46 protein-coding genes, 1 tRNA gene and 1 pseudogene (2 of these 48 cut by a window edge) are annotated in these 56087 nt (G+C 71.1%); 25 read left to right on the top strand and 23 right to left on the bottom strand.

Annotated features, from left to right (window positions below):
• Together CSC68_RS00495 and ppa are read right to left on the bottom strand one after the other, a co-directional pair.
• Positions 1–561: the 5' portion of an HDOD domain-containing protein gene (locus tag CSC68_RS00495; protein WP_162201552.1), read on the bottom strand. The gene continues 543 nt to the left of window position 1, outside the view; the window shows 561 of its 1104 coding nt (coding positions 1–561); its start codon is at positions 559–561; the stop codon falls past the left edge of the window.
• Between the two features lie 207 nt (positions 562–768).
• Positions 769–1305 carry an inorganic diphosphatase gene (ppa, locus tag CSC68_RS00490; RefSeq protein ID WP_162201551.1) on the bottom strand — a complete coding sequence of 179 codons (537 nt, stop codon included), beginning with the start codon at positions 1303–1305 and terminating at the stop codon, positions 769–771.
• Between the two features lie 361 nt (positions 1306–1666).
• On the opposite strand from ppa, the gene scpC reads away from it, so the two are divergent.
• Positions 1667–3178: a succinyl-CoA:acetate CoA-transferase ScpC gene (gene scpC, locus CSC68_RS00485; protein WP_162201550.1), complete on the top strand. Its 1512-nt coding sequence runs from the start codon at positions 1667–1669 to the stop codon at positions 3176–3178.
• Between the two features lie 238 nt (positions 3179–3416).
• On the opposite strand, the gene cysK is transcribed toward scpC, so the two are convergent.
• Both cysK and cobA read right to left on the bottom strand, forming a co-directional pair.
• Positions 3417–4376 carry a cysteine synthase A gene (gene cysK, locus CSC68_RS00480; RefSeq protein WP_162201549.1) on the bottom strand — a complete coding sequence of 320 codons (960 nt, stop codon included), beginning with the start codon at positions 4374–4376 and terminating at the stop codon, positions 3417–3419.
• A gap of 60 nt (positions 4377–4436) precedes the next feature.
• Positions 4437–5270 (bottom strand): annotated as a pseudogene (cobA, locus tag CSC68_RS00475) (uroporphyrinogen-III C-methyltransferase); the annotation flags it as partial.
• A 150-nt stretch (positions 5271–5420) separates the two neighbouring features.
• Here cobA and CSC68_RS00470 point away from each other — a divergent pair.
• Positions 5421–6404, top strand: a complete 984-nt coding sequence (locus CSC68_RS00470; protein ID WP_162201547.1) for a LysR family transcriptional regulator — start codon at positions 5421–5423, stop codon at positions 6402–6404.
• A 9-nt stretch (positions 6405–6413) separates the two neighbouring features.
• On the opposite strand, the gene CSC68_RS00465 is transcribed toward CSC68_RS00470, so the two are convergent.
• The gene (locus CSC68_RS00465; RefSeq protein ID WP_162201546.1) at positions 6414–6773 is read right to left on the bottom strand and encodes a nuclear transport factor 2 family protein; all 360 of its coding nucleotides are present in this window, start codon (positions 6771–6773) and stop codon (positions 6414–6416) included.
• Positions 6773–6994 carry a glycine zipper domain-containing protein gene (locus tag CSC68_RS00460; protein ID WP_162201545.1) on the bottom strand — a complete coding sequence of 74 codons (222 nt, stop codon included), beginning with the start codon at positions 6992–6994 and terminating at the stop codon, positions 6773–6775. The genes CSC68_RS00465 and CSC68_RS00460 overlap by 1 nt, the downstream gene beginning before the upstream one ends.
• A 163-nt stretch (positions 6995–7157) precedes the next feature.
• Here CSC68_RS00460 and CSC68_RS00455 point away from each other — a divergent pair, with 163 nt between their 5' ends.
• Entirely contained in the window at positions 7158–7541 is a 384-nt protein-coding gene (locus CSC68_RS00455; RefSeq protein WP_162201544.1) for a DUF6165 family protein, read from the top strand.
• Between the two features lie 19 nt (positions 7542–7560).
• Here the strand turns inward: CSC68_RS00455 and CSC68_RS00450 are convergent, their stop codons facing one another.
• The 3 genes from CSC68_RS00450 to CSC68_RS00440 form a co-directional block, all read right to left on the bottom strand.
• Positions 7561–8301: a phosphoadenylyl-sulfate reductase gene (locus CSC68_RS00450; RefSeq protein WP_162201543.1), complete on the bottom strand. Its 741-nt coding sequence runs from the start codon at positions 8299–8301 to the stop codon at positions 7561–7563.
• 43 nt (positions 8302–8344) lie between these two features.
• Positions 8345–10063 carry an assimilatory sulfite reductase (NADPH) hemoprotein subunit gene (gene cysI, locus CSC68_RS00445; RefSeq protein WP_162201542.1) on the bottom strand — a complete coding sequence of 573 codons (1719 nt, stop codon included), beginning with the start codon at positions 10061–10063 and terminating at the stop codon, positions 8345–8347.
• Positions 10064–10132: 69 nt separating this feature from the next.
• Positions 10133–11983 carry an assimilatory sulfite reductase (NADPH) flavoprotein subunit gene (locus CSC68_RS00440; RefSeq protein ID WP_162201541.1) on the bottom strand — a complete coding sequence of 617 codons (1851 nt, stop codon included), beginning with the start codon at positions 11981–11983 and terminating at the stop codon, positions 10133–10135.
• Positions 11984–12218: 235 nt separating this feature from the next.
• On the opposite strand from CSC68_RS00440, the gene cysD reads away from it, so the two are divergent.
• The 8 genes from cysD (at position 12219) to CSC68_RS00400 (ending at position 23825) form a co-directional block, all read left to right on the top strand.
• The gene (gene cysD, locus CSC68_RS00435; RefSeq protein ID WP_162201540.1) at positions 12219–13130 is read left to right on the top strand and encodes a sulfate adenylyltransferase subunit CysD; all 912 of its coding nucleotides are present in this window, start codon (positions 12219–12221) and stop codon (positions 13128–13130) included.
• Positions 13130–15094, top strand: coding sequence for a sulfate adenylyltransferase subunit CysN (gene cysN, locus CSC68_RS00430; RefSeq protein WP_162201539.1), 1965 nt, complete (start codon positions 13130–13132; stop codon positions 15092–15094). The genes cysD and cysN overlap by 1 nt, the downstream gene beginning before the upstream one ends.
• 105 nt (positions 15095–15199) lie before the next feature.
• Positions 15200–16315 (top strand): efflux RND transporter periplasmic adaptor subunit, encoded by a 1116-nt coding sequence (locus CSC68_RS00425; protein ID WP_162201538.1) that lies wholly within the window; start codon positions 15200–15202, stop codon positions 16313–16315.
• Between the two features lie 4 nt (positions 16316–16319).
• Positions 16320–19454, top strand: a complete 3135-nt coding sequence (locus CSC68_RS00420; RefSeq protein WP_162201537.1) for an efflux RND transporter permease subunit — start codon at positions 16320–16322, stop codon at positions 19452–19454.
• Complete coding sequence (locus tag CSC68_RS00415; RefSeq protein ID WP_162201536.1) at positions 19447–20001, top strand: GNAT family N-acetyltransferase; 555 nt, start codon at positions 19447–19449, stop codon at positions 19999–20001. Before CSC68_RS00420 ends, CSC68_RS00415 begins: the two co-directional genes overlap by 8 nt.
• 63 nt (positions 20002–20064) lie before the next feature.
• Positions 20065–21267, top strand: coding sequence for a DUF418 domain-containing protein (locus CSC68_RS00410; RefSeq protein WP_162201535.1), 1203 nt, complete (start codon positions 20065–20067; stop codon positions 21265–21267).
• Positions 21268–21399: 132 nt separating this feature from the next.
• On the top strand, positions 21400–22905 hold the full coding sequence (locus CSC68_RS00405; RefSeq protein WP_162201534.1) for an alanine/glycine:cation symporter family protein: 1506 nt from the start codon (positions 21400–21402) through the stop codon (positions 22903–22905).
• Positions 22905–23825 (top strand): TrmH family RNA methyltransferase, encoded by a 921-nt coding sequence (locus CSC68_RS00400; protein WP_246193401.1) that lies wholly within the window; start codon positions 22905–22907, stop codon positions 23823–23825. The genes CSC68_RS00405 and CSC68_RS00400 overlap by 1 nt, the downstream gene beginning before the upstream one ends.
• 16 nt (positions 23826–23841) lie before the next feature.
• On the opposite strand, the gene CSC68_RS00395 is transcribed toward CSC68_RS00400, so the two are convergent.
• The 5 genes from CSC68_RS00395 to CSC68_RS00375 form a co-directional block, all read right to left on the bottom strand.
• Positions 23842–25842 (bottom strand): glycoside hydrolase family 97 protein, encoded by a 2001-nt coding sequence (locus CSC68_RS00395; protein ID WP_162201533.1) that lies wholly within the window; start codon positions 25840–25842, stop codon positions 23842–23844.
• 94 nt (positions 25843–25936) lie between these two features.
• A complete protein-coding gene (locus CSC68_RS00390; protein ID WP_162201532.1) occupies positions 25937–27337 on the bottom strand; it encodes a M28 family peptidase in 1401 nt (466 codons plus the stop codon).
• A gap of 93 nt (positions 27338–27430) precedes the next feature.
• Positions 27431–27856, bottom strand: coding sequence for a large-conductance mechanosensitive channel protein MscL (mscL, locus tag CSC68_RS00385; RefSeq protein ID WP_028914584.1), 426 nt, complete (start codon positions 27854–27856; stop codon positions 27431–27433).
• Between the two features lie 75 nt (positions 27857–27931).
• A complete protein-coding gene (locus CSC68_RS00380; RefSeq protein WP_162201531.1) occupies positions 27932–28648 on the bottom strand; it encodes a fumarylacetoacetate hydrolase family protein in 717 nt (238 codons plus the stop codon).
• A gap of 53 nt (positions 28649–28701) precedes the next feature.
• Entirely contained in the window at positions 28702–28977 is a 276-nt protein-coding gene (locus CSC68_RS00375; RefSeq protein ID WP_162201530.1) for a hypothetical protein, read from the bottom strand.
• Between the two features lie 61 nt (positions 28978–29038).
• On the opposite strand from CSC68_RS00375, the gene CSC68_RS00370 reads away from it, so the two are divergent.
• Positions 29039–29380, top strand: coding sequence for a Rieske (2Fe-2S) protein (locus CSC68_RS00370; protein WP_162201529.1), 342 nt, complete (start codon positions 29039–29041; stop codon positions 29378–29380).
• A gap of 6 nt (positions 29381–29386) precedes the next feature.
• Here CSC68_RS00370 and CSC68_RS00365 read toward each other — a convergent pair whose 3' ends face one another.
• The 4 genes from CSC68_RS00365 to thiS form a co-directional block, all read right to left on the bottom strand.
• Positions 29387–31240 carry an SLC13 family permease gene (locus CSC68_RS00365; protein ID WP_162201528.1) on the bottom strand — a complete coding sequence of 618 codons (1854 nt, stop codon included), beginning with the start codon at positions 31238–31240 and terminating at the stop codon, positions 29387–29389.
• Between the two features lie 84 nt (positions 31241–31324).
• On the bottom strand, positions 31325–32089 hold the full coding sequence (trmB, locus tag CSC68_RS00360) for a tRNA (guanosine(46)-N7)-methyltransferase TrmB (protein WP_162201527.1): 765 nt from the start codon (positions 32087–32089) through the stop codon (positions 31325–31327).
• Between the two features lie 2 nt (positions 32090–32091).
• Positions 32092–32886, bottom strand: coding sequence for a thiazole synthase (locus CSC68_RS00355; RefSeq protein ID WP_162201526.1), 795 nt, complete (start codon positions 32884–32886; stop codon positions 32092–32094).
• A 54-nt stretch (positions 32887–32940) separates the two neighbouring features.
• Positions 32941–33141 carry a sulfur carrier protein ThiS gene (gene thiS / locus CSC68_RS00350; protein ID WP_162201622.1) on the bottom strand — a complete coding sequence of 67 codons (201 nt, stop codon included), beginning with the start codon at positions 33139–33141 and terminating at the stop codon, positions 32941–32943.
• A gap of 145 nt (positions 33142–33286) precedes the next feature.
• Here thiS and CSC68_RS00345 point away from each other — a divergent pair, with 145 nt between their 5' ends.
• From CSC68_RS00345 to CSC68_RS00320, 6 genes are all read left to right on the top strand, one after another.
• Positions 33287–35083 carry an autotransporter domain-containing protein gene (locus tag CSC68_RS00345; protein WP_162201525.1) on the top strand — a complete coding sequence of 599 codons (1797 nt, stop codon included), beginning with the start codon at positions 33287–33289 and terminating at the stop codon, positions 35081–35083.
• A 64-nt stretch (positions 35084–35147) separates the two neighbouring features.
• A tRNA-Gly gene (locus CSC68_RS00340) sits at positions 35148–35221 on the top strand.
• 67 nt (positions 35222–35288) lie between these two features.
• Positions 35289–36176: a 30S ribosomal protein S6--L-glutamate ligase gene (rimK, locus tag CSC68_RS00335; protein ID WP_162201524.1), complete on the top strand. Its 888-nt coding sequence runs from the start codon at positions 35289–35291 to the stop codon at positions 36174–36176.
• A gap of 272 nt (positions 36177–36448) precedes the next feature.
• The gene (locus CSC68_RS00330; protein ID WP_246193400.1) at positions 36449–36925 is read left to right on the top strand and encodes a hypothetical protein; all 477 of its coding nucleotides are present in this window, start codon (positions 36449–36451) and stop codon (positions 36923–36925) included.
• Between the two features lie 18 nt (positions 36926–36943).
• A complete protein-coding gene (locus CSC68_RS00325; protein ID WP_013534177.1) occupies positions 36944–37627 on the top strand; it encodes a response regulator transcription factor in 684 nt (227 codons plus the stop codon).
• On the top strand, positions 37584–38993 hold the full coding sequence (locus CSC68_RS00320) for a sensor histidine kinase (RefSeq protein ID WP_246193399.1): 1410 nt from the start codon (positions 37584–37586) through the stop codon (positions 38991–38993). Before CSC68_RS00325 ends, CSC68_RS00320 begins: the two co-directional genes overlap by 44 nt.
• Here CSC68_RS00320 and CSC68_RS00315 read toward each other — a convergent pair.
• On the bottom strand, positions 38990–39772 hold the full coding sequence (locus CSC68_RS00315; RefSeq protein WP_162201522.1) for a DUF4124 domain-containing protein: 783 nt from the start codon (positions 39770–39772) through the stop codon (positions 38990–38992). The two genes, CSC68_RS00320 and CSC68_RS00315, sit on opposite strands and share 4 nt — an antisense overlap.
• 48 nt (positions 39773–39820) lie before the next feature.
• Positions 39821–40645: a methylenetetrahydrofolate reductase [NAD(P)H] gene (metF, locus tag CSC68_RS00310; protein WP_162201521.1), complete on the bottom strand. Its 825-nt coding sequence runs from the start codon at positions 40643–40645 to the stop codon at positions 39821–39823.
• Positions 40646–40832: 187 nt separating this feature from the next.
• On the opposite strand from metF, the gene CSC68_RS00305 reads away from it, so the two are divergent.
• Positions 40833–41390 (top strand): DUF3228 family protein, encoded by a 558-nt coding sequence (locus CSC68_RS00305; protein ID WP_162201520.1) that lies wholly within the window; start codon positions 40833–40835, stop codon positions 41388–41390.
• A gap of 162 nt (positions 41391–41552) precedes the next feature.
• Complete coding sequence (locus tag CSC68_RS00300; RefSeq protein WP_425501181.1) at positions 41553–42218, top strand: hypothetical protein; 666 nt, start codon at positions 41553–41555, stop codon at positions 42216–42218.
• Positions 42219–42288: 70 nt separating this feature from the next.
• On the opposite strand, the gene ahcY is transcribed toward CSC68_RS00300, so the two are convergent.
• The gene (ahcY, locus tag CSC68_RS00295; RefSeq protein WP_162201518.1) at positions 42289–43734 is read right to left on the bottom strand and encodes an adenosylhomocysteinase; all 1446 of its coding nucleotides are present in this window, start codon (positions 43732–43734) and stop codon (positions 42289–42291) included.
• 298 nt (positions 43735–44032) lie between these two features.
• Between ahcY and CSC68_RS00290 the strand changes: the two genes are divergently transcribed.
• From CSC68_RS00290 to CSC68_RS00275, 4 genes are all read left to right on the top strand, one after another.
• On the top strand, positions 44033–46522 hold the full coding sequence (locus CSC68_RS00290; RefSeq protein ID WP_162201620.1) for a prolyl oligopeptidase family serine peptidase: 2490 nt from the start codon (positions 44033–44035) through the stop codon (positions 46520–46522).
• 123 nt (positions 46523–46645) lie between these two features.
• Entirely contained in the window at positions 46646–49360 is a 2715-nt protein-coding gene (gene ppc, locus CSC68_RS00285; RefSeq protein ID WP_162201517.1) for a phosphoenolpyruvate carboxylase, read from the top strand.
• A 337-nt stretch (positions 49361–49697) separates the two neighbouring features.
• Positions 49698–50801: a glycosyltransferase family 4 protein gene (locus CSC68_RS00280; protein WP_162201516.1), complete on the top strand. Its 1104-nt coding sequence runs from the start codon at positions 49698–49700 to the stop codon at positions 50799–50801.
• Positions 50802–50810: 9 nt separating this feature from the next.
• Positions 50811–52931: an amylo-alpha-1,6-glucosidase gene (locus CSC68_RS00275; protein ID WP_246193397.1), complete on the top strand. Its 2121-nt coding sequence runs from the start codon at positions 50811–50813 to the stop codon at positions 52929–52931.
• Positions 52932–53211: 280 nt separating this feature from the next.
• Here CSC68_RS00275 and metK read toward each other — a convergent pair whose 3' ends face one another.
• On the bottom strand, positions 53212–54429 hold the full coding sequence (gene metK / locus CSC68_RS00270; protein ID WP_162201514.1) for a methionine adenosyltransferase: 1218 nt from the start codon (positions 54427–54429) through the stop codon (positions 53212–53214).
• Positions 54430–54581: 152 nt separating this feature from the next.
• Here metK and CSC68_RS00265 point away from each other — a divergent pair, with 152 nt between their 5' ends.
• The gene (locus CSC68_RS00265; protein ID WP_162201513.1) at positions 54582–55595 is read left to right on the top strand and encodes a metal-dependent hydrolase; all 1014 of its coding nucleotides are present in this window, start codon (positions 54582–54584) and stop codon (positions 55593–55595) included.
• Between the two features lie 282 nt (positions 55596–55877).
• Here the strand turns inward: CSC68_RS00265 and dusB are convergent, their stop codons facing one another.
• On the bottom strand, positions 55878–56087 hold the end of the coding sequence (dusB, locus tag CSC68_RS00260; protein WP_162201512.1) for a tRNA dihydrouridine synthase DusB. 789 nt of this gene lie beyond the right edge of the window; only the last 210 of its 999 coding nucleotides appear in the window; its start codon lies off the right edge, out of view — the gene reads right to left on this strand; the stop codon is at positions 55878–55880.

Below are 56087 nucleotides of genomic sequence, written 5' to 3'. Positions count from 1 at the left end.
GGAGGAGAAGAACGCCGAGTTGCACAGCTGCAGGACCTTGGCGGCGATCGCCGGATCGGCCGCGACCAGGCCGGCGATGTCGGCGGCGCTGGTGTCCTCGTCGTTCTCCAGGGCGTGCATCAGCCGCAGGTACAGCTGCGGCGGAGACGGCAGCTGCTCGACGCGGCCAATGCCCTCGCGCAGCTGCGGGTTGTCCACCAGGTCGCGCAGCTCCTCGAGGCTGCCGACGGACTCCAGCAGCAGCTCCGGGGCCACGGGGGCGGGCAGGAAGCGGTGGGCGAGGCCGATGACGCGGGCCGGCGGGGTGGCCGAGTTCTCGATCACCGCCATGCGCGAGGTGGAGGGCCTCAGGGTGCGGATCTGGCCCAGCAGGGTGGCTGCCGGCATGTCCGGCAGGGTCGGCGGTACCAGGACGACATCGACCTCGGTGTCGGCCACCAGTGCCATGGCCGAGCCCCCATCCCCACAGCGGCGGACATCCCAGTCCTCTCCCATGTCGCCGACCAGCTCCACGAGGTCGGCAGGAAATACGACGTCGTCACCGACGAACAGGATGCGCACTCAATCTCCTCCACGAAATCTTCTACGGCAGGGCCGGGCCACGTCGGGATGCCCCAACCCGCACGGTATCGGAATCCGGGCAGGATTGTTTACTACCGGTGGCAGGCGCGGCACGGCCGGGCTTCCGGAGTGTGCCTGAGTCGACATTCCGGTGGCACGGCCCGGACCGCGCGGGGCGGGTGCGGCCGGGGCCGCACCCGGTGCCCGTCAGGCCTTCTGGGCCTTGGCGCGGGCCATGGCGTCCAGCAGGATCTTCTTGGCTTCGTCGTGGTCGCCCCAGCCCTCGACCTTGACCCACTTGCCCTTCTCGAGGTCCTTGTAGTGCTCGAAGAAGTGGCCGATGCGCTCCAGCCAGTGCTGCGAGACCTGCTTGATGTCCTCGACGTGGGCGTAGCCGGCGAACACCTTGGCGATCGGCACGGCCAGGATCTTCTCGTCGGAGCCGGCCTCGTCGCTCATCTTCAGCACGCCCACCGGACGGCAGCGCACCACCGAGCCCGGGACCAGCGGCAGCGGCAGCACCACCAGCACGTCGGCCGGGTCGCCATCGCCGCACAGGGTGTCCGGCACGTAGCCGTAGTTGCACGGGTAGCGCATGGGGGTGGAGAGGATGCGGTCGACGAAGATCGCGCCGCTTTCCTTGTCCACTTCGTACTTGACCGGCTCGGAGTCCTTCGGGATCTCGATGACGACGTTGATTTCCTCGGGCGGGTTGCGTCCGGAATTGACCTGGTCGAGGCCCATCTGTGGCTCCGTTGCGAATGCGGGTGGTGGAAGCCGGCCATTTTACGCCCTGCCGTATTGCAATGCACAAAGCGCCGTGGCAGGGCGGCCCCGGCCGGGACGCCGGGGCGGGACCTGGTGGCAGGGCGGGGCCTGGAGGCCCGCGGGGCGTTGCAGGCGCTGGCGCCTGGAGGCATGGCCGGTGGGGGCAGCCGGGCGCCCGCACTGGGCGCTGCGTCACATGGTCCGCACTTTGCGCACAGCCAGGGCGCGGCCGCAATTAGCCGAAAAGTGCATGGGCCGGGGGCGCCGGCCGGGGGAGGGCGGCCGCCGCCGGCCGTTAGAATCGCGAGGTTCCCCCCGACGTTGGACCCCCCGCATCATGAACGAGCGCATTGCCCACGCCGGCCTGGCCTCCAGGCTCATGTCGGCTGAGCAGGCCGCTGCCCTGATCCAGCCCGGCATGGCCGTGGGCATGAGTGGCTTCACCGGTGCCGGCTATCCCAAGGCCGTGCCCAAGGCGCTGGCCTCGCGCATCGAGGCCGCACACGGGCGCGGCGAGCAGTTCGCCATCCGCATCCTGACCGGCGCCTCCACCGCGCCGGAGCTGGACGGCGTGCTGGCGCGCGCCGGCGGCATCGAGTTCCGCCTGCCGTACCAGTCCGACCCGGAGCTGCGCGGCCGCATCAATGGCGGCCAGATCGAATACATGGACGTGCACCTGGGCCATGTCGCCCAGCACGCCCTGTTCGGCTTCCTCGGGCGCATCGACCTGGCCATCGTCGAGGTCACCGCGATCCTGCCCGACGGCCGCCTGGTGCCCTCCACCTCGGTGGGCAACAACAAGACCTGGCTGGACCTGGCCGACAAGGTGATCATCGAGGTCAACCACCGCCAGCCACGCGGCATGGAAGGCATGCACGATGTCTACTACGGCACCGCCAAGCCGCCGCACCGCAAGCCGATCCCGCTGACCCACCCGGGCGACCGCATCGGCGAGCCCTACCTCAAGGTCGACCTGGACAAGGTGGTGGCGGTGGTCGAGAGCGACGCGCCGGACCGCATCGGCCGCTTCGCCCCGATCGACGACGTCTCCCGCGCCATCGCCGGCCACCTGGTGGAATTCTTCCGCCACGAGATCAGGGCCGGGCGCCTGGGCGAGCAGCTGCTGCCGCTGCAGTCGGGCGTGGGCAACATCGCCAACGCGGTGCTGGCCGGCCTGCACGAGGGCGGCTTCCGCGGCCTGACCGCGTTCACCGAGGTGATCCAGGACGGCATGCTCGACCTGATCGGCAACGGCACGATCGACATGGCCTCGGCCACCTCGTTCTCGCTCAGCCCGGAGGGCGTGGAGGAGTTCGCGCGCAACATCGACCTGTACCGCGAGAAGATCGTGCTGCGCCCGCAGGAGATCTCCAACCACGCCGAGCTGGTGCGCCGCCTGGGCGTGATCGGCATGAACGGCATGGTCGAGGCCGACCTCTACGGCAACGTGAACTCCACCCACGTCTGCGGCACCAGCATCATCAACGGCATCGGCGGCTCCGGCGACTTCGCCCGCAACGGCTTCATGTCCTGCTTCCTGAGCCCGAGCACGGCCAAGAACGGGGCGATCTCGGCCTTCGTGCCGATGGTCAGCCACGTCGACCACACCGAACACGACGTGGCGGTGCTGGTCAGCGAGCAGGGCCTGGCCGACCTGCGTGGGCTGTCGCCCAAGCAGCGCGCGCGGGCGATCATCAACAACTGCGCGCACCCGGACTACCGGCCGATGCTGCAGGACTACTACGACCGCGCCCTGCGCGACAGCAAGGGCCGGCACACCCCGCACCTGCTGGCCGAGGCGCTGTCCTGGCACCAGCGGTTCCTCGATACGGGGACGATGAAGGCCTGAGTGCCCTCGCGGCGAGGGGATTGAAGAAGGGCGGCCAGTGGCCGCCCTTCCGGTCATGCGTTCCAGGGCGGTGGTCGGACACGTCCTTCGCGCGCTGCCATGCGTGGCTTTGCTTTCGCTCGAACGAAAACCTGGCCGGCCGCTCCGTATCGATGCCGGTGCTGGCCCCGACCGGCCAGGAAAAACGGGCGATGCCTGCGCATCGCCCGTCCCATATCCCACGTGGGCCTGCCGGCAATCAGCCCAGCGAGGCCAGCCACTCGTCGTCCGAACCCTCGTTGACGCCCTCGAACAGCGGGGTGGAGAAGTAGCGCTCGCCGGTGTCTGGCAGCATGGCCAGCAGCACCGAACCGGCCGGTGCCTCGGCGGCGACCTGCAGCGCGGCGGCAACCGTCGCGCCGGAGGAGATGCCGACGAAGATGCCTTCCTCGGCGGCGAGGCGGCGCGCGGTGGCAATCGCGTCCTCGTCGCTGACGCCGAGGATGCGGTCGGCGACTTCGCGGTTGAGCACGGCCGGGACGAAGTCCGGGGTCCAGCCCTGGACCTTGTGCGGCTTCCACTCGTTGCCGGCCAGCAGCGAGGCATTGGCCGGCTCGGCGGCGGTGATCTTCACCTCCGGGCGGGCCACGCGCAGCACCTCGCCCACGCCGGTCAGGGTGCCGCCGGTGCCCCAGCCGCTGACGAAGTGGTCGAGGCGGCGGCCGGCGAAGTCGCGCAGGATCTCGGCGGCGGTGGTCTGGCGGTGGTAGGCCGGGTTGGCCGGGTTCTCGAACTGGCGGGCCAGGAACCAGCCGTGCTTCTTCGCCAGCTCCTCGGCCTTGCGCACCATGCCGGTGCCGCGCTCGGCGGCCGGGGTCAGGATCACCTTGCCGCCATAGGCGCGGATCAGCTTGCGGCGCTCGATCGAGAAGGTCTCGACCATGGTCGCCACGAACTTGTAGCCGCGCGCCGCGGCCACCGCCGCCAGCGCCACGCCGGTATTGCCGGAGGTCGCCTCGACGATGGTGTCGCCCGGCTTGAGCAGGCCCTTGGCCTCGGCATCGAGCACGATGGCCAGGGCCAGGCGGTCCTTGACCGAGCCGGCCGGGTTGAAGGCCTCGACCTTGGCGTAAAGCTCGATGCCCTCCGGGGCAATGCGGTTGAGGCGGACGACCGGAGTGCGGCCGATGGTGTCCAGGATGCTGTCGTAGATGGCCATGGAGGTTCCGTTCCGTTAGTCGTGGGAGTCGTGCGGGTCGTGTCGTGCCAGCTGTGGGGGTCAGGCCGCGCGTGCCAGTGCCGCCGGCAGGCCCAGCGGCGCGGCGCCGAACCAGTGCAGCTGGCCGGCCAGCGCGGCCACTTCGCCCAGGATCAGCAGGGCCGGCGAGGCCACAGCATGCGCCCGGGCGGTTAGCGCCAGGTCGCGAAGGGTGCCGGTGACGACCCGCTGCTCCGGGCGCGAGCCGTTTTCCACCAGGGCGAAGGGGGTGGCCGGGTCGCGCCCGGCCTCGAGCATGCGCTGCTGCAGCTGTTCCAGCGCGGCCACGCCCATGTACAGGGCCAGGGTCTGCCGCTCCTGGGCCAGCGATTCCCAGTCCGGCGCCTCGACCGAGTCGCGGCAGTGCGCGGTGGCCAGGCGCAGCGACTGGGCGTGGTCGCGGTGGGTCAGCGGGATGCCGGCATAGGCGGCGCAAGCCAGCGCGGCGGTGACGCCGGGCACCACCTGGTAGGGGATGCCGTGCGCGCGCAGGAATTCCAGCTCCTCGCCGCCGCGGCCGAACACGAAGGGATCGCCGCCCTTCAGCCGCACCACCCGCAGCCCGGCGCGGGCATGGTGCAGCATCAGCGCATGGATCTCCTCCTGCGGCATGCTGTGGTTGCCAGCCGACTTGCCGACCTCGACCCGCTGCGCCCGCGGATTGGCCAGCGCCAGCACACCGGGGCCGACCAGGCGGTCGTGCAGCACGGCCTCGGCCGCCTCCAGCGCGCGCAGGGCGTGCAGGGTCAGCAGGCCCGGATCCCCGGGGCCGGCGCCGACCAGGGTCACGCTGCCCGGCTGCAGGACCAGGGAACCAGGGGACGGGGCGGCGGCGGGCGGGAGGCTCACGGCAGGCAGTCGCAGGAAGGGAAGCCGACCGTACGACGCCCTCATAACGGGCGGAAATAACTTGCCGGGCAAAGCTCATGCGTTCGGGTTATAAGACTGGAGCGTGGATTGCCCTACAGTCCGCTGCACCCCGCCAAGCCGTTGACGGTACCGCGCATGACGCTCACCCAGCTGCGTTATCTGGTCGCCATTGCCGACGCAGGGCTCAACATCACCCTGGCCGCGGCGCGTGTGCACGCCACCCAGCCGGGCCTGTCCAAGCAGCTCAAACAGCTCGAGGACGAGCTGGGCTTCCTGCTGTTCGTGCGCAAGGGCCGCAGCCTGGAGGCGATCACCCCGGCCGGGGCCGAGGTGCTGGAACGCGCGCGCGTGATCCTGGCCGAGACCGCCAACATCCGCGCCTACGCCGCCAACCAGCGCCGCGACAACCAGGGCCAGCTGACCATCATCACCACGCACACCCAGTCCCGCTTCGTGCTGCCGCCGGCGATCGCGCGGATCAAGCGCGATTTCCCCCAGGTGAGCGTGCACCTGCAGCAGTCCGCCGAGGGCGTGGCCCTGGACCTGCTGTCGCAGGGGGATGCCGACATGGCCGTGGTCAGCACCGCCGGCAGCGAGCCGCAGGGCGGGGTGGCGGTGCCGCTGTACCGCTGGCGCCGGCTGGCGCTGGTGCCGCGCGGCCATCCGCTCGACCGCGCCGGACGCGCTCCCGACATCCACGAACTCGCGCAGTACCCGCTGATCAGCTACGAATCCTCGGTGCGCCCGGAATCCTCGCTGCAGCGTGCGTTCCATTCGGTGGGGCTGGAGCCGAACCTGGCGCTCACCGCGCTGGATGCGGACCTGATCAAGACCTACGTGCGCGCCGGGCTGGGCGTGGGCGTGCTGGCGGAAATGGCGGTGAGCAGCAGCGATACCGACCTGCGTGGCTGGCCGGCGCCGCCAGAGGTCAGCGAATGCATCGCCTGGGCAGTGCTGCCACGCGAGCGGGTGCTGCGCGACTACGCGCTGGAACTGGTCCACGTGCTGGCGCCGCAGATCGACAAGCGTGACCTGCGCCGGGTGCTGGACGGCAACCAGGAGCCGGACTGGCCGATACCGCCGGGCTGGGAACAGCTGACCCAGACGATCACCAGCTGAACCACGCCCTCAGGCCAATGGCGTCTGGTGATGCAGGGCCAGCAGCCACTGGTCCCGGTGGCGCACGTAGGTGGAACTGCACAGCGCGGCGTACGCTCCACCGGGGGCGCCACGCGAGGCGTGGGCACGGTAGGCCAGTACCACCACCCCCGTGCCGTCGTCGGCAGACACCTGGTCGTCGAAGCGGACCGTGTCCCACCGCGGGGCTCCGCGGATCGAGGCGAGGGTGCCCGCGCGATCGAGCACGCCGACTGGCGGCGGCAGCACCATCAGTGCACCGGGTGCCAGGTGCTGCGCATGGAACGCGGCGTCGCCCAGCCAGAACTGCTGCTCCATGCGCCACAGCGGATGCGGGGGCAGGCTGGCCATCAGGATCCACCGTCGTTGCGGTTCCCGCCCGTTCCCGCATCGTCCCCCCGCTTCGTGCGCTTGCTGGATGTCGCCAGCGACAGGGCGATGCCGATGGCGATACCCGGCCCGATGCCAAGTGCCACGTTGTCCATCGCCACGCCGATGGCCGCGCCAATGGCGATGCCCAGGGCGATGCCGGTGGCGAGGGAAATGCCTCTTCCGCCGTGCTCGGATGCCATGTCGCCTCCGCGGGGGTATCCAGGTCGTCGGCAGTCTGCGCCGGCGACGGTGGACGCCGTGTTCGCGCCCGGGTGCGGCGTGCGCAGGTTTTTCGGCGCGGCCGCGCACGGCCCGTTGCGACCCTCCGGTAAACTGGGCGCCCCAGCCGCCAGCAGAAGCCGCATGAACACCATCATGGTCCCCGTCTCGGTCGGGGAGCTCGTCGACAAGATCACGATCCTGGAGATCAAGGCCGAGCGCATCGCCGATCCGGACAAGCGCGCCAACGTCGTGCGCGAGCTGGAGGGCCTGCTGCCGCTATGGGAGAGGACAGGCGCCGGCTCGCCGGAGCTGGACGCGCTGAAGCTGAAGCTGCGCGACGTCAACGAGCGCATGTGGGACGTGCAGGACGCGCTGCGCGCCAAGGAGGCCGCGCAGGACTTCGGCGCGGAGTTCATCGAGCTGGCACGCGCCGTGGCCACGCGCAACGGCGAGCGGGTCGGCTACAAGAACGACATCAACCGCCTGGCCGGCTCGCAGTTCATCGAGGAAAAGCAGTACCGCTGATTTCCAGGGGGGGTATCCCTCAGATGTCCTCGTGGATCCCGCACTCGCGCTTGAGGCCGAAGAAGCGGGTGTCCTCGTCCTTCATGCCCGGCTCCCAGCGCTTGGTGGTGTGGAAGTCGCCGATGGAGACGTAGCCCTCGTGCCACAGCGGGTGGTAGGGAAGGTCGTGCTTCTTCAGGTACTGCCACACGTCGCGGTCGTTCCAGTCGGCGATCGGGCTGACCTTCAGGCGGTTGCCGCGCCACTGCAGGATCGGGGTGTTCGCGCGGGTGGACGACTGGCTGCGGCGCAGGCCGGTGAACCAGGTGCCGGCACCCAGTTCCTCCAGTGCGCGCCGCATCGGCTCGACCTTGCGCAGCTGGTTGTAGTTGTCCAGGCCCTCCACGCCCTGCTCCCACAGGCGCCCGTGACGCGCTTCCATCCATGCGCGGCTGACCAGCGGGCGGTAGACCTTGAGGTTGAGCTTCAGGCGCTCGCTCAGCTCGTCGGCGAAGCGGTAGGTCTCGGGGAACAGGTAGCCGGTGTCGACCAGGATCACCGGGATGTCCGGCTTCTGCACGGTCAGCATATGCAGCGCGACGGCCGCCTGTGCGCCGAAGCTGGAGGACAGCACGTGGGTGGCCGGACCGTGTTCCAGCGCCCAGGCCACGCGCGCCTCGGCATCCATCGCCTCCAGCCGGGGATTGAGCGCGTCGAGGTCCAGCGCTGGGTGGGCGTCGCTGTTGGCGGCTTCGTTCGAGGTGGCGGCGGTGATGCTCATGGGGGACGCTCCGGTCCGGATACGACGGGGGTCAGGCAAAAGGTCAGGCGGGCACGGCTTTGGCTTCGGCCGGCCCGACCTGGACATGGGTGGGATACGGCGGCAGGGCGATGAGGCCTGCGCGATGCAGGAAGTCGCCGAAGCGTTCGTCCGGCTGGCGTCCGGCCGCGTACTGCGCCAGCAGCGGCTCCAGCGCCTCGAGGATCTGCGCTTCGGTGATGTTCTCGCGGTAGAGGGTGTTGAGGCGCTGGCCGCGGTGGTCGGCGCCGAGCATCAGGTTGTAGCGGCCCGGGGCCTTGCCGACCAGGGCGATCTCGCCCAGGTAGGGACGGGAGCAGCCGTTGGGGCAGCCGGAGATGCGCAGCAGGATCGGTGCCTCGGCCAGGCCCAGCTTCTCCAGGATGGGTTGCAGCTTGCCGGCGAAATCGGGCAGGTAGCGCTCGGCCTCGGCCATGGCCAGGGCGCAGGTGGGCAGGGCGACGCAGGCCATCGCGGTGCGCTGCAGCGCGGTCGGGGCGCGGTTCTCCAGGTCCAGGCCATGGTCGCGTACCAGCGCGTCGATGCGCTTGCGCTCGCCTGCCGGCACGTCGGCGATGACAAGGTTCTGGTTGGACGTCAGGCGGAACTGGCCGCGATGCACGTTGGCGATCTCGCGCAGGCCGGTCAGGTGCGGCGCGCCGGGGCGGTCGGCGATGCGGCCGGACGGGATCGACAGGGTCAGGTGCCAGCGTCCGTCCTCGTCCTCGATCCAGCCGAAGCGGTCGCCGTTGTGCTCGAAGTGGAACGGACGCGCCGGCTGCAGGCGGAAACCTGCCAGCTCCTCCATGCGTGCGACGATGGCGTCCAGGCCCTTGTCGTCGATGGTGTACTTGAAACGCGCGTGCTTGCGCTCGACCCGGTCGCCAAGGTCGCGCTGCACGACCACCGCGGCGCGGGCGATGTCGATCGCCTGCTCCGGGGCGACGAAACCGATCACGTTGCCCAGGCGCGGATAGGTCTTCGGATCGCCGTGGCTGGCGCCCATGCCGCCACCGATGGCGATGTTGAAGCCGGCCAGGCCGCCAGCGCCGTCGTCGATCGCGATCAGGCCAAAGTCGTTGGCGAACACGTCCACGTCGTTCACCGGCGGCACGGCGATGGCCATCTTGAACTTGCGCGGCAGGTAGGCGGTGCCGTACAGCGGATCCTCCTCCTGTCCGCTGTCGGCCAGCTTCTCATGGTCCAGCCAGATCTCGTAGTAGGCGCGGGTCTTCGGCAGGAACTCCAGCGACAGCTTCTGCGCCCACTCGTGCACCTGCGCGTGCAGTCCGGACAGCAGCGGATTGCTGCAGCCGAGCACGTTGCGGTTGACGTCGCCGCAGGCGGAGATGGTGTCCAGCGCCGCGGCGTTGATCGCCTGCATGGTCGCCTTCAGCTCGCGCTTGACCACGCCGTGGAACTGGAAGGTCTGGCGGGTGGTGATGCGCAGCGAGTGGTTGGCGAAGCGGGTGGCGATGGCGTCCATCTTGAGCCACTGCTCCGGAGTGAACACTCCGCCCGGGGCGCGGATCCGGATCATGAACTGGTGTGCCGGCTCCAGCTTCTGCCGGCGGCGTTCGTCGCGGATGTCGCGGTCGTCCTGCTGGTAGGTGCCGTGGAACTTCACCAGGCGCTGGTCCTCGAAGGACAGCGAGCCCGTGACCGGATCGGCCAGTCCCTCCAGCAGCGTGCCCCGCAGGCCGCGGCTGTTGGTCTTGATGTCTTCGACGGAGGGATGGCTCATTGGTCGGGATTCGGGATTCGGGATTCGGGATTCGGGATTGGAGACGTGTTTCCGTTGAACCGGATCGGGTCAGTAGACGTCGCGGGCGTAGCGCCCTTCGGCCTGCAGCGTGGTGAGGTACTCGGCGGCCGCCTCGCGGTCGCCGCCGTTGTGCGCGGCCACCACGTCCAGCAGCGCCGCGTGCACGTCCTTGCCCATGGCGATGGCGCCGCAGACGTAGAAGTGCGCGCCGCCCTGCAGCCAGTCGTAGACCTCGGCGCCACGCTCGCGCAGTCGGTCCTGGACGTAGACCTTGCGTGGCTGGTCACGGGAGAAGGCCAGGTCGAGGCGATGCAACTCCTTGCGTTGCAGGGCCTCCTGCCACTCGACCTGGTAAAGGAATCCGGTGTTGAAGTGCCGGGTGCCGAAGAACAGCCAGTTGCGGCCGCTGGCGCCGGTCTCGGCGCGCTCCTGTACGAAGCCGCGGAACGGGGCGACGCCGGTGCCGGGGCCGACCATGATGATGTCGCGGCCTGGATCGGCCGGGACCCGGAAGCGCTCGTTGGGCTCGATGTAGACCGGCACCTGCGCGCCTTCCTCCAGCGCGGCCAGGAAGGCCGAGGCGGCGCCGAGGTGGGTGTGGCCGTGCGCCTGGTAGCGCAGCACGTCCACGGTCAGGTGCGCCTCCTCGCCCACGCGCTTGCGGCTGGAGGCGATCGAGTACAGGCGCTGGGCCTGCGGACGCAGCGCGGCCACCAGGGCCTGCTGGTCCCAATCCGCCGGCCAGCGGCGCAGCATGTCCACCAGCTGGTGGTCCGCGAGCAGCGCCGCCAGGCCGGCAGGCTGGGGGGGGTCGAGCAGCTGGCGCAGCGACGCGGAGCCGGAGCGCTCGGCGGGCGCGGCCCGGAACGGCCGCGACAGCCGGGTCAGTTCGCGTCGCGTGGCAAGCCACTCGTGCAGGGGCAGAGTTTCCCCATCGATGGTGACGGCAGCGTTACCGTCGAGCCGCGTGGCTTCCAGGACGGACTCGACCAGGGACTCGGGATTGCGATGGCGGATGCCCAGCGCGTCGCCGGGTTCATAGGCCAGGCCGGAGCCTTCCAGCGACAGTTCGATGTGGCGGACGTCCTTTTCCGGCGCGTCGTAGCGGCGGAAGCCGGTGCGGTGGAACTCGCGGCCGGTGATCTGCTGGTTCGCGAGCACTTCGGCCGGGAACGGTCGCTCATGCGACCAGCTGGTCGCCGGCCGCAGCGGGGTCACAGTGGCCAGGTGGGTGGACGCGGGCGCGGCCGCGCGCAGCAGCTCGCCGGCCTTGGCCAGCGCCGCCTCGCGCCAGGGTGCCGCGACGGTGTCGATATCCAGGTCCGCCTGGCCCAGGTCGTGGATCCGCTGGGCGCCCAGCTCGGCCAGGCGTGCGTCCAGCTTGCGGGCGATGCCGCAGAAGTCGGCGTAGCTGGTGTCGCCCAGCCCGAGCACCGCGTACCGGAGCTCCGGCAGCTTCGGCGCGCGCTTGCCGGAAAGGAATTCGGTGAAACCGATCGCGTCGTCCGGCGGGTCGCCCTCGCCCTGGGTGCTGATGACGATATAGAGCAGGCGCTCGCTGGCCAGCTCGCGGGTCGGGTAGCTGTCGGTGCGGACCAGGCGCACGGCCAGGCCGGCGGCCTCGGCGGCCTGGGCCAGCTTCTCCGCTTCGCGGCGCGCATTGCCGGTCTGGCTGCCATAGAGCACGGTGAGCCGCTGCCCGGCCTGCGGTGCAGCGGCCGCGCCGCCACCCGGCAGCACCGCCAGCTGCGGCGCCGCCTGGACCTGGGCCAGGCCGGCGGTATAGCCGGACAGCCACCACAGCGAGGGCGCATCCAGGCCGTCGACCAGCCGTGCAAGCAGGACCTTGCGGCCCTCGTCGAGCGGACTGGGTGGCAGGGCGGGGGACGCGGCTGTCATCGCTGGGGGCCTTGTGGCGCGGCGTCGCAAGTCGACGGATGACCGATGGTAGGAAGCCCGCTCCTGCACCTGAAACGGCTTGTGGTTATTGGCTTATGCTCCCCGCTTATTTCAGGTGCCACGCTGCGCGCCCGGATACTGCGCCTCCCGAAGCGCCGCCCGCTGCCGTGCGGCGTGGTATGGCGAACGCAGCAGGAGGCCGCGGCGCCTGGCCGCCCCCACAACCCGAATGCCGATGAGCCCCGCCCACCGCCTGTCCCACCTCGACCGCCTCGAAGCGGAGAGCATCCACATCCTGCGCGAGGTGGCCGCCGAGTTCCGCAACCCGGTGCTGCTGTACTCGGTGGGCAAGGACAGCTCGGTGCTGCTGCACCTGCTGCTCAAGGCCTTCGCCCCCGCGAAGCCGCCGATCCCGCTGCTGCACGTGGACACGCGCTGGAAGTTCCGCGAGATGATCGCCTTCCGCGACCGCCGCGCGGCGGAGACCGGCGTGGAGCTGCGGGTGCACGTCAACCCCGATGGCATCGCCCAGGACATAGGCCCGGTCAGCCACGGCGCCACCGTGCACACCGACGTGATGAAGACCCAGGGCCTGAAGCAGGCGCTGGACAAGTGGAAGTTCGACGCCGCCATCGGCGGCGCGCGCCGCGACGAGGAGAAGTCGCGCGCCAAGGAGCGGGTGTTCTCGTTCCGCAACGAAAACCACCGCTGGGATCCCAAGCGCCAGCGCCCGGAGCTGTGGAACCTGTACAACGCTCGCATCCGCAGCGGCGAGAGCGTGCGCGTGTTCCCGCTGTCCAACTGGACCGAGCTGGACGTGTGGCTCTACATCTACCGCGAGAAGATCCCGGTGGTGCCGCTGTACTTCGCCGCCGAGCGCCCGGTGGTCGAGCGCGACGGGGCGCTGATCATGGTCGACGACGAGCGCCTGCCGCTGGCGCCGGGCGAAGTGCCGCGGCTGCGCAAGGTGCGCTTCCGCACCCTCGGCTGCTATCCGCTGACCGGCGCCATCGAATCGGAGGCCGACAGCCCTGAGGCGATCATCGCCGAGATGCTGGTGGCCACCACCTCCGAGCGCCAGGGCCGGGTGATCGACCAGGACCCGACCGCGTCGATGGAGCAGAAGAAGCTCGAGGGATATTTTTGATGAACAGCGGTGATTCGTCATTCGTGATTGGTGATTCGAAAGAGCAGGCCACCGCCGTTGCTTCTTCCAGTCACGAATCACCAATCACCAATGACGGCGCGGATAGCGCGGTTTCGCTCTATCTGCGCCAGCACGAATCCAAGCCGCTGCTGCGCTTCATCACCTGCGGCAGCGTGGACGACGGCAAGAGCACCCTGATCGGGCGCCTGCTGTACGAGAGCAAGCGCCTGTTCGACGACCAGCTGGCGGCATTGGAGGCCGACAGCCGCCGCCATGGCACCCAGGGCGAGCGCATCGATTACGCCCTGCTGCTGGATGGCCTGGCCGCCGAGCGCGAGCAGGGCATCACCATCGACGTCGCCTACCGCTACTTCGATACCGACAAGCGCAAGTTCATCGTCGCCGACTGCCCTGGCCACGAGCAGTACACCCGCAACATGGCCACCGGCGCCTCCACCGCCGACCTGGCGGTGGTGCTGGTGGACGCGCGCAAGGGCATGCTGGCGCAGACCCGCCGGCACAGCTTCATCCTTTCGCTGCTGGGCATCCGCCACGTGGTGCTGGCGGTGAACAAGATGGACCTGGTCGGCTACGACCGGGCCGTGTTCGAAGGCATCGCCTCCGGCTACCGCGAGCTGGCCGCGCAGCTGGGCATCCCCGACGTGCAGGCGATCCCGCTGTCGGCCCTGGAGGGCGACAACCTGCTGCAGCGTTCGCCGAACACGCCCTGGTACGGCGGCCCGGCGCTGCTGGAGCACCTGGAGGCGGTGGAGGTCGAGGACGGCCAGGCCCGCACCGGCCTGCGGCTGCCGGTGCAGTGGGTGAACCGGCCCAACCAGGACTTCCGGGGTTTCGCCGGCACGATCGCCGCCGGCGTGGCGCGCCCGGGCGACCCGGTGGTGGTGCTGCCGTCGGCGCGACGCTCGACCATCGCCCAGGTGCTGGGACCGGACGGGCCGCTGCAGCGCGCCGAAGCCGGCCAGGCGGTGACCCTCACCCTGGCCGACGAGATCGATGTCAGCCGCGGCGACCTGATCGCCGCCGCCGGCGATCCACCCGCGGTCGCCGACCAGTTCGCCGCCCACGTGCTGTGGATGAGCGACGCGCCGTTGCTGCCGGGACGGCCGTACTGGCTGAAGATCGGCACGCGCACCGTGGCGGCCAGCATCAGCGAGATCAAGCACCGGATCGACGTGAACACCCAGGAGCGCCTGGCGGCCAAGCGCCTGGAGCTCAACGAAGTCGGCTACTGCAACCTGAGCCTGGAGGAGCCGGTCCCGTTCACGTCCTACGTCGAGAACCGCACCCTCGGCGGCTTCATCCTGATCGACCGCCAGAACAACGACACCGTCGCCGCCGGCACCCTGGACTTCGCCCTGCGCCGCGCCGACAACGTGCACTGGCAGCACCTGGACGTGGACAGGGCCGCCCGCGCGCGGATCAAGGGCCAGGTGCCGAAGGTGCTGTGGTTCACCGGCCTGTCCGGCGCCGGCAAGTCCACCGTGGCCAACCTGGTGGACAAGCGCCTGCACGCGCTGGGCTACCACACCTTCGTCCTGGACGGCGACAACGTGCGCCACGGACTCAACCGCGACCTGGGCTTCACCGACGAGGACCGGGTGGAGAACATCCGCCGCGTGGCCGAGGTGGCCAGGCTGATGGCCGACGCCGGCCTGATCGTCCTGGTCAGCTTCATCTCCCCGTTCCGCGCCGAGCGGCGGATGGCGCGGGAGCGGTTCGCCCCGGGCGAATTCATCGAGGTGTTCGTGGACGTGCCGCTGGAAGTGGCCGAGGCCCGCGACGTGAAGGGCCTGTACCGCAAGGCGCGCGCCGGCCTGATCCCGAACTTCACCGGCATCGACTCGCCCTACGAGGCCCCGGAACACCCGGAAGTGCACCTGGCGGCCGACCGCCAGGACCCGGAGAGCATGGTGGAGCAGGTGCTGGCGGCCCTTGACCTCTGAGCGGCGGGGAAGTTCCCGCCGCCACCGCCAACCAAAGCCACATACAGGCGTTCACGCGCGCTGGATAAACTCGGCGGCTTGCCCATGAATGCAGCGAGGCGGTCGATGGCGGTACGAGTTCCGGCGGTGGTCCTGTGCGGGCTGCTGGCATTGGCCGGGTGCGACCGCCAGGCAGCCGGCCCGGGTTCCGGCGCCGGGGCCATCCCGGTCGTCACCACGGTGGTCCAGCCGCGGCCGTGGAGCGACACCGTGCAGGGCCTGGGCACCGTCCGCGCGCGCGAGTCGGTGACCCTGACCGCCAAGGTCAGCGAGATCGTCGAGCAGGTGCATTTCGAGAGCGGGCAGAAGGTGGTCGCCGGCCAGCCGCTGGTGACCTTGCGCGTGGACGCCCAGCGGGCGGCGCTGATGGAGGCCGAGGCCGCCGCCGCCGAGGCCGAGCAGCAGTATCGCCGGCTGCAGAGCCTGGCCGGGCAGCAGCTGGTGTCGCAGGCCACGCTGGATACCCAGCGCGCCACCCGCGACGCGGCCGTGGCCCGGGTGCGGCAGATGCAGTCGGACATCGGCGACCGCCAGGTGCGCGCGCCGTTCTCCGGCGTGCTGGGCATCCGCCAGGTCAGCCCCGGCGCGCTGCTGACGCCCAATGCGGTGATCGCGACCCTGGACGACATCGCCCGGGTGTACGTGGACTTCCAGGTCCCGGAAACGGAGCTGTCGCGGGTCGCCGCCAATGCGGTGGTCGCCGCGCGCGGCGCGGCCTGGCCGGGGCGCACCTTCGAGGGGCGCGTGCAGACCGTCGAGGCGCGGATCGATCCCCAGACCCGGGCGGTCACCGTGCGCGCGGCGTTCGACAACCCCGAAGGCCTGCTGCGGCCCGGCATGCTGCTGGACGTGAGCCTGTTCCAGCCGCCGCGCGAGGCGCTGGTGGTGCCGGAACTGGCGGTGGTCCAGGTGGGCCGCGACTCGTTCGTGTACCGCGTCGATGGCGAGGGCGTGGTCGAGCAGGTGCCGGTGCGCACCGGGCTGCGCCGCGAGGGCATGGCCGAGATCCTCGAGGGACTGGCCGCCGGCGACCGCATCGTGGTCGAGGGCACCGGCAAGCTGCGCCCGGGTGTGAAGGTGGCCGATGCCGCCGCGCCGGCGCCGGCGGCGGACGGCGCCGAGGTCCGGGAAGAGGGCGGGGCCACGGACGCCATCGCTCCGGGCACCGGCGACCGGGGCTGAGCCGATGAAGCTGTCCGACCTGTCGATCCGCCGTCCCGTCTTCGCGATGGTGGTGAGCCTGCTGCTGGTGGTGCTGGGCGGCATGTCGTTCATGCGCCTGACCCTGCGCGAGCTGCCCAACATCGACCCGCCCATCGTCTCGGTGGAGGTGCGTTACCCCGGCGCATCGGCGGCAGTGGTCGAGACCCGCGTGACCCAGATCCTCGAGGATGGCCTGGCCGGCATCGAGGGCATCCGCACCATCCAGTCGCAGAGCCGCAACGGCCGCGCCGACGTCACCATCGAGTTCAACCTCAGCCGCGACATCGAGGCGGCGGCCAACGACGTGCGCGACCGCGTCAGCCGGGTCATGGATCGCCTGCCGGACGAGGCCGACCCGCCGGAGATCGCCAAGGTCGAGGCCGACGCCGACGTCATCATCTGGCTCAACATGCGCTCCACCGTGATGGACACGATGGAGCTGACCGACTACGCCGACCGCTACGTGGTCGACCGGCTGTCGGCGCTCGACGGCGTGGCCCGGGTGCAGCTGGGCGGTGGCCAGCGCTATGCCATGCGCATCTGGCTGGACCGCGACGCCATGGCCGCGCGCGGGATCACCGCCGGCGACGTGGAATCGGCGCTGCGCACCGAGAACGTGGAGCTGCCGGCCGGGCGCATCGAGTCGGCCACCCGCGACTTCACCCTGCGCGTGGAGCGCGGCTACCGCGCGCCGGAGCAGTTCGCGCAGCTGCCCCTGCGCAAGGGCGCGGACGGTTACGTGGTCCGCCTGGGCGACGTGGCCCGGGTCGAGCTGGGCCCGGAGGAGCGCCGCTCCTACCTGCGCAGCAACGGCGTGCCCAACGTCGGCCTGGGCATCGTCCGCACCTCCACCGCCAACGCCCTGGACGTGGCCCGCGCCGCGCGCGCGGAGGCCGAGCAGGTCCAGAAGACCCTGCCGGAAGGCACCGACATCTTCGTCGCCTACGACAGCACCATCTTCATCGAGGCCTCGGTCGAGCGCGTGTACTGGACCCTGGGCGAGGCCATGGTCCTGGTGTTCGGAGTGATCTGGCTGTTCCTGGGCAGCCTGCGCGCGGCGCTGATCCCGGCGGTCACGGTGCCGGTGTGCCTGGTGGCGGCGTTCATCGCGCTCTACGCGTTCGGTTTCTCGATCAACCTGCTGACCCTGCTGGCCCTGGTGCTGTGCATCGGCCTGGTGGTGGACGACGCCATCGTGGTGCTGGAGAACGTGCAGCGCCGCGCCGACCTGGGCGAGCCGCCGCTGGTGGCCGCGCGTCGCGGCACCGCGCAGGTCGCGTTCGCGGTGATCGCCACCACCGCGGTGCTGGTGGCGGTGTTCCTGCCAGTGGGCTTCATGGAAGGCAACACCGGGCGCCTGTTCCGCGAACTGTCGGTGGCGCTGGCGGCGGCGGTGGCGATCTCGGCCTTCGTGGCCCTGACGCTCACGCCGATGATGTGCTCCAAGCTGGTGCGCCCGCATTCGGCCCCGCGCGGGCTCAATGCCTGGACCCAGCGCGTGCTGGCGCGCACCAGCGAAGGCTACGGCCGCCAGGTGACGCGCATGGTCGGGCTGCCGGGGCGGCGGCTGCTGGCCCTGCTGCTGCTGGCCATGGCCCTGTGCGTGGCGGCGGTGGCGGCGCTGGGCCTGCGCGTGCCCAGCGAGCTGGCGCCGGCCGAGGACCGCGGCCGCTTCTTCGTGATGGTCGACGGCCCCGAGGGTGCGGGCTTCGACTACACCGTCTCGCAGATCCAGCAGGTCGAGGAGGTGATCCTGCGCCGGGTCGGCCAGGACCAGCCGGTACAGCGCGCCAACTCGCGCGTGCCGCGCGGCTTCGGCGGCAGCGAGGAGATGCACACCGGACAGGTGGTGGTGTTCCTGCAGGACTGGCGCCAGCGCGAGGTCAGCACCGACGAGGTGGTGGCCGGGCTGCGCCGCGAGCTGGGCGCACTGCCCGGCGTGCAGGTGCGCGCCAACGTGCCCGGCGGCCTGGTCAGTACCCGCGGCCAGCGCTACCAGCTGGTCCTGGGCGGACCCGACTACGCCGAGCTGGCGCAGTGGCGCGACCGCATCCTGCAGCGCATGGAATCCAATCCCGGGATCCAGGACCCGGATTCGGACTACAAGGAAACGCGGCCGCAGATGCGGGTCGAGATCGACCGCGACCGCGCCGCCGACCTGGGCGTGCCGGTGCAGGAGATCGGCCGCACCCTGGAGACCATGATGGGCTCGCGCCAGGTGACCACCTACGTGGACAACGGCGAGGAGTACGACGTCATGCTCCAGGCCGACCGCGACAAGCGCATGGACCCGGGCGACCTCGAGCGCACCTGGGTGCGCGCCGCCAGCGGCGAACTGGTGCCGCTGTCCAACCTGGTCACCCTGCGCGAGGTGGCCGAACCGGGCAGCCTCAACCGCTTCAACCGCCTGCGCGCGATCACCATCAGCGCCGGCCTGGCGCCGGGCTACAGCATGGGCGAGGCACTGGAATGGACCCGCCAGGTGGCCGCCGAGGAGTTGCCGGACTACGCGCAGATCGACTGGAAGGGCGAGTCGCGCGAGTACCAGGAGGCCGGCGGCGCGGTGCTGCTGACCTTCGCCATGGCCCTGCTGGTGGTGTACCTGGTGCTGGCGGCGCAGTTCGAGAGCTTCCTGCATCCGCTGGTGATCATGCTCACCGTGCCGCTGGCGGTGCTGGGCGCGCTGATCGGGCTGTGGGCCACCGGCGGCACGCTCAACCTCTTCAGCCAGATCGGCATCGTCATGCTGATCGGCCTGGCGGCCAAGAACGGCATCCTGATCGTGGAGTTCGCCAACCAGCTGCGTGACGAGGGCCGCGACGTGGCCGCCGCGATCGCCGAGGCGGCGCGGGTGCGCCTGCGCCCGATCCTGATGACCTCGGTGGCCACCGTGGTCGGCGCGGTGCCGCTGGTGGTTGCCGGCGGGCCGGGCTCGGCCAGTCGCGCCACCATCGGCATCGTGATCATCTTCGGCGTGTCGTTCTCGACCCTGCTTTCGCTGTACGTGGTGCCCGCGTTCTACGCCCTGCTGGCGCCGTTCACCCGTTCGCCCGAGGCCCTGGCCCAGGAGCTGGCGCGGCTGGAGGCGGAGACCCCTTCGGTGGGCGGCCATGGCTGAGCCGGCGCGCACGCCGCTGCGCGTCGAGGGCGCGGGCTTCGTCTTGCGTCCCTGGCGCATCGATGACCTGGACGCGCTGCTGGAGCACGCCGACGACGCCGAGGTGGTACGCGGCCTCAGCGACCGCTTCCCGCACCCGTACAGCCGGGCCGACGGCGAGGCCTTCCTTTCCGGCCGGGTGGTGGACCTGTCCACCGCCTGGGCGATCGAGCTGGAGGGGCGCGCCTGCGGCGGCATCGGCCTGCTGCTGCAGCAGGGCGAGCGCGCGCACGCGGCCCGGCTGGGTTACTGGCTCGGCCGCCGCCATTGGGGGCGTGGCCACATGAGCCGGATCGTCGGCGTCTTCCTCGATCGGGCGGTGCCTGCGTACGGCCTGCAGCGGGTCGAGGCCTTCGTCCTGGACCACAACCGTGCCTCCGCCCGGGTGCTGGAGAAGAACGGCTTCCGTCCGGAGGGCACGGCCCGCGCCGCGATCCGCAAGGACGGCCGTTTCCACGACCTGCACTGGTTCGCCCGGCTGTGCGGCGAGGCCGCCGCCGGACGTTGAACAGGCCGCTTCCACCGGGCCCCGCATGCATCCACCATTGGCCGACCCACCGGAGGGAACGCCATGGCAGGGACCGACGCAGGCGCGCGCCTTGAGAACCTCGATGCCTTGCGGGGCTTCGCCCTGTTCGGCCTGTTCATGGTGCACATGCCGGAGCTGTTCGAGCTGTACTGGCTCGCCCCGGTGACCGACCCGTTCCAGCGGGCGGTGCACGATGCGGTCTGGCTGGTCTTCGCCGGCAAGTCGTTCGCGCTGATGGCGCTGTGTTTCGGCACCAGCTTCTTCATCCTGATGCAGGGCGGCGAGCGGCGCGGCCAGGACTTCACCGCGCGCTTCGTCTGGCGCCTGGCGCTGCTGGCGGCGATGGGCCTGCTGCACGGGCTGTGGTACCGCGGCGACATCCTCGAGGTGCTGGCGGTGATGGGCCTGTTCCTGCTGCCGTTCCACCGCGTCCGCTCCAACCGGGTGCTGCTGGCAGTGGCCGTGGTCCTGCTGCTGCAGCCGCTGATGCTGGTGCAGGCAGTGGCGGGGCTGGCCGGCGCGGAATGGGCCAACCGCCCGCCGGCGTACTGGGACATCCGCATCAACCCGCTGTACCTGTCCGGCAGCCTGTGGGACACGATCCGGATCAACGTGGTGGAAGGCCACGGCCAGAAGTGGTCCTTCATGTTCGGCTCCGGGCGCCTGAGCCAGATCCTCGGCCTGTCCCTGGTGGGCATGGTGCTGGGCCGGACCGGCTTCTTCGCCCGGCCGGAGGCGTTCGCACGCATGCGCATCGGCGGGCTGCTGCTGTCGCTGGCGGCGGCGGGGGCGCTGCACTACCTGCGCGACCCGCTGGCCGTGCTGGTGCCGGCCAGCGAAGGCATGACCATGCCGCGCGACCGGGTCTGGACCATGCTCGGCAGCCTGTTCGACCTGGCGATGATGGCGGTGCTGCTGTTCGGCTTCCTCGCCCTGTACCACGGTCCTGGGCGCCGGCTGCTAGGCCTGCTGGCCCCGGCGGGACGGATGACGCTGAGCCTGTACGTCGCCCAGTCGCTGGTGTTCGTGCCGGTGTTCTACGGCTACGGGCTGGGCCTGCACGCCAGCATGACCCAGCTGCAGGCGGTGGCCTGGGGCCTGGTCGCCTTCGCCGCGCAGCTGGCATTGGCCCATCTCTGGTTCCGGCACTTCCTGTACGGGCCGCTGGAATGGCTGTGGCGCGCGGCTACCTGGCTGGATCCGCGCCTGCCGTTCCGTCGCAGGCACGCGACCACGCCGGCCTGAGCCGGGGTCCACGCGACGCGCATGTGCGGGAAGGCACTGCGCGTGGCGGCGGTATGCGGTTATCTTTCCCCACACCCTGCGGTATGCGCCGCGCATCCCCATTCCGTTCCCGACGGCCGGAGACCCAACCCCGTGGAAGCTTTCCTTGCCTGGATAAACGGCATCATCTGGAGCAACGCGCTGATCGCGTTGTGCCTGGGTGCCGGCCTGTGGTTCACCTTCCGCACCCGCGTGATGCAGGTGCGCGGTTTCGCCGAGATGTGCCGGTTGACCGTCACCGGACAGAAGTCCGACGCAGGCGTGTCCTCGTTCCAGGCGCTGGCCATCTCCATGGCCGGACGCATGGGCATCGGCAACATCGCCGGCGTGGCCACGGCCATCGCCTACGGCGGTCCGGGCGCGGTGTTCTGGATGTGGGTGATGGGCTTCCTCGGCGCCTCGACCTCGTACATCGAGAGCAGCCTGGCCCAGATCTACAAGGAGAAGGACGCCGAGGGGCGCTACCGTGGCGGCCCGGCGTACTACATCGAGAAGGCCATGGGCCTGAAGTGGTATGCGGCGGTATTCGCAGTGGCTACCGTGGTCGCCACCGGCCTGCTGCTGCCGGGCGTGCAGGCCAACGCCATCGCCGACAGCGCCAGCAGCGTGCTGTGCAGTGGCGAAGGCGCGGCCTGCGTGGCCCTGGGCGGGGCGGGGATGCTCAAGCTGTGGATCGGCCTGGCCGTGGCCTTCCTGCTGGGCCTGATCATCTTCGGCGGCATCAAGCGCATCGCCACCTTCGCCGAGGTCGTGGTGCCGTTCATGGCGCTGGCCTTCATCCTGATGGCGGTCATCGTGATGATCGTCAACGCGGACAAGGTGCCAGCGATGTTCGCCGACATCTTCTCCAGCGCGTTCGGCGGCCACGCGGCGTTCGGCGCGATCCTCGGCCAGGCCATCGCCTGGGGCGTCAAGCGCGGCGTCTACGCCAACGAGGCAGGCCAGGGCACCGGCCCGCACGCGGCCGCGGCGGCCGAGGTCTCGCACCCGGCCAAGCAGGGTTACGTGCAGGCCTTCGCGATCTACTTCGACACCATGCTGGTGTGCACCTCCACCGCCTTCCTGGTGCTGTCCACCGGCATGTACAACACCTTCCGCGTGGTGCTGGAGGACGGCAAGGAGACGCTGCAGGCCATCGTCACCGGCGTGCCGGGCGTGCAGCCGTCGGAAGGCGCGCAGTTCACCCAGGCGGCGGTCGAGTCGGTGCTGCCGGGGTGGGGCGCGGGCTTCGTGGCGCTGGCGCTGTTCTTCTTCGCCTTCACCACGATCATGGCCTATTACTACATGGCCGAGACCAACCTCACCTACCTGGCCGGCGTGCGCAAGACGCATCCGCTGGCGACCCTGCTGCTGCGCCTGGGCATCATCGGCATGGTCGTGTTCGGCGCGTACCACAACGCCGCCACCGCGTGGACCCTGGGCGATATCGGCGTGGGCCTGATGGCCTGGCTCAACATCATCGCCATCCTGATCCTGCAGAAGCCGGCGCTGCTGGCGCTGCAGGACTACGAGCGGCAGAAGAAGCTGGGGGTCGAGCCGGTGTTCGATCCGGAAGCGCTGGGCATCCGCAACGCCGGCTTCTGGTCCAGGAAGCGCTGATGGCCAGTCCCTGGGACCGCGGTCCGCGCCAGCCGCGCAAGGGGCCGCCGCGCCGCGACGGGAACGGCCGGCCGGCGCCTGCCAGGCCGCGCCTGGAAGGCGACCAGGCTCCCGCCGCCGTAGGCGCCGGCTGGCCGCAGGCAGGGGAGCACGGGACGGCCGCCGATACGCCCGCGCCGCGCCCGGCGCGCCGCGAGGAAGTGCGGCTGTACGGGCTCAATGCGGTGCAGGCGGTCTTCGGGCGTCGGCCCCAGGCGATCCGCAAGCTCTACCTGTTGCAGTCGCGGGTGCACGCGCTGCGTCCGCTGCTGGCCTGGTGCGTGCAGAACCGGGTCGGCTACCGCGTGGTCGAGGCGGAGGACCTGGACCGGCTGGCGGCCAGCTCGCACCACGAGGGCGTGGTCGCCGACGTGCTGCGCAGCGAGCCGCTGCCGCTGGAGGACTGGCTGGCCACGCTGGCGCCCGGAGCCCCGGCGCTGGCCCTGTGGCTGGATGGCGTGGGCAATCCGCACAACTTCGGCGCGATCCTGCGCTCGGCCGCGCACTTCGGCGCGGCGGTGCTGCTGCCTGCGCAGTCGACGCTGGCGCTGTCCGGTGCCGCGGCGCGCGTGGCCGAGGGCGGTGCGGAAGGCGTGGCCCTGGTGCGCCTGCCCGGCAACGACGAGGCGCTGGCGCGCCTGCACGCGGCCGGTTTCGTGTCCGCCGCCACCGTGGTGCGCGATGGCGAGGACCTGTTCGCGATGCAGCCGCAGGCGCGGCTGGTCTACGTGATGGGTGCCGAAGGCGAGGGCATGGACGCCGGCCTGGCCGGCGCCTGCCGGCACCGGGTGTCGATTTCCGGCACCGGCGCGGTGGAAAGCCTCAACGTCGCCGCGGCCACCGCGGTGTTCCTGGCGCACTGGGCCGCCGCGCGCCGCTGACCGCGCGGCGCGCGCCTCAATCCCGCATGGCGATGCGCAGCGGCGTGGCCTGCAGGTGCAGTACCGCGCCGCCGCCAGCCGCCAGTTCCAGGCGGATGCGGCGATGGCCGGCATCGACGCGCCGTTGCTCGCGGACCACGTCGGTCGGCTTGTTGCCGTCGCGCCACACGGTTGCGCTGTAGTCCGCCGCCGGCAGGAAGCCCAGGTCCAGCTCCAGGGTGCGCGCCCGGTCGGTCATCGCGCCGATGTACCAGTCGCGTCCCACCCGGCGTGCGGTGACGATGTGGCTGCCGATCGCGCCGTCCAGCACCCGGGTCTCGTCCCAGCTGGTGGGCACCAGGCGGATGAAGTCCGCGCCGGGCGCGTCGACGTAGACGTCCGGACTGTCGGCCACCATCTGCAGCGGACTGTCGTAGACCACGTACATCGCCAGCTGGTGGGCGCGCGTGCCCATCACCTCCGGTCCCTTGAACCTCACCTGGAACGCCTCCGGCGTGGTGTTGCGGAAGCCGCCGGGGGTGTAGTCCATCGGCCCCAGCAGCATGCGGGTGAACGGCAGGGTGACGTTGTGCGCCGGGGTGATGCGCCGGCTCCACTTGTTGTACTCCGCGCCGAGCACGCCTTCCTGGGTGATGTACTGCGGCCAGGTGCGCTGCAGGCCGGTGGGGCGGTAGGCGCCGTGCAGGTTGAGCATCAGCCGGTGGCGGGCCGAGGCGCGCATCATCTCGTGGAAGAAGGCGACCATCTGCTGGTCGTCGCGTTCCATGAAGTCGACCTTGACGCCCTTGACCCCGAGCTGCGCGTAACGCTCGAATACCTCGTCCAGGCGGGGCTCGAGCGAGCGCCAGTGCGCCCACAGCCAGATGCCGACGCCGCGCTCGCCGGCGTAGGCGATGAGGTCTTCCAGGTCCAGCCCGGGAATCGCGCGGGTGATGTCCGCATCCGGGTTGTAGTGGCCGTTGCCGGTGCTGCCGACGTACCAGCCGTCGTCGACCAGCATGTACTCCAGGCCCAGCGCCGCGGCGTGGTCGATATAGCGGCGGATGGTGGCGGTGTTCATGCCCGGCTCGGGCACGTCCGGCGCCAGCCCGCCCGACCACCAGTCCCAGGCCGACTTGCCGGGGCGGATCCACGAGGTGTCGGCGATCGGCGTGGGCGGGTTGAGGCGGGCGACCAGGTCCGACTCGACCAGCGCCCCGGGGCTGGCGCCCAGCATCAGCACGCGCCATGGCGTGGGATGGCCGGCGGCGTCCACCTCGCCGCGCGGCAGGCGCACGGCCACGCCGGGCTCGTCCAGGCGTGGCGACAGTTTCGCTTCCACCCCGAGGCGGCCATCGGCGCGGCCGGCGAGGTACAGGCCGGCGTAGCGGTCCAGGTCGGCCTCGGCGATGGCGAAGGTGGTCGTGCCTTCGCCGGTGGCGCAGACCAGCGGCAGGTCGACCAGGTGGTGCGGGCGGATGCGCGAGGCGTCGACCGGGTCGAACTCGCCTTCGTGGCTGGTGCCGAAGCGGCCGAGGTTGAGCGCGTGGCAGGCGTAGTCGCGCGGGAACAGGAAACCGGTCAGTTCCCCGTCCACCACCAGGTCGCCGCGCGCCGGGCGCGGCAGGCGGTAGCGCAGGGCGACGCCATCGTCGTAGGCGCGCAGCACCAGGCCGAGCACGCGGCCCTCGGCGTCGGCGAGGTCGATCTCCAGCTGGCGGTAATGGTCGCGGCCTTCGCGCGACTTGCCCGCGACCACCTCGTAACGCGCATCGGCTTCGGTCGTGCGGCTACCGGCCAGGCGCAGGCCCTTGCCCATCTGGCCATCGCCCGCCAGGCGCACGCCCAGCGGCGAAGGCGCGATCACCGGCCTGCCGTCGCGCGCCACGGCCCAGGTGGGCGCACCGCTGGCGTCGAGCCCGAAGCTGATGCTGTTGCGGCCGTCGGGCGACTGCAGCTGCAGCGGCACGGAGGCATGCGCATGCGTGGCATGCAGGCCCAGCAGCAGGACGAAGGCGGTACGCAGGCAGGCTGGCATCGACGGCTCCCTTCCTGGAGAGGAAGGGAGCGTACCTTCTCGCGCGGCCGGCGTCCCGGCTGGATCGGCGGCGCTCCGGGTGGGCGGGGACCCGTCAGTCGGCCGGCTTCGGCATGGTGCCCGGCCTGCTGCCGAAGTCGCCCTCGGCCTCGGCGGCCAGCCAGGCCAGCACCGCCCAGGCGGCCACGTTCTGCTTCAGCGCTTCCGGATCCACCTTGTCCAGGGTGTCGTCGGCGGTGTGGTGCAGGTCGAAGTAGTCGGTGCCATCCTGCGCCAGCCAGGCCCAGGCCGCGCCCTTGGCCGCCAGCGGGATGATGTCCGGGCCGGGGCCGCCCTGGCCGGGCGCGTGCTCGATGCCCAGCGGCGCCAGCGCCTGCGCGATCTGGCGGGTGGCCGCCTGCGCATGCTCCGGCGCGCTGGTGTTGAAGGCGTAGATGCGGCCGGCGCCGAAGTCGCTCTCGGCGGCCAGCTGGTGCAGGGCGATTTCGCCGGCGTGGCGCTCGGCGTAGGCCTTGCCGCCGAGCAGGCCCTGCTCCTCGTTGGCGTAGGCGACCACGCGGATGCTGCGCGCAGGGCGCCGCGGCATCTGCTTGACCAGGCGCGCGGCGGCCATGGTGATGCCGATGCCGGCGGCATCATCGATCGCGCCGGTGCCCAGGTCCCAGGAATCCAGGTGGGCGCCCAGCAGCACCACCTCCTTGGGCCGGCTGCGGCCGGTGATCTCGCCGATCACGTTCTGCGAGGTGTACTCGCCGTCCCAGCCGCAGTCCAGGTCCAGGCGCACCCGGACCGGGCCGCGGGCGGCAAGGCGCGCCAGCTGGTCGGCATCGGGGATGCTCAGCGCCGCCGACGGGACCGGGGTGAGGCCGTCGTCGAAGCGGGTGATGCCGGTGTGGGGGACGCGATGGTTGTCGGTGCCGGCCGAGCGCATCAGGAAGCCGATCGCGCCCTTGCGGATGGCCAGCGACGGGCCACGCGAACGGATCGCGCTGCCGGGACCGTAGCCGGCACCGTCGCGCGCGGCCGGCATCTGGTAGTCGACGAAGGCGATGCGTCCGGCCAGCGAGCCTTCCGGCGCTGCCTCCAGCGAAGCCAGGTCCGGGAAGCGCACGATCTCCGCCTCGACCGTGCCGCCCGGGCTGCCGCCGGGCGCGGTGACCGCCAGGGGCTGGGCGTTGGCGCCGACTACGGCCGCACGCTCGCCGCGACGCTCCCACCTGGGGAAGGTCACCGGCTCGGTCCACACCTTGTCGAAGCCCAGCTCCCTGAACTTGGCCACCGCCCAGGCGACGGCGCGGGCGTCCGCCTCGCTGCCGGCGATGCGCGGGCCGACCTCGGTGGTCAGCGACTCGGTGACCTTCCAGGCGGTGTCGTCGGCCAGGGCGCGCTCGCGCAGGGTCGTGGCCTGCTCCAGGGCGCGGTCGGGAATGCGGGTTTCGGCGGCGGTCGCCGCCAGCGGGACCAGCAGGGCGGCGGCAAGCAGGGCAAGGCGCATGCAGCAAGGCTCCGGCGTATGGGAACGCATGAGCCTAGCAAGCCCCGGCAGGCCGCTCCCGTGCGCATGGTCACGGGAGCGGCGGGGATGTCCTCAGCGCTGCTGCAGCGAATCGCGGATCTGGCGCAGCAGGAGCACTTCCTCGCTCGGCTCCGGCGGCGCGGCCGGGGCTTCCTCTTCCTGCTTGCGGCGGCGGGCCAGGCGGTTGACACCCTTGACCAGCATGAAGATGGCGAAGGCCACGATCAGGAACTGGATGACGGTGTTGAGGAACTCGCCGTAGCCGATGACCACCGCCGGGATCTCGCTGCCGTCGGCGGCCACGCGCGCCGGGGCGAGGGTCCAGGCCAGGTCGGAGAAGTCGACGTTGCCGATCAGCCAGCCCAGCGGCGGCATGATGACCTTGTCCACCAGCGCGGTGACGATCTTGCCGAAGGCGCCGCCGATGACCACGCCCACGGCGAGGTCGATGACGTTGCCGCGCATGGCGAATTCCTTGAACTCGCTGATCATGCCCATCTCGTTCTCCTTCTCTGTCTACGGGTGCCCGCGGCACGGGCGCGAAGCGTAACCCGCGCCGGGCGCGGGCGGCGATCAGGCGGCGACGCGGCCGTGCAGGGTGGCGATCCCGTCCAGGCTGGCGGCAAAGGCGTCACCGGGCTGCAGCGCGGCCACCCCGGCCGGCGTGCCCATGAACACCAGGTCGCCGGCGCGCAGGGCATACAGTTTCGACAGCTCGTGCAGGATCTCCGGCACGTCCCAGATCAGGTCCGACAGCGGCGCGCGCTGGCGCACCTGCCCGTTGACCTGCAGCTCCAGCACGCGGTCGCCAAGGTCGCCCGCCCCGGCGGCAGGCACCAGCTCGCCCACCGGCGCGGAATGGTCGAAGCCCTTGGCGATGTCCCAGGGCAGGCCCCTGGACTTGGCCGCGGCCTGCAGGTCGCGGCGGGTCAGGTCCAGGCCAACGGTGTAACCGAACACCAGCGCCTGCGCCTGCTCCACCGGCAGCACGCCGGCCGGGGCGTCGCGCCCGATCGCCACTACCAGCTCGACCTCGTGGTGCAGGTCGGAGGTGGCGGGCGGGTAGGGCACCACGCCGTCGGTGACCACGGCGTCGGCGGGTTTCATGAAGAACACCGGGGTGCCGCGCTCGGCCTTCGAGGCAGGCACCGCCGCGCCCATCTCGCGGGCGTGGTCGGCGAAGTTGCGGCCCACGCAGTAGATGCGGCGGACCGGGAAGCGGCCACCGCCGCGCACGGCCAGGCGCGGCGCGGGCGGCGCGGGGATCACGTCAGTGGAATCGGCGCTCATGCTGGGGCCCGGCATATTGGGCCGCACAGTCTAGCCGGCTGCGGCGGCGCAGGTCAGCGCGGCAGGGCCTGGCGGCGCAGGACGCGGTACTCGGCGTCCATCACCTCGCCGGTGGCGGCCGGCCGGGCGCCGCGGCTGCGCAGCAGCTTCCAGCCCAGGCCCACGGCCAGCATGGCCGCGCCCACGAACACACTGACGAACACCAGCAGCGCGAGCACGGCCACGCCGACCAGACCCAGCGCCACGCGCAGCAGCGGGTGCCGCGGCTTGCGGGGCTGGAACAGGTCGCGCAGGCGCGAGCCGTCGAAGTGGAAGTGGCGTTGGTGCATTGCGTGCATGCCAGAATGGCGGGTGGCCGGCAGTATCGGCGCGATATCCACGTGGGGTGTGATGAATTCGTTAAACCCGGAACCGCTGCTCAGTCTGGATTCCATACCCGACGGCGGATTGGCGGAGGCGCAGGCTACGCTGGACGGCGAGCCCGAGTCCCTGGTCCTGTACCGGGACGGCGGCAGCGTGCGTGCCTGGCTCAATGTCTGCCCGCACGCAGGCAGGCGCCTGGATTGGGCGCCGGGGCAGTTCCTGAAGAGCCGCGAAGGACAGCTGGTGTGCGCGGCGCACGGGGCCTCGTTCGAGCTGCAGCAGGGGACCTGCGTGGCCGGCCCCTGCCGTGGCGACGCCCTGCGGGCGGTCCCGGTCGAGGTGCGCGACGGCCAGGTCTGGCTGGCCTGAGCCGGCTCAGCGGCCCCAGAACATCAGGTTGACCATGGTCACCGCGATCGCCGAGTACAGCAGCGACAACGGTCCGCCCACGCGCCACAGCTGGCGCGAGGTGTAGCCGGCCGGGCCGGTGATCATCGAGATCACCGGGTTGGAGGCGGTCATGAAGTTGTTGGACGCCGACAGCGCGGTGACCAGGGCGAAGGCGGTCGGGTCGCCGCCCACCGCCAGCGCCAGGTTGATCGCGATCGGCACCATCACAATGGTGGCGCCGACGTGGCTGATCACCAGCGAGAAGCCCGTGGTCAGCAGCGCCACCACGATCTGCAGCACCCAGGGCGGGGTGCCGTCGGGCAGCCGCTCCAGGGTATTGCCGGCGACCCAGGCGGCGGCGCCGCTGCTGTCCATGGCCCAGCCCAGCGGGATCAGGCAGGCGGTGAGGAACACGGTCTTCCAGTTGATGGCGGCGTAGGCCTCGTCCATCTTCAGCACGCCCGCCAGCAGCATGCCGGCCACGCCGGTCATCAGGATCAGCGACACCGGCAGGCGCGCGAACAGCGCGACCAGGATGGTGAAGGCGAAGATCGCCATGGCGATCTTGAACTTGTGCGGGCGCTGTTCGCCCTTGGGGTAGTCGGTGACCACGGCGAAGTCGCGGCTGCGCGCGGCCTGGGCCAGGTCCTGCCAGAAGCTGTGGAACACCAGCATGTCGCCGGCGCGCAGCGGCACCGAGCGCACGTCCTCGCGGATCACCTGCTTGTCGCGGTTGATCGCCAGCAGGCTGATGCCCAGGCGCTGGCGCAGGCGCATCTCGCGCGCGGTCTTGCCGATGAAGGTCGAGGTCGGCGGCACCACCGCCTCGGAGATGCCGGCGCGCGCCGGGTTGAACAGGTCGCCGAGGTTGCGCAGGCGCGAGGACATGCGCAGGAAGTGGTTCTGGGCGAAGTCCGCCACCTGCTGGCGGCGGCCCATCACGCCCAGCACGCTGCCGACCCAGATGCGCATGTCCGCCGGCGGCGCCAGGCGGGTGTCGTTGCCGGTCTTCAGCGCCAGCAGCACCGGCGCGTCGTGCAGGTTCTCGGCCTCGCCCAGGGTCATGCCCACCAGCGGGCTGTCGGCGGTCACCGCCAGTTCGTAGACGTCGCCGTCCAGGCCGTAGGTGCGGGCGAAGTAGCCCTCGGTGCTGGAGGGCGTGGCGTTCTCGCCGCCGGTTTCCTCCTCGGCCAGCTTGCGGTTGCCGTAGAAGCGGAAGTACAGCAGCGAGCCCACCAGCAGGGCCAGGCCCACCGGCGCCGGGGCGAACATCGACAACGGCTCCAGCGTGGCCATGCCCGAGGGCAGGTTGTTGTTGGCCGAGACCAGCAGGTCGTTGAGCAGGATCAGCGGCGAGTTGCCGACCATGGTCAGCGCCGCGCCCATCACGATCGCCGCGGCGAGCGGCAGCAGCAGCCGCGACAGCGCCATCCCGGTGCGGGTGGACAGGCGCGAGGCCACCGGCAGGTACAGCGCCATCACCGACGGGTTCTGCATGAACGAGGAATTGAGGCCGGCAATGGCGGTGGTCATCAGCATCAGCCGCTGCTCGACACCGTGTCCGCGCCGCAGCAGCCAGCCGGCCAGGCGGTTCAGCGCGCCGGTGCGGTCCAGGCCGGCGCCGAGGATCATCGTGGCCATGATGCTGATCACGGCGTTGCCGGAGAAGCCGCTGAAGATCTCCTCCGGCGCCACCAGGCCGGTCACGCCCAGCACCACCAGCACCACCAGCGCGACCAGGTCGCCGCGGATCCGGTCGAACAGGAACATCGCCATGGTGAAGGCCACCAGGCCCAGCACCAGGCGCATGTCGTTGGTCAGGGTCAGGCCGTATTCCATGGCGCCCCCTTCCTCAGCACCGGCCCGCGGCGGGACGGCGGCCGTGGCCGCATGCCGGATGCACGACGGCGGCCACGGGCGGTCTCATCGCGGCGACGGCTCCGGCAGCGGGGCGTCGACGCGGTCGTACAGCAGGTCCCACACCCCGTGGCCCAGCTTCAGGCCGCGGCGCTCGAAGTGGGTTTCCGGCCGCCATTCCGGGCGCGGCACGTGACCGCGCGGGCCGGCGCGATTGCCCAGGCCAGCGGTGGCTTCGAGCACGTCCCACATGTGCTCGGCATAGGGTTCCCAGTCGGTGGCCAGGTGCAGGCGGCCGCCGATGCGCAGCTTGCGCACCAGCAGCGCGGCGAACTCCGGCTGCACCAGGCGGCGCTTGTTGTGCCGCTTCTTGTGCCAAGGGTCGGGAAAGTAGATGCGGATCTCGTCCAGGGCGCCGTCGGCGACCTCGTTGCGCAGCACCTCCACCGCGTCGTGGTGGTAGAGGCGCACGTGGTCGCTGCCGTCGGCGGCCAGGGCGTTGAGCAGGCGGCCGACGCCGGGAGCGTGGACCTCCAGGCCGATGTAGTTGCGCGACGGATCCTGCTGCGCGGCGAAGCGCAGCGCCTCGCCGTTGCCGAAGCCGATCTCCAGCACCAGCGGCGCGTTGCGGCCGAACACCGCGTCGTAGTCGCGCACCTGTCCGGTGTAATCGATGCCGAAGCGCGGCCAGGCCTCGTCGAACGCGCGCTGCTGGGCCGGCGTGAACCGGCCCTGGCGCAGGACGAAGCTGCGGATCTCGCGCCGGCCTTCGCTGGCGGTGTAGGGCTTGGGCGGGGCCTTGGCGCCCTCGCTGGTGAACGGGTCCGTCATCGTCAGCCGATCAGTCCGTCCACGGGAGAGGAGGCGCTGGCGTAGCGCTTGCGCGGGATCCGCCCGGCGCGGAACGCCTCGCGCCCGGCCTCCACCGCCTTGCGCATGGCGCTGGCCATCAGCACCGGATCCTTCGCGCCGGCGATGGCGGTGTTCATCAGCACGCCGTCGCAGCCCAGCTCCATGGCGATGGCCGCGTCCGAGGCGGTGCCCACGCCGGCGTCGACGATGATCGGCACCTTGGCGTTGTCGATGATCTCCAGCAGGGTGTAGCGGTTCTGGATGCCCAGGCCCGAACCGATCGGCGCGGCCAGAGGCATCACCGCGCAGCAGCCGATCTGCTCCAGCTGGCGGGCCAGGATCGGGTCGTCGGAGGTGTAGACCATCACGTCGAAGCCGTCGGCCACCAGCAGCTCGGCCGCCTTCAGGGTCTGGACCACGTCCGGGTACAGGGTGCGCTGGTCGCCCAGCACCTCGAGTTTCACCAGGTTGTGGCCGTCAAGCAGCTCGCGCGCCAGCCGGCAGGTGCGCACGGCGTCCTCGGCGGTGTAGCAGCCGGCGGTGTTGGGCAGGATGGTGTAGCGCTCCGGCGGCAGTACGTCGAGCAGGTTGGGCTCGCCGGGGTTCTGGCCGATGTTGGTGCGGCGGATGGCGACGGTGACGATCTGGGCGCCGGCGGCCTCGGTGGCGTGGCGGGTCTCGTCGAGATCCTTGAACTTGCCGGTGCCGGTCAGCAGGCGGGAATGGAAGGTCCGGCCGGCGATGACCAGCGGATCGGAAGCAGGGACGATATTCATTGGCCGATTATGGCCCGCGGCGCGTGCGGGCGGAACCGGCGCCACCGCGCCCGCTCAGCCGCCGCCCAGGGCGTGGACCACTTCGACCCGGTCGCCCGCCGCCAGCGCATGGGTGGCATGGCTGCCGCGCGGCACGATCTCCCCGTTGACCTCGACCGCGACCCGGCGCCCGGCCAGGCCCTCGGCTTCCAGCAGCGATGCGATGGTGGTTCCGGCCGCGAGGCTCCGCGGCTCTCCGTTGAGCACGATGTCCATGGCACCGGATTGTCGCATCCCGCGGCCCCTGCCGCACCGCAGCGTGGAGACGTCCCGCTGATCGCCCATCATTGCCGGAATCGTTTCCGGTTCAACCAACCAGTTCGCCGGGCATCCCCACCGCCGGCCCCAAAGGAGCTCCACCATGCCGACATCCCGTCCCCTGCGCAGGCTGCTGCCGCTGGCCCTGGCGCTGGCCGCCGCGCCCGCGGTCGCCGGCGAATACAGCCGCACCGTCTTCTTCGGCGACAGCCTGACCGACTCCGGCCACTTCCGCAGCCTGATCCCCGAGCAGGCGCGGCCATTCACCGGCAAGTTCACCACCAACCCCGCCCTGGTCTGGTCCGAATACGTGGCCGGCCACTACGGCACCGACGCGACCACGGCGGTGGAGGGTGGCGACAACTACGCCCAGGGCGGCGCGCGCGCGGGCGTGTCCACGATCACCGCCGACAGCACGCTGGCCCAGGTCAATGCCTTCCTGGCGGCCGAGGGCGGCCGCGCCGACAGTGCGGCGCTGTACACGGTATGGACCGGCGCCAACGACATCTTCGCGATCGCCGAGGGCGCTCCGGTCGACAGCACCATCGCCACGGCGGTGGGCGGCGCGGTGCAGGCGGTGGGCGCGCTGGACGCGGCCGGCGCCCGCTACATCCTGGTCCCGAACCTGCCGGACATCGGCATCACCCCCGACGCCATCGCCGCCGGCCCGATGGCCCAGGCCACGCTCACCGCGCTGTCGGCCGGCTACAACGACGCGCTGTACGGCGCGCTCGGCCAGGCCGGCTACCGGGTGATCCCGCTGGATACCTTCAACATGCTGCGGGAGATCGCGGCCAGTCCCGCGGCCTACGGACTGTCGAACGTCACCGGCGTCGCCTGCCAGCCGCCGGGCAGCAGCTCGCTGACCTGCAACCCGACCTCCTATGCGTCGCCCGACGCCGGCCAGGCCTACCTGTTCGCCGACGGCGTGCATCCCACCGGCGTGGTGCACGCGATGCTTGGCGACTACGTGCTGTCGGTGCTGGAAGGCCCGCGACTGGCCGCGGTGATCCCGTACTCGGCGACGGTCACCGGCCGCAGCCGTGCCGACCAGGTCGCCGGCCACGTCGACGGCCGCCCGGAGGCGGCGGGCCTGCGCTGGTGGGGCGGGCTGCGCGCCGACCACCAGCGCTACGGACATGGCGACCTGTACGACGGCATCGCCCCGGCGGGCCTGTTCGGCCTCGACTGGTCCAATGGCAACGGCCTGGTGGCCGGCGCCTTCGCCGGCTACGGCCGCATGGACGCCGACTTCGGTGGCGACCGTGGCGGCTTCACCCAGGACGAGGCCACCCTCGGCGGCTTCATCGGCTGGTACGGGCAGCGTGGGTGGGTCAACGGCCAGGCCAGCTACACCTACCTGGACGTGGACGTGGACCGCGAGGTGCACATCGGCCCGGCCCTGCGCCGCCACTCCGGTTCGACCGACGGCCACGCCACCTCCGTGGGCCTGGCGGCCGGCTACGACTTCGGCGACGGCGCGCTGCGCCACGGTCCGGTGGCCTCGCTGCTGTGGCAGAAGATCGACCTGGACGGCTGGAGCGAAGGCAACACCTCCTCCAGCGCCCTGGTCCTGCCGGACCAGTCGCGCGACTCGCTGGTCGGCAGCCTGGGCTGGCAGCTGAGCTACGACACCGGCGGCGTCAACCCGTACGTGCGCGCCACCTGGGACCGCGAGTTCGAGGACGGCCCGTCGGAGGTGACGGCGCGGCTGGCGACCCTGCCGGACATGGAATACGCGGTGCCGGGCCTGCGCCTGGACGACGACTACGGCACCGTGGTCGTGGGCGCGCGCTTCGACCTGTTCGGCCTGAAGGCCGACCTCGGCGCCCGCAGCACGGTCGACCGCCGCGGCGGCAGCGATGCCGGCCTGTTCCTGGGCCTCGGCGGCAGCTTCTGAGGCGCGCCGGGCGCGGGGCCGGGCGTTGCGCCCGTGCCCCGCGGCCGCATAGACTTCCGGCCGTGCGGGTGTAGTTCAATGGTAGAACTGCAGCTTCCCAAGCTGCTAACGTGGGTTCGATTCCCATCACCCGCTCCATATCCCGCAAGACGCCGCGCGAACCGCGGCGTCTTGCGTTTCCGGGCAGTGCACACGGGCCGCGCGCATGAAGCTGGCGATCCTATCCCGCAACGGTTCGCTGTATTCGACCCGGCGCCTGGTCGAGGCCGCGCGCAGCCGCGGGCACACGGTGCGGGTGCTCGATCCCCTGCGCTGCTACATGCGCATCGCCCCCGGCGGCTTCGCCATGCGCTACAAGGGCAGGCCGGTGTCCGGTTACGACGCGGTGATCCCGCGCATCGGCACCTCGGTCACCCGCTACGCCACCGCGGTGCTGCGCCAGTTCGAGCTGATGGGCAGCTGGACCCCCAATCCCTCCGACGCGATCCTGCGCTCGCGCGACAAGCTGCGCGCGCACCAGCTGCTGGCCGCCCAGGGCATCAACCTGCCCACCACCGTGTTCGGCGACAGCCCCGACGACACCGACGACCTGCTCTCGCTGCTCGGTCCGCCGCCGCACGTGGTCAAGCTCAACGAGGGAACCCAGGGTGCCGGCGTGGTCCTGACGGAGAAGCCCTCGGCCTCGCGGGCCACGGTGGAGGCGTTGCGCGGCCTGTACGCCAACTTCCTGGTCCAGGAGTTCGTGGCCGAGGCCGCCGGCGCCGACCTGCGCTGCTTCGTGGTCGGGGATCGGGTCGTCGCGGCGATGCGCCGCCAGGCCGCCGAGGGCGAGTTCCGCTCCAACCTGCATCGCGGCGGACAGGCCGCCCCCGCCCAGGCCTCCGCGCAGGAACAGGAGATGGCGGTACGCTCGGCCCAGGCGCTGGGGCTGGAGGTCGCCGGCGTGGACCTGATCGCCTCCGGCCGCGGCCCGCTGGTCCTTGAGGTCAACTCCACCCCGGGGCTGGAAGGCATCGAGGCGGCCTGCGGGGTGGACGTGGCCGGGGCCATCGTCGAGCACGTGGCCTCCAGGGTTTCCATTGGAAATCAATAGTTTGCCTGGCAGCGCTCCGGCTTTAACACCCCTTTAATCGACCCGCCCGTAGTCTCCCCCGGACCGAAGGCTCCCTCGTCCCCCGGCGTGCACAGCGCCGGAGCATCACGGATCCACGGTAATCGGGGCATTACTTTGGCCCAGGCGTCCGGCCTGGGCCTTTTTGTGCAACGTCGCCCTGTTCATATGCCTGCCTCGTCACATTGCCCACTTGAGTGGCCGTGGGCAGAATCGGCTGACCGGCGTCCGCGCCATCATGGAACGAGGTAAGCGTGAAGAAGCTGCTCCTGCTGTCGATGCTCGGCCTGGCTGTTGCGTCCTTCCAGGCGGTGGCCGCGGCCCCGGAGGCCGCCGTCCAGCGGCTGGACGTGGGCAACCCTGCGATGCCCTTCGAGGTGCAGCGCGCCGCCATTGTCACTGCGTTGAACGACGGGACCACATACTCCGAGATGAGTGGCGAGGACCGCCGGCGCGTGCAGGTCATCCTGGACCGCATCGCCGCGATCCTCCGCGACCGCCCGGTGACCGCGCTTACCGAACTGGACCGCGTGGAGCTCTTCAACCAGCAGGAAGTGGTCAACGCGCTCCTGGCCGGCGCCCGCGAGGACAGCCGCATGGTCTGCACCCGCGAGCGCAAGGTCGGCACCCACCGGACCACCAACGTGTGCATGACCGTGGCCGAGCGTCGACGCGCCAGGGAGTACGTTCAGCAGGAAGTGGAGGCCCGGCGGATCCTGCCGGCCCGTTAACCTGACCTGGAGCAACCAGTGCGAATTCTCGTCATCGAAGACAACAGCGACATCGCCGCCAACCTCGGCGATTACCTCGAGGACCGCGGCCATACGGTCGATTTCGCCGCCGACGGCGTGACCGGCCTGCACCTGGCCGTGGTCCACGACTTCGATGCCATCGTGCTGGACCTCAACCTCCCGGGCATGGATGGCATCGAGGTCTGCCGCAAGCTTCGCAACGAGGCGCGCAAGCAGACCCCGGTGCTGATGCTCACCGCGCGCGACAGCCTGGAGAACAAGCTCGCCGGCTTCGACTCCGGCGCCGACGACTACCTGATCAAGCCGTTCGCGCTGCAGGAAGTCGAGGTGCGGCTCAACGCCCTGGCGCGCCGCGGCAAGGGCGTGCAGACGCGGGTGCTCAACACCGGCGACCTCGAGTACAACCTGGATACCCTGGAAGTGCGGCGCGAAGGACGGCTGCTGCAGCTCAACCCCACCGCGCTGAAGATCCTGCAGGCGCTGATGGAGGCTTCGCCGGCCGTGGTCACCCGGCAGGAACTGGAAACGCGGGTATGGGGCGAGGAATTGCCCGACTCCGATTCCCTGCGGGTCCACATCCACGGGCTGAGGGCGGTGGTGGACAAGCCGTTCGCCACCCCCTACATCCAGACACGCCATGGCATCGGTTACCGCATCGCAGCCCCAGAAGGTGGCAACTGACCCCGCTCCGGCGGAGAGGCCACCGGGCCGCCGCCGGACCCGCCGCTTCCGCAGGCGGCTGCGTACCCGCATCATCTTGTCCTTCCTGCTGCTGGGCACCGGCCTGACGGCATTGTTCGCGTTCCTCACCGACTACGCGCGCCAGCGCGTGGAGAGCCAGCTGGTCGAGGACGTGATGAACCGCAACATCGACGAGTACGCGCGGCGCTTCTACGTCGACCCGACCCGCAATCCGGACCTGCCGGTGCAGCAGATGCGCGGGCGGGTGGTCCGCAGCGCCGACTTCGAGCAGCTGCGCGAGATGCAGCCGGACTGGTACGAACTGCCCAACGGCAACCACAACATCACCGGCGTGGACGAGAACGGCGAGCCGTTCGCGTACAAGCTGGCGGTGCGCAAGACGCCCAACGAGTGGTTCTTCCTCGCCTACGACATGACCCAGACGCTGCGCGGCGAGGCACAGCTCAAGCGCGCGCTGTTCGCCTCGCTGGTGCTGTTCAGCGGGCTGTCGCTGCTGATCGGCTGGTGGTCGGCGTCGCGGGTGATGCGCCCGGTGACCGAACTGGCGGCGCGCCTGCGTGCCTATCGCGGCAGCAGCCAGCCGAAGAAGCTGGCCGGGCACTTCCCGGACGACGAGGTCGGCCAGCTGGCCGAGGCCCTGGACGACTACGCCTCGAGGCTGACCGAGGTCGTGCAGCGCGACCGCGAGTTCAACGCCGACGTCAGCCACGAGTTGCGCACGCCCCTGGCGGTGATCAAGGGCGCGGTGGAACTGCTGCTGTCGCGGCCGGACCTGGACGAGCGCACCCGCGCGCGCCTGCTGCGCATCCAGCGTGCCGAGCAGCAGTGCAGCGACCTGATCGGTTCGCTGCTGCTGCTGTCGCGCAACGAGCGCGGCCAGGGCCGCAGCGACGTGGCGGTGGTCGCCGAGCAGCTGCTGGAATCGCACCGGGCGCAGCTGGGCGGCAAGTCGCTGGCGCTGCGGCTGGAAGGCAGCGAGGGCGACCTGGGGGTCGAGGCGCCGGAGGCCGCGCTGTCGGGGGCGCTGGGCAACCTGATCGGCAACGCGGTCAAGTACACCCCCTCCGGCGAGGTCCTGGTGCGCCTGGTCGACGGCGGCGTGCAGGTGATCGATACCGGGCCGGGGCTCAGCGCCGAGGACGCCGACGGGCTGTTCCGCCGCGGCTACCGCGGCACCCATGCCGGCCATTCGCAGGGCGCCGGCATCGGCCTGTCCATCGTCAGCCGGCTGTGCGACCTGTACGGCTGGAAGGTCAGCGTGCGCCCGCGCGAGGACGGGGAGCACGGCGTGGTCGCGACCCTTGCCTTCGGCGGACGCGGGATCGCCGCGCCCCGCGCCGGCTAGAGCTTCAGCCACAGGCAGCCGAAGCGCCGCTGCAGGCCGAATACGGTCCGCGCCGGTGTCGCCGTGCCCGGCAGGGCCTGCTCCACGCGCAGGCCCACGACGCGTGGCGCGGGAGGCGCCGGCGGTGGCGCGGCAGTGGACGCCAGCAGCACCGCGGACGCGCTCGTTTCCACCGGCGCGGCATCGACGCCGCCGCGCGCGCTGCCGTCGTCCAAGCGCATCCACCCGGGCAGCCAGCGCGCGGCTTCCGGTGCTTCGGCGGCGGGCAAGGCGGCCTCTTCCACGGGTGGCATGGGTTCCATCACGACCGCCGGTGGTTCGGCTGCCGGCACGCTGGCCAGCTCGGGGACGATGCCCAGCACCGGCCGCGAGGCGATCCGTTCCAGCCGGTCCAGCACGCGCGCGGCCGCGCGCCCGGAAACGCCCACCCAGTCGTACAGGCTGGACAGGCGGTTGCCGTCGCGGGTGGCCAAGACGCGGTTGAGCCTTCCCGCCAGCTGCGCCGGCGTGCGCGGGCATCCGCCAGGTATCGGGGCGCGGGACGTCGGTTCGCCGCCAGGGCCGGCGCCTGCCGAATCGGTCGCGGATGGCGGCATCGTCACGGCAAGGACCTCCTCGGGGCCGCTTGGCACCGCCCCCAGCTCGGCGCAGGGCCGGTCGGTGAACACGCTGCGACCGGCCGCGTCGGTGCAGCGCTTGATGCTCTGCGCGCCCACGGGCGTGGCCGTCGCCAGCGCGAGGAGGGCAATGCAGGTCAGCGGCGGCACCCGGCAGGACATGCGGGCGAGCCTAGCCGCGCCCCCCGTGCACGGGAGGCGAACGCCGGGTCAGGCCAGCCGCTGCAGGACCGCTTCGGTCGGCTTGGCCAGGTTGAGCGTGTAGAAATGCAGCGCCGGCGCGCCACCCTCGACCAGCCGACGGCACAGCGCGGCGACCACGTCGGCGCCGAACTCGCGCACGGCCGCCGCGTCGTCGCCGAAGGCCTGCATGCGCCGGGCGATCCAGCGCGGGATCTCCGCACCGCAGGCCTCGGAGAAGCGCCGCAGCTGGGTGAAGTTCGAGATCGGCATGATCCCGGGCACGATCGGCACCTCGACGCCCAGCCGGCGCGCGTCGTCGACGAAGCGGAAGTAGGCGTCCGGGTTGTAGAAGTACTGGGTGATCGCGCCGTCGGCGCCGGCGTCGACCTTGGCCTTGAAGTAGCGCAGGTCCGCCAGCGCGTCCTCGGCCTGCGGATGCGTCTCCGGATAGGCCGCCACCTCGATGTGGAAGCGGTCGCCGTGCTCGGCCCGGATCAGCTCGACCAACTCGGAGGCATAGCGCAGGTCGCCCGGGTGGCCCATGCCCGAGGGCAGGTCACCGCGCAGGGCGACGATGCGCCGGCAGCCAATCGCCCGGTAGAGCTTGAGCAGTTCGCGGATCTCCTCGCGGTTGCCGCCCACGCAGGACAGGTGCGGCGCGGCCTCGAAACCGTGGTGCTGGTTGAGATGGCGCACCGTCTCGGAGGTGTAGCTGAGGGTGGAGCCGCCGGCGCCGAAGGTGCAGGACACGTATTCGGGCGCCCACGCCGCCAGGCGGCTGGCGGCGCGGTCCAGCTGCGCGCGCTGTTCATCGGTCTTGGGCGGATAGAACTCGAAGCTGATCGGCGTCATCGCGGCATTTCCGTGGGGCGCCGCAATCATATCTCTTTATCGCGATGAAGGATTAGAGCCGGGATTCGGGATTGGGGATTCGGGATTCGCAACAGCCCGGGACAGCGGGCCAAGGTCCGGATAGGGACACCCTTGCTCTTCCCAATCCCGAATCCCCAATCCCGAATCCCGGCTCATAAAATGAGCCATGCGCATCGTCATGACCCCCTTCGCCCGTACCCGCCTGTTTCCCCGCCAGCCGCGCGGCAACACCATCCAGGACTGCAGCGCCGAGGAATTCGAGCGCTACCTCAACGAGCACGAGCCGCTGAAGGTGATCGACGGCTACGCCCCGTTCTGCAAGCTGCACGTCCACCGCAACTGGACCAGTACCCGCTGCCTGACGGTGCCGATCACCGACGCCAACCGCCACCTGCTGCGCTCGGCCTACGAGGCCCGCAGCCGCGAGGAACTGCCGGTGCTGGTGCGCTGGTTCGAGGGCGTGGAGCCGCCCGTGGCCAACTACCTGGTGCCGATCCTGTACAGCGCCGCGCAGCTGGAAAAGGAGGGCAGCCCGATCGACGGCGACTGGGGCATCGTCGGCTGCCTGTACACGATGGAGCCGGAGGAGATCCCGATGGCGCCCATCACCATGATGCGGAACGCGCTGGGGGTGGAGGAGGGCGGCTCCGGCGTGCCGCTGGACCGCGAGGCCTACCGCCGCAGCGTCGAGTTCTGGGAAAACAACGCCAACTGGCGGCCCTGAGGCCGCGCGGCGTCCCCGCACGTCGGCGGGCGCTCAGGATTAGGCGGATGCTGCCGATCTATCGGTGCCAGCCCCGCGAGGGGCTGGTCCGCCGTGCCCGTTGCCGGCGCCAACCCCGCCACTGCCGATCCCGAACGCATGAGCGTATTCCCGATCATCCTGATGAGCGTCCTCGCCGTCTGGGCAACGTGCGCCACGGTGCTGGCCGTCGTCTCCGCGCGCCGGCTGCGGCGCGAACGGACCGCGCATGGCGAGACCCAGGACCGCATCGGCCGCTACCGCGCCGCGCTGCGCCGTGCCGAGGAAAAGGCCCAGGCGGTCGCGCAGCAGCTGGAGGCGCTGCAGCTGGAGTACGCCGCCCTGCGCCAGAGCGTGGAGGAGAGCGAGGCCGAACCGCCGGAGCGCCCGGTACCCACGGTGATGATCGACTGCCTGGACATCTCCGGCGAGATCGGCACCCTGTTCGAGCATGTCGCGCGCGTGGCCACCGCGATCCGCGACTACAGCGCCTACACCCGCGGCCACTACGGCCCCGAGCACAGCAAGGCGCGCTACGACCTGCTGTGGCTGTCCGACTGCCTGCACACCTTCGACCGCGTCGGCAAGGCGCTGGCCGCCGGCAGCCAGCGTTCGCTGGCCGCCGCCTGCCAGGAGCTGCTGCAGATGTACGACAACTACCTGGCCGACAGTTCCGGCTACGACAGCCGCGACACCTTCCGCCGCCTGGGCGACCGGGTGCCGCTGGCGGGCGTGTCCGAGGCGATCCGCTCCATCGCCATGAAGACCACCTCGCCCGAGGCCGCCGCCCGCGCCAGCGAGATGGTCTAGATCGCGGATACGGAAACGGGCGCCTTGCGGCGCCCGTTCCGGTTGCAGCCTGTGTCCGCGCGGACGCGGTTCAGTAGCGGTAGTGCTCGGGCTTGTACGGGCCGTCGACCGGCACGCCCAGGTAGTCGGCCTGGCCCTGGGTCAGCTTCGTCAGCTTCACGCCGATCTTCTCCAGGTGCAGGCGCGCCACTTCCTCGTCCAGCTTCTTCGGCAGGCGGTAGACCACCTTCTCGTACTTGCCCTTGTTCTCCCACAGGTCGATCTGGGCCAGGGTCTGGTTGGAGAACGAGTTGGACATCACGAAGCTCGGGTGGCCGGTGGCGCAGCCCAGGTTCACCAGGCGGCCTTCGGCCAGCAGGAAGATGCTGTTGCCCGAGGGGAAGGTGAACTTGTCCACCTGCGGCTTGATGTTGGTCTTCACCGCGCCGGAGGCGTACAGCCGGTCGACCTGGATCTCGTTGTCGAAGTGGCCGATGTTGCAGACGATGGCCTGGTCCTTCATCGCCTGCATGTGCTCGAGGGTGATGATGTCGCGGTTGCCGGTGGTGGTGACGTAGATGTCGGCCTGGCCGAGGGTGTCCTCGACGGTGGCGACCTCGAAGCCCTCCATGGCCGCCTGCAGCGCGCAGATCGGGTCGATCTCGGTGACGATCACGCGGGCGCCGTAGGCGCGCAGCGAGTGCGCCGAACCCTTGCCGACGTCGCCGTAGCCGCAGACCACGGCGACCTTGCCGGCCAGCATCACGTCCATCGCGCGCTTCAGGCCGTCGGCCAGCGACTCGCGGCAGCCGTAGAGGTTGTCGAACTTGCTCTTGGTGACCGAGTCGTTGACGTTGATCGCCGGCACCAGCAGCTTGCCGGCCTCGGCCAGCTGGTAGAGGCGGTGCACGCCGGTGGTGGTCTCCTCGGAGACGCCCTTCCAGTCGGCGACCACGCGGGTCCAGTAGCCCGGGCGCTCGACGGCGACGCGCTTGAGCAGGTTCTTGATCACCTGCTCCTCGTGCGAGCCGGACGGCGAGTTGACCCAGCTTTCGTCGCCCTGTTCGAGCTCATAGCCCTTGTGGATCAGCAGGGTGACGTCGCCGCCGTCGTCCACCACCAGCTCCGGGCCGGTGAGGGTGCCGTCGGGCAGGGTGAAGGTCAGCGCGTCGAGGGTGCAGTCCCAGTACTCCTCCAGGGTCTCGCCCTTCCAGGCGAAGACCGGGGTGCCGGTGGCGGCGATCGCCGCGGCCGCATGGTCCTGGGTGGAGAAGATGTTGCACGAGGCCCAGCGCACGTCGGCGCCGATGTCCTTGAGGGTCTCGATCAGCACCGCGGTCTGGATGGTCATGTGCAGCGAGCCGGTCACGCGCACGCCCTTGAGCGGCTGCGAGGCGGCGTACTTGCGGCGGATCGACATCAGGCCCGGCATCTCGTGCTCGGCGATGTCGATCTCCTTGCGGCCCCAGTCGGCCAGGGAGATGTCGGCGACCTTGTACGGCGCGGTGGCGGAAGAGGTCTGTGCTACGGCGTTCATTGCATGCTCCGGAGGAGAGGGGGAGATCCCCAGTGGTCCGGGCGCCGTTGTTGCGGTGGAGCGCGTCGAGCCTGGCCAGGGGCGCCCGTGCTGGGCGGCGGCGGATGCTTCCGCGCGGTTCCTGGTCGCAGCGCCCCTCGACGGCGCCGGCGCATTATATCGGTGCATCCGGATCGGGGCATGAACCGGCCGGGCGGCGCCGGATATGGGACTTCCGTCGGTGGCGGCATGGGCCGCCAGCTGCTATCACGGCAGTCCGCCCACAGGGAACCTCCGCATGTCCGGATCCGTCGTCCCCATGTCCGCGCAGCCACGCCCCGTGCGCCATGGCCTCCACGCCTTCCTCCTCGCCGCCGCCGTCCTGTTCGCGTCGCCGCTGGCGATCGCACAGGCCACCGGCGAAGCGGGCTACCGCGCCCCGGTAGCGGAGCTGCAGGCGATCGCCGACGCGCCGCGGCCGCCGCAGCTGTGGCTGGCGCCCAGGCGCGACCTGGCCGCCATGGTGCAGACGCCCGACCTGCCCGGCATCGACGTGGTCGCCCAGCCGGAGCTGAAGCTCGCCGGCCTGCGCTTCCATCCGCGCGTGCATGCCCCAAGCAACTTCTCCCTGGGCGCGGACCTGTGGCTGCTGGACGTGGCCACCGGCACCGAGCGCCGGATCGCCGGCCTGCCGCAACCGCTGGGCCTGGCCGGACTGGCCTGGTCCCCCGACCAGCGCTGGCTGGCCTTCAACCGCCTCGACCGCGCCAGCGGCGCCAATGAACTGTGGCTGGTCGACACCGCTTCGGCCAGGGCGCGCCGCCTCGCCAGCGGCCTGAACACCATCGGCGCCGGCTACGCCTGGCTGCCGGACAGCCGCGGGCTGCTGGTGCACCTGCGCAGCGACCGGGCGCGCCCGTTGCCGCCGGCCGACGCGGTGCCGACCGGCCCGGCCATACAGCACACCGAGGCCGGGGCCGGCGTGCGTTCGGTGCGTACCTACCAGGACCTGCTGCGCAACGAATCCGACGCGCAGACCCTGGAGCACTACCTGCTGTCGCAGCTGGCGCGGATCGACCTCGGCGGCAAGGTGACGCCGCTCGGCGCACCGGCGCTGTACCTGGCCAGTTCGCCCTCGCCCGACGGACGTTACGTGTTGGCCACGCAGGCGCAGCGCCCGTTCTCCTACCTGGTGCCGGTGACCCGCTTCCCGCGCGTGGTCGAAGTCCTGGATGCGCGCACCGGCGCGTCCGTGCACACCGTCGCACGGCTGCCGCTGGTGGAAGGCCTGCCGACCGGCAACGACGCCGTGCCCACGGGCGCCCGCCACGTGCACTGGCGCGCCGATGCCCCGGCCACCCTGGCCTGGGTCGAGGCCCGGGACGGTGGCGATCCGGCCCGCGCGGCGGAGGTGCGCGACACGGTCTTCATGCACGCCGCGCCGTTCGACGCTCCGCCCACCCGCCTGGCCGACCTGTCCTTGCGCCTGGCCGGCCTGACCTGGGCCCGCGGCGACCTGGCCACCCTGGACGAGTTCTGGTGGAAGACCCGCCAGGTCCGCACCTGGCGCGTCTTCCCCGACGAGCCGGGCCGCGCCCCGCAACTGATGTTCGAGCGTTCCTACGAGGACCGCTACGCCGATCCTGGCCGGCTCGCCACGGTGACCGACGCGGCCGGCCGCCGGCGCCTGCAGACCAGCGCCGACGGCGGCAGCCTGTTCCTGCTGGGCGACGGCGCCTCGCCGGAGGGCGACCGTCCGTTCGTGGACCGCTACGAGCTGGCTACCGGCAAGCGCGAGCGCCTGTTCCATTCCCAGCCTCCCTACTACGAGGAGCCGCGCGCCCTGCTGGACGATACCGGCACGCGCCTGCTCATCACCCGCGAGTCGCCGCAGGAGCCGACCAACTACTACGTGCGCGATGCCGCCGCCGCGCAGCCGCTGCGCGCGCTGACCGCGTTCCCGCACCCGACCCCGCAGTTGCGCGACATCTCCAAGGAACAGATCCGCTACCGCCGCGCCGACGGCGTGGAGCTGACCGGCACCCTCTACCTGCCGGCCGGTTACGACGCCAGCCGCGACGGCCCGCTGCCGGTGCTGATGTGGGCGTACCCGCAGGAGTTCAAATCCGCGCAGGCCGCCAGCCAGGTCACCGATTCGCCCTACCGCTTCAACCGCGTCAGCTACTGGGGACCGCTGCCGTTCCTGGCGCGCGGATTCGCGGTGCTGGACGATCCGTCGATGCCGATCGTGGGCGAGGGCGATGCCGAGCCGAACGATACCTACGTCGAGCAGCTGGTCGCCAGCGCGAAGGCGGCGGTCGACGAGCTGGCGCGGCGCGGCGTGGGCGATCCGGAGCGGGTCGCGGTCGGCGGGCACTCCTACGGCGCGTTCATGACCGCCAACCTGCTCGCGCACAGCGGCCTGTTCAAGGCCGGCATCGCCCGCAGCGGCGCGTACAACCGCAGCCTCACGCCGTTCGGCTTCCAGGCCGAGGAGCGCAACTACTGGCAGGCGCAGCAGACCTACCTGGCGATGTCGCCGTTCAACCATGCCGACCGGATCAAGGCCCCGCTGCTGCTGATCCATGGCGAGCAGGACAACAACTCCGGGACTTTCCCGATGCAGAGCGAGCGCATGTTCGCCGCGATCAAGGGCCTGGGCGGCACCGCGCGGCTGGTGATGCTGCCGAACGAGTCGCACCGTTACCGTGCGCGCGAGTCGATCCTGCACATGCTCGCCGAGAGCGACGACTGGCTGCAGAAGTACGTGCGCCAGGCGCGGCCGGAGGCGGCGGCAGGAGGCCGCTGAGGCAATCCGCGGCCGGCCCGGTGCCGGCCGCGGACTTCCGATACGCCTGAAACTTTTGCGGCGTCGCACAACACCCGGCTAAGCTGCCAGGTCGCCCGCTTCCGCAGAGTTCCGCGCGCATCGATGAACGCCCCACGCAATCTCGAGTTCGCTCCACCGGACCTTCCCCTGCGCGACGACGTGCGACGCCTCGGCGCACTGGTCGGCGAGATGCTCGCCGAACAGGAGTCGCCGGCCTTCCTCGAGGAGGTCGAACGGGTGCGCACCACCGCCATCGCCCGGCGCCAGAACGGCGGCGGCATGGCCTCGCTGGCGGCGCTGCTGGACGGCCTCGAGCCGGCCCATGCCCAGGCCCTGGTCCGCGCGTTCAGCACCTACTTCCAGGTGGTGAACATCGCCGAGCGCCTGCACCGCATCCGCCGCCGCCGCGACTACCAGCGCGCCGGCGGCGACACCCCGCAGCCGGACAGCCTGCACGACGCCCTGCGCCGGCTGCGCGAGGCCGGGGTGGAGCCGACCGAGCTGCTGGAATGGCTCGAGCGGATCGACATCGAGCCGGTGTTCACCGCCCATCCGACCGAGGCGGTGCGGCGCGCGCTGCTGGAGAAGGAGCAGATCATGGTCGCCGCCCTGGTCGACGACCTCGACGGCACCCGCACCCCCGGCGAGCGCGCCGCGGACCTGGCGCGCTTCCGCATGGCCCTGACCTCGGCCTGGCAGACCGCAGATTCCTCGCCGGTGCGACCGACCGTGGACGACGAGCGCGAGCACGTCGGCTTCTACCTGACCGAGGTGCTGTACCGGATCATGCCGGCGTTCCACGAGACGCTGGAGCATGCGCTGGGCGAGAGCTTCGGCATCGCCACCGAGCTGCCGCGCCTGCTGCGCTTCGGCACCTGGGTCGGCGGCGACATGGACGGCAATCCCAACGTCGACGCCACCACCATCCGCAACACCCTCGATGCGCAGCGCCGCGCCATCCTCGGCAAGTACGCGGCCGAGCTGCAGCAGCTGGCCAGCATGCTGACCCAGAGCACCGGCGTGGCCGGCGTCGACGAGGCGGTGCTGCAGCGGCTGGAGGAATACCGCGCGCTGCTGCCGCCGGCCGCGGCGGCCAGTCGACCGCGCCACGCCGACATGCCGTACCGCCTGCTGCTGGAGCTGATGCGCGCGCGCCTGCTGGCGACGCTGGAGGACCAGGCGGTCGGCTACGGCTCGCCGGCGGAGTTCGCCGGCGACCTGGACCTGATCCGCAAGAGCCTGGAGCACAACCGCGGCGTCCACGCCGGCTGGTTCTCGGTGCGGCGCCTGGTCTGGCGCCTGCGCACCTTCGGTTTCCACCTGGCACGGCTGGACGTGCGCCAGGAGTCGACCATCCATGCGCGCGCCATTGCCGCCGCCCTGGGCGACACGGAGTGGGAGAACCGCGATCCGGTCGAGCAGGCGGGCATCCTGGCCGGGCATGCCGGCGAAGGCCAGCCGCTGCCGCAGGCCGACGACGAGGGCAACCGGCGCCTCGATGCCGTGTTCCAGGCGCTCGGCGACGCCCGCCGCCGCCACGGGCCCGACGCCCTTGGTGCCTACATCATCAGCATGGCGCGCAGCCGCGCCGACGTGCTGGCGGTGCTGGCGCTGGCCCGCCGTGGTGGCCTGGTCGACGAGGCCGGGCGCGTGCCGCTGGACATCGCACCGCTGTTCGAGACCGTGGACGACCTGCGCCACGGTCCCGACACCCTGCGCGACCTGTTCGCCGATCCGGTCTACCGCGAGCACCTGCGGGCGCGTGGAAACGTGCAGATGGTGATGCTGGGCTATTCGGACAGCGGCAAGGACGGCGGCATCGCCGCCTCGCGCTGGAGCCTGCAGCGCGCCCAGGTGGAGCTGCTGCAGGTGGCCGAGGAGCACGGCGTGCGCCTGACCTTCTTCCACGGCCGCGGCGGCTCGCTCAGCCGCGGCGGCAGCAAGACCACCCGTGCGGTGGACGCATCGCCGCGCGGCAGCGTCGACGGCCGCCTGCGCGTGACCGAGCAGGGCGAGGCGATCCACCGCAAGTTCGGCATCCGCGCCCTGGCCCTGCGCTCGCTGGAGCAGACCACCGGCGCGGTGCTGGTCTCCAGCATCCGACCGCGTCCGCCGGAGCCGCGCGAGGCGCGCTGGCGCGAGGTGATGGACACCGTGGCCCAGGCCAGCAGCGTGGCCTACCGCGCCCTGGTCGGCGCGCCGAGGTTCATGGACTATTTCCGCAGCGCCACCCCGATCGACGTGATCGAGCGCATGACCCTCGGCTCGCGGCCCTCGCGCCGGCTGGGCCAGGATGCGGCCCTGTCCAACCTGCGCGCGATCCCCTGGGTATTCGCCTGGAGCCAGGCGCGCGCGGTCATCCCGGGCTGGTATGGCGTCGGCAGCGGGCTGCAGGCGGCCGCGGAGCGGCATGGCGAGGACGTGCTGCGCGAGATGGCGGCGGACTGGCCGTTCTTCCGTACCTTCCTCGACGACCTGGCCATGGTCCTGGCCAAGGGCGACATGGGCATCGCCGAGATGTTCTCGCGCCTGTCCGGCGACGGGCTCCACGGCGAGTTCTTCCCGCGCATCAGCGAGGAGCACGCGCGCACGCGCGACTGGGTGCTGCGGATCAACGGCCACGAGTTCCTGCTCCAGCACGACCAGCGCCTGGCGCTGTCGATCCGCCTGCGCAATCCGTACGTGGATCCGATCAGCGTGCTGCAGGCCGACCTGCTGCGGCGCTGGCGCGCCAGTGGCCGCGAGGACGATGCCCTGCTGCGCGCGCTGGTGGCCAGCGTCAACGGCGTCTCCCAGGGCGTGCAGAACACCGGCTGAGCCCCGCGCCGCCCGGTGCCGTCCACTACGGCGCCGGGCAGCCCCTTGAAAGGTCCACTGCCGGCCCCATCTGCCCGCTGCGGCGGCGCCCACGGCCGGCCGCGGAAACACCGCTCCACCGTCCCCCGTGCGTGTTCCGGGCCGACCGACGGTGCTGGCCGTGCGTCCCCTTGCGTTGCCCGCGTCCTCCATGGCCGCGGGCGTGGCCCGTGGCTTGCCGCCGGCGACCGCAAAGAGGAGGAGCACGATGAACGCCATAACTTCGATCCCATGCCACCACGCGCGCAGGCCGTCCGCCGGCGGCCGGGCCCGTGCCAGGCACTGAGGAGGGCACGGCATGCGCATCGCCCATATCGCCCCCCTTTACGAAGCCGTGCCGCCCCGCCTGTATGGCGGCACCGAACGCATCGTGGCGTGCCTGGCCGACGCCCAGGTGGACCTCGGCCACGAGGTGTCCGTGTTCGCAAGCGGCGACAGCCGTAGCCGCGCGCGCCTGGTGGCGGTGCGCGACCAGGCCCTGCGCCTGGATCCGCGGCCGCTGAAGTCCGACCTGGCCGCCCACCTGGCCATGCTGCACGAGGTGCGTCGTCGCGCCGACGAGTTCGACGTGCTGCACTTCCACATCGACCTGCTGCACTTCCCCATGTTCGAGGACCTTGCCGGACGCACCGTGACCACCCTGCACGGACGCCTGGACCTGGCCGGGCTGGCGGAGGCGTACCGCCTGTGGCCGCGTTACCCGCTGGTGTCGATCTCCGAACAGCAGCGCCAGCCGCTGCGCTTCGCCAACTGGCTGGGCACCGTGTACCACGGCCTGCCCGCCGACCTGCTGCAGCCGCCGGAATCGCCGCGTGGCGACTACCTCGCGTTCCTCGGCCGGATCTCGCCGGAGAAGCGGCCTGACCGCGCGATCGAGATCGCCGCCCGCGCCGGCATGCCGCTGCGCATGGCGGCCAAGGTCGACGCCGCCGACGCGGTGTACTTCCACGACTGCATCGAGCCGATGCTGGATGCGTCGGGCGTGGAGTTCATCGGCGAGATCGACGATGCGCGCAAGCCGGGTTTCCTCGGCCACGCCGCGGCGCTGCTGTTCCCGATCGACTGGCCGGAACCGTTCGGACTGGTGATGATCGAGGCGATGGCCTGCGGCACCCCGGTGATCGCCTGGGACCACGGCTCGGTGCGCGAGGTGGTGGAGGACGGCGTGACCGGCTTCATCGTGTCGTCGATGGAAGAGGCGGTGGCTGCGGTGGAGCGGCTGCATGAACTGGACCGCGGCAACATCCGCCGGGTGTTCGAACGCCGCTTCTCGTCCACGGTGATGGCGCGCGCCTACCTGGACCTCTACCGGCGCCTGGCCACCCCGGCCACCGAGGCGGCCAACGACGCCACCGTCGCCGGGGAGCGCGCCGACGGCGACGCGTTCCAGCGCAGGGCCTGAGCCATGCGCATGGCTCGCACGCTTCCGGCCAGCCGCCAGCTGGGCTATTCGCTCAAGGACGGCGACAGCTTCCTGGTGAGCGACGCGCTGGGCGACATCCACGGCGGCGAGGTGGCCGACGGCCTGTTCCACGACGGCACCCGCATCCTGTCGCGGCTGCGCCTGGGCCTGGACGGCGCGCCACCGACCTTGCTGAGCGCCGCCGCCGCGCACGACCGGGTGGTGTTCACCGCGCACCTGACCAACCGCCCGCTGCCGCCGATCGGCGACAGCGCGGCGGCGGGCAAGGGCGTGATCCACATCGAGCGTTCGCGCTTCCTGTGGCAGGGGCGCCTGCACGAACGGATCGTCTGCTCCAACTACGACCGCGTGCCGGTATCGGTGCCGCTGACGATCGAGTTCGCCGCCGACTTCCTCGACATGTTCGAGGTGCGCGGCATGCAGCGGCAAAAGCGCGGCAGCTATCCGCAGGTGCAGGCCGAGGGCGACCGCGTGGTGCTGCGCTACGAGGGCCTGGATGGCGTGGAGCGGCGCACGGTGATCGCCTTCTCGCAGGCGCCTTCCAGCCTGGACGGCGGGATGGCGCGCTTCGACCTGCAGCTTGGCCCGCGCCAGGGCATGGCCCTGTACCTGGAAGCCGGGCCGGAGGTCGGGCAACCCGAAGCCACCCGGCACCGCCGCGCCATGGCCCAGGCACGGCGGGCGCTGCGCGCGCGGCGCCGCCCCGGTGCGCGACTGCGTGGCGGCGGCCTGCTGTTCGATGCCTGGGTGGAGCGTTCGCGCACCGATATCGCCCTGCTGGCCAGCGACCTGCCGTCCGGGCGCTATCCGTATGCGGGCATCCCGTGGTTCTCCACCCCGTTCGGGCGCGACGCGATCATCACCGCGCTGCAGATGCTGTGGCTGGATCCGGGCCTGGCCCGCGGCGTGCTCGCCTACCTGGCCGAGCGCCAGGCGGCCGAAGACTCCAGCTTCCGCGATTCGGCGCCGGGCAAGATCATGCACGAGACCCGCAAGGGCGAGATGGCGGCGCTGGGCGAGATCCCGTTCGGCCTGTACTACGGCGGCGTGGACACCACGCCGCTGTTCGTGGTCCTGGCCGGTCGCTATTTCCGCCGCACCGGCGACCGCGGATTCATCGAGCGGCTCTGGCCGGCGCTGCGCAGCGCAGCCGGCTGGATCGAGCGCAGCTGCGATGCCGATCCTGACGGGCTGCTGGCGTACGCGCGCGGGCAGGACAGCGGCCTGTCCAACCAGGGCTGGAAGGACAGCGGCGATTCGGTGTTCCACGAGGACGGCCGCCTGCCCGAAGGGCCGATCGCCCTGGTCGAAGTCCAGGGCTATGCCTGGGAGGCGCTGCGCGCGATGGCTGGGCTGGCGCGCATGCGTGGCGAGGAGCAGGCCGCGCGGCAATGGGACGCGCGCGCCGGACGCCTGCGCGCCACCGTGGAAGCCCGCTTCTGGGACGAGTCCCTGGATTTCTACACGCTGGCGCGCGACGGCGCCGGGCGCATGTGCCGGGTGCTGGCCTCCAATCCCGGGCACCTGCTGTACGTGGGGTTGCCCGCGCCGGAACGCGCGCGCCGGGTGATCGCGCAGCTGGCCTCGCCGCGCTTCGACAACGGCTGGGGCGTGCGCACGCTCGCCAGCGACCAGCCGCGCTACAACCCGATGTCGTACCACAACGGTTCGGTGTGGCCGCACGACGTGGCCCTGTGCGCGGCGGGCATGGCGCGCTACGGCGCGCGGCGCCAGGCCGCGCGCCTGCTGGGCGAGGTGTTCGAGGCGGCGACCTACTTCGACATGCGGCTGCCCGAACTGTTCTGCGGCTTCCCGCGCACCGTCGGCGATCCACCGATCGCCTATCCGGTGGCGTGCACACCGCAGGCCTGGTCGGCCGGCTCGGTGTTCATGCTGCTGCAGGCCTGCCTGGGGCTGGAGATCGACGCGCTTGCGCGGGAGGTCGTGATCGAGCACCCGCAGCTGCCGCCGGGCGTGGACCGCCTGCGGGTGGAGTGCCTGGACGTGGGCGGTGCGCGCGTGGACCTGGCGTTCGAACGCATCGGCGACCGCGTGGTCGCCGCGCGTGCCGGTGGCGCGGAGGACGTAAGGCTGACGGTGCGGCTGTGAGCCGGCCGCGCCGCCGCCGGCGAACGGCATGTTGGCCACCGAGATCTGGTTGGGGCGATGCAGGAGCGGGCGAGGGCGGCAGCGATGGCGCGTGCCCAGCCGGTGCCCCTGGAGGCTTGTGGCCTGCGATCGTCTTCCCGACTCGCGCCGATGCCAGCGCAGGCACATGGCTGCATCAGCCGCCGGCCGCCGGCGGAATGGACCACCGCGCGCTCCGGCGGGACCGCCGCAAAGGAAAAGGCCGCCCGGGGGCGGCCTTTCCTGGAGCCTGCGGCGAGGCTTACTTCAGCTTCGCGTCGGCGCGCAGCGCCTCGGCCTTGTCCGTCTTCTCCCAGGAGAAGGCGGTGGCGACCTGCTTCTTGCCGGCGCCGTCGGTGTAGCCCAGCTCGAACGGCTTGCGGCCGAAGTGGCCGTAGGCGGCGGTCGGCTGGTAGACCGGGTGCACCAGGTCCAGCATCTTGATGATGCCGTACGGGCGCAGGTCGAAGTGCTTGCGGATCAGCTTCTCGATCTTCTCGTCCGGGATGCGGCCGGTGCCGAAGGTGGTGACCGAGATCGAGGTCGGCTCGGCCACGCCGATGGCGTAGGAGACCTGCACCTCGCACTTGTCGGCCAGGCCGGCGGCGACCACGTTCTTGGCCACGTAGCGGGCGGCGTAGGCGGCGGAACGGTCGACCTTGGACGGATCCTTGCCCGAGAACGCGCCGCCACCGTGGCGGGCCATGCCGCCGTAGCTGTCGACGATGATCTTGCGGCCGGTCAGGCCGCAGTCGCCCACCGGGCCGCCGATCACGAAGATGCCGGTCGGATTGATGTGGACCTTCTTCTTCGGCAGCGATTCCAGCCACTTCTTCGGCAGGACCGGCTTGAGGATGTGCTCGTACACGCCCTCGACCAGGTCCTTCTGCTTCACGCCCGGGTCGTGCTGGGTGGACAGCACCACGGCATCCAGGCCCACGACCTTGTTGCCGTCGTAGCGCAGGGTGACCTGGCTCTTGGCATCCGGGCGCAGCCACGGCAGCGGCGAGTTCTTCTTCTTGCGGACCTTGGCCTGCTGCTCGACCAGTCGGTGCGAGTAGTAGATCGGGGCCGGCATGAACTCCGGCGCCTCGTTGCAGGCGTAGCCGAACATCAGGCCCTGGTCGCCCGCGCCCTGCTCCTCCGGCTTCCTGCGGTCCACGCCGGCGGCGATGTCCGGGGACTGCTTGCCGAGCATGTTGATGATGGCACAGGTGTGGCCGTCGAAGCCGACGTCCGAATTGTTGTAGCCGATGCTGTTGATGACCTGGCGGGCCAGGCCCTCGATGTCGACCCACGCGGTGGTGGTGACCTCGCCGGCGACGATGGCGGCGCCGGTCTTCACCAGGGTCTCGCAGGCCACGCGGGCGCGCTTGTCCTGCGCCAGGATGGCGTCGAGGACCGCATCGGAGATCTGGTCGGCGATCTTGTCCGGATGGCCCTCGGAGACCGATTCGGAGGTGAAGAGATAGCTGGACATCGGGCTATATCCCTGTATTCGGATGAAAAGATGGCCGCGCATGATACACGCGCGCGGGCCATCCTGCATTCTGCTCCCCGGCGGGTTGCTTTCCGTTAATGCCGGCGGGGCTTTGGGGCCTGGCGTGAAGCCGCGCTGCTAGCATTCCGGGCATGGATTCACTGACCCAGATCGTCCTCGGCGGGGCGGTTGCCGCCGCCATCGCCCCCGCCGGCCACCGCCGCGCCGCCCTGCTGGCCGGCGCCGCCCTCGGTACCCTCCCGGACCTGGATTCGCTGCCGATCATGCTCGCCACCGACGACCCGGTGGTGCTGATGACCGTGCACCGGAGCTTCAGCCACTCGCTGTTCGTTCTGCCTTTCGTGGGGTGGCTGCTGTGGTGGCTGTTCCGCCGCTACGGACGCGGGCGGGTGGCGGAGGCGCCGCGGCGCTGGTTCTGGGCTATCCAGCTGGCGCTGGCCACGCATCCGCTGCTGGATGCTTTCACCGTCTACGGCACCCAGCTGTGGTGGCCGCTGCCGGCGGCGCCGACGATGTGGTCGAGCGTGTTCATCATCGATCCGCTGTACACGGTGTGGCTGCTGGTCGCCTGCGTGGTGGCCTGGTTCGCCCGCGCGCGGCCGCTTGCGCGGCATGTCCTGCTGGCGGGGCTCGCGCTCCGCAGCGCCTACCTGGGGGGGTCGCTGGGGGCCAAGGCGATGGTCGACCGCCACGCCCAACGCACCCTGGCCGCGATGGGCCTGGGCGATGCGCCGCGGTTCTCGGTACCGATGCCGTTCAACACCCTGCTCTGGCGGGTGGTGGCGATGACGCCTGGCGGCTTCGTCGAAGGCGAGTACTCGCTGGTGGCCGACACCGGGCCGATTGCCTTCCGTGGTTATCCGTCCAATACCCAGGCCCTGGCGGAGGCGGCCGGGATCCCGGCCGTGCAGCGCCTGGCCTGGTTCAACCATGGCTTCATGAAGGCGCGCGAGCGCGAAGGCCGCCTGGAGCTGTCCGACCTGCGCATGGGTGCCGAGCCGGACTACAGCTTCGTGTTCGAGGTGGCCGAGCGCGACGCGGAAGGGCGCTGGCAGGCGATCCCGCCGCGCCAGCTGCGGCTGCCTTGGCAAACACGGCGGCGGCTTGGCCCGATGTGGCACCGGATCTGGGAGGCACCGGAGTGACTGGTGTTGGGGATTGGGGATCGGTGATTCGTGATTCGTGATTGGGTCAGTTCCCCTCTCCCGGTGGGAGAGGGGCAGGGGCGGGTCACGACGCATCGTCCGCTCGCGACGTTGCCATGCACCACCCCGGATGCGGCCTTCGGCCTTATCCGGGCTACGGTGACTACACGGGGCCGCTGGAGAGGTCCGGCGCGTTGCCACGTGCCGCGGACTCAACGCGGGATCGGGCAAGTATCCGGCGCGTAGCCCGGGTAAGCGGAGCGCACCCGGGGAGATGTTCCCTCACGCCACTTCGGGCAGCGCGAAGGCTGCGCCGGCCTCGAGCGCGTCGAAGTAGGCGCGGGTCAGGGCCAGTTGCTCGGCCGCGGTCCGGGCGCGGTTGACCACGGCACGGAAGGCGGCGTTCTCCGGCCGGTCCTTCGCGTACCAGCCCAGGTGCTTGCGCGCGATGCGCACGCCCTGTTCCTCGCCGTAGAACGCGTGCAGGGCCTG

The sequence above is a fragment of the Pseudoxanthomonas suwonensis genome (assembly GCF_010093235.1).
Classification (GTDB): Bacteria; Pseudomonadota; Gammaproteobacteria; order Xanthomonadales; family Xanthomonadaceae; genus Pseudoxanthomonas; species Pseudoxanthomonas suwonensis.
This window is presented reverse-complemented; position numbering and strand designations above follow the sequence as displayed.

Excerpts from the sequence above, each read along its gene's own strand:
- ppa (WP_162201551.1), bottom strand. The coding sequence starts at position 1,305 with ATGGGCCTCGACCAGGTCAATTCCGGACGCAACCCGCCCGAGGAAATC.
- scpC (WP_162201550.1), top strand. The coding sequence starts at position 1,667 with ATGAACGAGCGCATTGCCCACGCCGGCCTGGCCTCCAGGCTCATGTCG.
- cysK (WP_162201549.1), bottom strand. The coding sequence starts at position 4,376 with ATGGCCATCTACGACAGCATCCTGGACACCATCGGCCGCACTCCGGTC.
- CSC68_RS00470 (WP_162201547.1), top strand. The coding sequence starts at position 5,421 with ATGACGCTCACCCAGCTGCGTTATCTGGTCGCCATTGCCGACGCAGGG.
- CSC68_RS00465 (WP_162201546.1), bottom strand. The coding sequence starts at position 6,773 with ATGGCCAGCCTGCCCCCGCATCCGCTGTGGCGCATGGAGCAGCAGTTC.
- CSC68_RS00460 (WP_162201545.1), bottom strand. The coding sequence starts at position 6,994 with ATGGCATCCGAGCACGGCGGAAGAGGCATTTCCCTCGCCACCGGCATC.
- CSC68_RS00455 (WP_162201544.1), top strand. The coding sequence starts at position 7,158 with ATGAACACCATCATGGTCCCCGTCTCGGTCGGGGAGCTCGTCGACAAG.
- CSC68_RS00450 (WP_162201543.1), bottom strand. The coding sequence starts at position 8,301 with ATGAGCATCACCGCCGCCACCTCGAACGAAGCCGCCAACAGCGACGCC.
- cysI (WP_162201542.1), bottom strand. The coding sequence starts at position 10,063 with ATGAGCCATCCCTCCGTCGAAGACATCAAGACCAACAGCCGCGGCCTG.
- CSC68_RS00440 (WP_162201541.1), bottom strand. The coding sequence starts at position 11,983 with ATGACAGCCGCGTCCCCCGCCCTGCCACCCAGTCCGCTCGACGAGGGC.
- cysD (WP_162201540.1), top strand. The coding sequence starts at position 12,219 with ATGAGCCCCGCCCACCGCCTGTCCCACCTCGACCGCCTCGAAGCGGAG.
- cysN (WP_162201539.1), top strand. The coding sequence starts at position 13,130 with ATGAACAGCGGTGATTCGTCATTCGTGATTGGTGATTCGAAAGAGCAG.
- CSC68_RS00425 (WP_162201538.1), top strand. The coding sequence starts at position 15,200 with ATGGCGGTACGAGTTCCGGCGGTGGTCCTGTGCGGGCTGCTGGCATTG.
- CSC68_RS00420 (WP_162201537.1), top strand. The coding sequence starts at position 16,320 with ATGAAGCTGTCCGACCTGTCGATCCGCCGTCCCGTCTTCGCGATGGTG.
- CSC68_RS00415 (WP_162201536.1), top strand. The coding sequence starts at position 19,447 with ATGGCTGAGCCGGCGCGCACGCCGCTGCGCGTCGAGGGCGCGGGCTTC.
- CSC68_RS00410 (WP_162201535.1), top strand. The coding sequence starts at position 20,065 with ATGGCAGGGACCGACGCAGGCGCGCGCCTTGAGAACCTCGATGCCTTG.
- CSC68_RS00400 (WP_246193401.1), top strand. The coding sequence starts at position 22,905 with ATGGCCAGTCCCTGGGACCGCGGTCCGCGCCAGCCGCGCAAGGGGCCG.
- CSC68_RS00395 (WP_162201533.1), bottom strand. The coding sequence starts at position 25,842 with ATGCCAGCCTGCCTGCGTACCGCCTTCGTCCTGCTGCTGGGCCTGCAT.
- CSC68_RS00390 (WP_162201532.1), bottom strand. The coding sequence starts at position 27,337 with ATGCGCCTTGCCCTGCTTGCCGCCGCCCTGCTGGTCCCGCTGGCGGCG.
- mscL (WP_028914584.1), bottom strand. The coding sequence starts at position 27,856 with ATGGGCATGATCAGCGAGTTCAAGGAATTCGCCATGCGCGGCAACGTC.
- CSC68_RS00380 (WP_162201531.1), bottom strand. The coding sequence starts at position 28,648 with ATGAGCGCCGATTCCACTGACGTGATCCCCGCGCCGCCCGCGCCGCGC.
- CSC68_RS00375 (WP_162201530.1), bottom strand. The coding sequence starts at position 28,977 with ATGCACCAACGCCACTTCCACTTCGACGGCTCGCGCCTGCGCGACCTG.
- CSC68_RS00370 (WP_162201529.1), top strand. The coding sequence starts at position 29,039 with ATGAATTCGTTAAACCCGGAACCGCTGCTCAGTCTGGATTCCATACCC.
- CSC68_RS00365 (WP_162201528.1), bottom strand. The coding sequence starts at position 31,240 with ATGGAATACGGCCTGACCCTGACCAACGACATGCGCCTGGTGCTGGGC.
- trmB (WP_162201527.1), bottom strand. The coding sequence starts at position 32,089 with ATGACGGACCCGTTCACCAGCGAGGGCGCCAAGGCCCCGCCCAAGCCC.
- CSC68_RS00355 (WP_162201526.1), bottom strand. The coding sequence starts at position 32,886 with ATGAATATCGTCCCTGCTTCCGATCCGCTGGTCATCGCCGGCCGGACC.
- thiS (WP_162201622.1), bottom strand. The coding sequence starts at position 33,141 with ATGGACATCGTGCTCAACGGAGAGCCGCGGAGCCTCGCGGCCGGAACC.
- CSC68_RS00345 (WP_162201525.1), top strand. The coding sequence starts at position 33,287 with ATGCCGACATCCCGTCCCCTGCGCAGGCTGCTGCCGCTGGCCCTGGCG.
- rimK (WP_162201524.1), top strand. The coding sequence starts at position 35,289 with ATGAAGCTGGCGATCCTATCCCGCAACGGTTCGCTGTATTCGACCCGG.
- CSC68_RS00320 (WP_246193399.1), top strand. The coding sequence starts at position 37,584 with ATGGCATCGGTTACCGCATCGCAGCCCCAGAAGGTGGCAACTGACCCC.
- CSC68_RS00315 (WP_162201522.1), bottom strand. The coding sequence starts at position 39,772 with ATGTCCTGCCGGGTGCCGCCGCTGACCTGCATTGCCCTCCTCGCGCTG.
- metF (WP_162201521.1), bottom strand. The coding sequence starts at position 40,645 with ATGACGCCGATCAGCTTCGAGTTCTATCCGCCCAAGACCGATGAACAG.
- CSC68_RS00305 (WP_162201520.1), top strand. The coding sequence starts at position 40,833 with ATGCGCATCGTCATGACCCCCTTCGCCCGTACCCGCCTGTTTCCCCGC.
- CSC68_RS00300 (WP_425501181.1), top strand. The coding sequence starts at position 41,553 with ATGAGCGTCCTCGCCGTCTGGGCAACGTGCGCCACGGTGCTGGCCGTC.
- ahcY (WP_162201518.1), bottom strand. The coding sequence starts at position 43,734 with ATGAACGCCGTAGCACAGACCTCTTCCGCCACCGCGCCGTACAAGGTC.
- CSC68_RS00290 (WP_162201620.1), top strand. The coding sequence starts at position 44,033 with ATGTCCGCGCAGCCACGCCCCGTGCGCCATGGCCTCCACGCCTTCCTC.
- ppc (WP_162201517.1), top strand. The coding sequence starts at position 46,646 with ATGAACGCCCCACGCAATCTCGAGTTCGCTCCACCGGACCTTCCCCTG.
- CSC68_RS00280 (WP_162201516.1), top strand. The coding sequence starts at position 49,698 with ATGCGCATCGCCCATATCGCCCCCCTTTACGAAGCCGTGCCGCCCCGC.
- CSC68_RS00275 (WP_246193397.1), top strand. The coding sequence starts at position 50,811 with ATGGCTCGCACGCTTCCGGCCAGCCGCCAGCTGGGCTATTCGCTCAAG.
- metK (WP_162201514.1), bottom strand. The coding sequence starts at position 54,429 with ATGTCCAGCTATCTCTTCACCTCCGAATCGGTCTCCGAGGGCCATCCG.
- CSC68_RS00265 (WP_162201513.1), top strand. The coding sequence starts at position 54,582 with ATGGATTCACTGACCCAGATCGTCCTCGGCGGGGCGGTTGCCGCCGCC.